This is a genomic window from Acinetobacter sp. ANC 5054 (assembly GCF_002135295.1).
Taxonomy (GTDB): Bacteria; Pseudomonadota; Gammaproteobacteria; order Pseudomonadales; family Moraxellaceae; genus Acinetobacter.
The window spans coordinates 1-57,671 of sequence record NZ_NEGG01000016.1 but is presented as its reverse complement, the minus strand read 5'-3'; the positions used below and the strand labels follow the sequence as shown (position 1 = coordinate 57,671).

57 protein-coding genes, 2 tRNA genes and 1 riboswitch are annotated in these 57,671 nt (G+C 40.0%); of the genes, 28 read left to right on the top strand and 31 right to left on the bottom strand.

What is annotated here, in order from left to right; translation table 11 throughout:
* Nucleotides 1-228 precede the first annotated feature (228 nt).
* From B9T33_RS14645 to B9T33_RS14635, 3 genes are all read left to right on the top strand, one after another.
* A complete protein-coding gene (locus B9T33_RS14645; RefSeq protein WP_086179624.1) occupies nucleotides 229-522 on the top strand; it encodes a hypothetical protein in 294 nt (97 codons plus the stop codon).
* 42 nt (nucleotides 523-564) lie between these two features.
* Nucleotides 565-867: a hypothetical protein gene (locus B9T33_RS14640; RefSeq protein ID WP_143224022.1), complete on the top strand. Its 303-nt coding sequence runs from the start codon at nucleotides 565-567 to the stop codon at nucleotides 865-867.
* Nucleotides 868-1,033: 166 nt separating this feature from the next.
* Nucleotides 1,034-1,531 carry a DUF2505 family protein gene (locus B9T33_RS14635; protein ID WP_086179622.1) on the top strand — a complete coding sequence of 166 codons (498 nt, stop codon included), beginning with the start codon at nucleotides 1,034-1,036 and terminating at the stop codon, nucleotides 1,529-1,531.
* Nucleotides 1,532-1,632: 101 nt separating this feature from the next.
* Here B9T33_RS14635 and B9T33_RS14630 read toward each other — a convergent pair whose 3' ends face one another.
* Complete coding sequence (locus B9T33_RS14630; RefSeq protein WP_086179621.1) at nucleotides 1,633-2,922, bottom strand: MFS transporter; 1,290 nt, start codon at nucleotides 2,920-2,922, stop codon at nucleotides 1,633-1,635.
* Nucleotides 2,923-3,289: 367 nt separating this feature from the next.
* Here B9T33_RS14630 and def point away from each other — a divergent pair, with 367 nt between their 5' ends.
* The 5 genes from def (at nucleotide 3,290) to B9T33_RS14605 (ending at nucleotide 8,092) form a co-directional block, all read left to right on the top strand.
* Entirely contained in the window at nucleotides 3,290-3,781 is a 492-nt protein-coding gene (gene def, locus B9T33_RS14625; RefSeq protein WP_086179620.1) for a peptide deformylase, read from the top strand.
* A 161-nt stretch (nucleotides 3,782-3,942) separates the two neighbouring features.
* A complete protein-coding gene (locus tag B9T33_RS14620; protein WP_086179619.1) occupies nucleotides 3,943-5,154 on the top strand; it encodes a GGDEF domain-containing protein in 1,212 nt (403 codons plus the stop codon).
* A 21-nt stretch (nucleotides 5,155-5,175) separates the two neighbouring features.
* On the top strand, nucleotides 5,176-5,616 hold the full coding sequence (locus B9T33_RS14615; RefSeq protein ID WP_086179618.1) for a hypothetical protein: 441 nt from the start codon (nucleotides 5,176-5,178) through the stop codon (nucleotides 5,614-5,616).
* A gap of 78 nt (nucleotides 5,617-5,694) precedes the next feature.
* Nucleotides 5,695-6,975: a glutaminase gene (locus B9T33_RS14610; RefSeq protein WP_086179617.1), complete on the top strand. Its 1,281-nt coding sequence runs from the start codon at nucleotides 5,695-5,697 to the stop codon at nucleotides 6,973-6,975.
* Between the two features lie 91 nt (nucleotides 6,976-7,066).
* A complete protein-coding gene (locus B9T33_RS14605; RefSeq protein WP_086179616.1) occupies nucleotides 7,067-8,092 on the top strand; it encodes a molecular chaperone DnaJ in 1,026 nt (341 codons plus the stop codon).
* A gap of 349 nt (nucleotides 8,093-8,441) precedes the next feature.
* Here B9T33_RS14605 and B9T33_RS14600 read toward each other — a convergent pair whose 3' ends face one another.
* Both B9T33_RS14600 and B9T33_RS14595 read right to left on the bottom strand, forming a co-directional pair.
* The gene (locus B9T33_RS14600) at nucleotides 8,442-8,810 is read right to left on the bottom strand and encodes a hypothetical protein (protein WP_171263650.1); all 369 of its coding nucleotides are present in this window, start codon (nucleotides 8,808-8,810) and stop codon (nucleotides 8,442-8,444) included.
* Between the two features lie 282 nt (nucleotides 8,811-9,092).
* The gene (locus tag B9T33_RS14595; protein WP_086179614.1) at nucleotides 9,093-9,707 is read right to left on the bottom strand and encodes a hypothetical protein; all 615 of its coding nucleotides are present in this window, start codon (nucleotides 9,705-9,707) and stop codon (nucleotides 9,093-9,095) included.
* A 70-nt stretch (nucleotides 9,708-9,777) separates the two neighbouring features.
* On the opposite strand from B9T33_RS14595, the gene B9T33_RS14590 reads away from it, so the two are divergent.
* Entirely contained in the window at nucleotides 9,778-10,146 is a 369-nt protein-coding gene (locus tag B9T33_RS14590; protein ID WP_086179655.1) for an endonuclease domain-containing protein, read from the top strand.
* Between the two features lie 226 nt (nucleotides 10,147-10,372).
* Here the strand turns inward: B9T33_RS14590 and B9T33_RS14585 are convergent, their stop codons facing one another.
* Together B9T33_RS14585 and B9T33_RS14580 are read right to left on the bottom strand one after the other, a co-directional pair.
* Nucleotides 10,373-12,658 (bottom strand): KAP family P-loop NTPase fold protein, encoded by a 2,286-nt coding sequence (locus tag B9T33_RS14585; protein WP_086179613.1) that lies wholly within the window; start codon nucleotides 12,656-12,658, stop codon nucleotides 10,373-10,375.
* A 108-nt stretch (nucleotides 12,659-12,766) separates the two neighbouring features.
* Complete coding sequence (locus B9T33_RS14580; protein WP_086179612.1) at nucleotides 12,767-15,661, bottom strand: valine--tRNA ligase; 2,895 nt, start codon at nucleotides 15,659-15,661, stop codon at nucleotides 12,767-12,769.
* Between the two features lie 183 nt (nucleotides 15,662-15,844).
* Here B9T33_RS14580 and B9T33_RS14575 point away from each other — a divergent pair, with 183 nt between their 5' ends.
* The 3 genes from B9T33_RS14575 (at nucleotide 15,845) to B9T33_RS14565 (ending at nucleotide 18,170) form a co-directional block, all read left to right on the top strand.
* Entirely contained in the window at nucleotides 15,845-16,516 is a 672-nt protein-coding gene (locus tag B9T33_RS14575) for a hypothetical protein (RefSeq protein ID WP_086179611.1), read from the top strand.
* Nucleotides 16,517-16,561: 45 nt separating this feature from the next.
* Entirely contained in the window at nucleotides 16,562-17,368 is an 807-nt protein-coding gene (locus B9T33_RS14570) for an SDR family oxidoreductase (RefSeq protein WP_086179610.1), read from the top strand.
* A gap of 121 nt (nucleotides 17,369-17,489) precedes the next feature.
* Complete coding sequence (locus B9T33_RS14565) at nucleotides 17,490-18,170, top strand: hypothetical protein (protein ID WP_086179609.1); 681 nt, start codon at nucleotides 17,490-17,492, stop codon at nucleotides 18,168-18,170.
* Between the two features lie 195 nt (nucleotides 18,171-18,365).
* Here B9T33_RS14565 and B9T33_RS14560 read toward each other — a convergent pair whose 3' ends face one another.
* The 8 genes from B9T33_RS14560 to sdsA all read right to left on the bottom strand — a co-directional run bounded on the left by B9T33_RS14560 (nucleotide 18,366) and on the right by sdsA (nucleotide 29,068).
* Nucleotides 18,366-18,800 (bottom strand): YbjQ family protein, encoded by a 435-nt coding sequence (locus tag B9T33_RS14560; RefSeq protein WP_086179608.1) that lies wholly within the window; start codon nucleotides 18,798-18,800, stop codon nucleotides 18,366-18,368.
* A gap of 3 nt (nucleotides 18,801-18,803) precedes the next feature.
* Nucleotides 18,804-19,160 (bottom strand): YbjQ family protein, encoded by a 357-nt coding sequence (locus tag B9T33_RS14555; protein ID WP_086179607.1) that lies wholly within the window; start codon nucleotides 19,158-19,160, stop codon nucleotides 18,804-18,806.
* A 148-nt stretch (nucleotides 19,161-19,308) separates the two neighbouring features.
* On the bottom strand, nucleotides 19,309-20,760 hold the full coding sequence (adeK, locus tag B9T33_RS14550; protein ID WP_086179606.1) for a multidrug efflux RND transporter AdeIJK outer membrane channel subunit AdeK: 1,452 nt from the start codon (nucleotides 20,758-20,760) through the stop codon (nucleotides 19,309-19,311).
* The gene (locus B9T33_RS14545) at nucleotides 20,760-23,939 is read right to left on the bottom strand and encodes an efflux RND transporter permease subunit (RefSeq protein WP_086179605.1); all 3,180 of its coding nucleotides are present in this window, start codon (nucleotides 23,937-23,939) and stop codon (nucleotides 20,760-20,762) included. The genes adeK and B9T33_RS14545 overlap by 1 nt, the downstream gene beginning before the upstream one ends.
* A 12-nt stretch (nucleotides 23,940-23,951) precedes the next feature.
* Entirely contained in the window at nucleotides 23,952-25,217 is a 1,266-nt protein-coding gene (locus B9T33_RS14540) for an efflux RND transporter periplasmic adaptor subunit (protein ID WP_086179604.1), read from the bottom strand.
* 42 nt (nucleotides 25,218-25,259) lie between these two features.
* The gene (locus tag B9T33_RS14535; RefSeq protein ID WP_086179603.1) at nucleotides 25,260-25,856 is read right to left on the bottom strand and encodes a phosphatase PAP2 family protein; all 597 of its coding nucleotides are present in this window, start codon (nucleotides 25,854-25,856) and stop codon (nucleotides 25,260-25,262) included.
* A 149-nt stretch (nucleotides 25,857-26,005) separates the two neighbouring features.
* Nucleotides 26,006-28,060, bottom strand: a complete 2,055-nt coding sequence (locus tag B9T33_RS14530) for a site-specific recombinase (protein ID WP_086179602.1) — start codon at nucleotides 28,058-28,060, stop codon at nucleotides 26,006-26,008.
* A gap of 30 nt (nucleotides 28,061-28,090) precedes the next feature.
* A complete protein-coding gene (gene sdsA / locus B9T33_RS14525) occupies nucleotides 28,091-29,068 on the bottom strand; it encodes an All-trans-nonaprenyl-diphosphate synthase (protein ID WP_086179601.1) in 978 nt (325 codons plus the stop codon).
* Between the two features lie 447 nt (nucleotides 29,069-29,515).
* Between sdsA and rplU the strand changes: the two genes are divergently transcribed.
* From rplU to B9T33_RS14475, 10 genes are all read left to right on the top strand, one after another.
* A complete protein-coding gene (gene rplU, locus B9T33_RS14520) occupies nucleotides 29,516-29,827 on the top strand; it encodes a 50S ribosomal protein L21 (protein ID WP_086176296.1) in 312 nt (103 codons plus the stop codon).
* A gap of 19 nt (nucleotides 29,828-29,846) precedes the next feature.
* Nucleotides 29,847-30,101, top strand: a complete 255-nt coding sequence (rpmA, locus tag B9T33_RS14515; RefSeq protein WP_005097774.1) for a 50S ribosomal protein L27 — start codon at nucleotides 29,847-29,849, stop codon at nucleotides 30,099-30,101.
* 177 nt (nucleotides 30,102-30,278) lie between these two features.
* The gene (locus B9T33_RS16655; protein ID WP_086179600.1) at nucleotides 30,279-32,021 is read left to right on the top strand and encodes a YadA family autotransporter adhesin; all 1,743 of its coding nucleotides are present in this window, start codon (nucleotides 30,279-30,281) and stop codon (nucleotides 32,019-32,021) included.
* 210 nt (nucleotides 32,022-32,231) lie between these two features.
* On the top strand, nucleotides 32,232-32,927 hold the full coding sequence (gene lolA, locus B9T33_RS14505) for an outer membrane lipoprotein chaperone LolA (protein ID WP_086179654.1): 696 nt from the start codon (nucleotides 32,232-32,234) through the stop codon (nucleotides 32,925-32,927).
* A 160-nt stretch (nucleotides 32,928-33,087) separates the two neighbouring features.
* Nucleotides 33,088-33,879 (top strand): RsiV family protein, encoded by a 792-nt coding sequence (locus B9T33_RS14500; protein ID WP_086179599.1) that lies wholly within the window; start codon nucleotides 33,088-33,090, stop codon nucleotides 33,877-33,879.
* Between the two features lie 117 nt (nucleotides 33,880-33,996).
* Entirely contained in the window at nucleotides 33,997-35,268 is a 1,272-nt protein-coding gene (gene serS / locus B9T33_RS14495) for a serine--tRNA ligase (protein WP_086179598.1), read from the top strand.
* 73 nt (nucleotides 35,269-35,341) lie between these two features.
* Nucleotides 35,342-36,721, top strand: a complete 1,380-nt coding sequence (cysG, locus tag B9T33_RS14490; protein WP_086179597.1) for a siroheme synthase CysG — start codon at nucleotides 35,342-35,344, stop codon at nucleotides 36,719-36,721.
* 3 nt (nucleotides 36,722-36,724) lie between these two features.
* Nucleotides 36,725-37,429 (top strand): hypothetical protein, encoded by a 705-nt coding sequence (locus B9T33_RS14485; protein ID WP_086179596.1) that lies wholly within the window; start codon nucleotides 36,725-36,727, stop codon nucleotides 37,427-37,429.
* A gap of 38 nt (nucleotides 37,430-37,467) precedes the next feature.
* Nucleotides 37,468-37,947, top strand: coding sequence for a tRNA (cytidine(34)-2'-O)-methyltransferase (locus B9T33_RS14480; protein WP_086179595.1), 480 nt, complete (start codon nucleotides 37,468-37,470; stop codon nucleotides 37,945-37,947).
* Nucleotides 37,948-38,164: 217 nt separating this feature from the next.
* Nucleotides 38,165-38,551 (top strand): hypothetical protein, encoded by a 387-nt coding sequence (locus B9T33_RS14475; RefSeq protein WP_086179653.1) that lies wholly within the window; start codon nucleotides 38,165-38,167, stop codon nucleotides 38,549-38,551.
* 95 nt (nucleotides 38,552-38,646) lie between these two features.
* On the opposite strand, the gene B9T33_RS14470 is transcribed toward B9T33_RS14475, so the two are convergent.
* The 7 genes from B9T33_RS14470 to rpoD form a co-directional block, all read right to left on the bottom strand.
* Complete coding sequence (locus B9T33_RS14470) at nucleotides 38,647-40,044, bottom strand: APC family permease (protein ID WP_086179594.1); 1,398 nt, start codon at nucleotides 40,042-40,044, stop codon at nucleotides 38,647-38,649.
* Nucleotides 40,045-40,310: 266 nt separating this feature from the next.
* Nucleotides 40,311-41,495, bottom strand: coding sequence for an iron-containing alcohol dehydrogenase (locus B9T33_RS14460; RefSeq protein ID WP_086179593.1), 1,185 nt, complete (start codon nucleotides 41,493-41,495; stop codon nucleotides 40,311-40,313).
* Between the two features lie 3 nt (nucleotides 41,496-41,498).
* Nucleotides 41,499-42,032: a hypothetical protein gene (locus B9T33_RS14455; protein ID WP_086179592.1), complete on the bottom strand. Its 534-nt coding sequence runs from the start codon at nucleotides 42,030-42,032 to the stop codon at nucleotides 41,499-41,501.
* A 75-nt stretch (nucleotides 42,033-42,107) separates the two neighbouring features.
* Nucleotides 42,108-42,761, bottom strand: coding sequence for a lipoyl(octanoyl) transferase LipB (lipB, locus tag B9T33_RS14450; protein WP_086179591.1), 654 nt, complete (start codon nucleotides 42,759-42,761; stop codon nucleotides 42,108-42,110).
* Between the two features lie 53 nt (nucleotides 42,762-42,814).
* Nucleotides 42,815-43,108 carry a DUF3144 domain-containing protein gene (locus B9T33_RS14445; protein ID WP_086179652.1) on the bottom strand — a complete coding sequence of 98 codons (294 nt, stop codon included), beginning with the start codon at nucleotides 43,106-43,108 and terminating at the stop codon, nucleotides 42,815-42,817.
* A 50-nt stretch (nucleotides 43,109-43,158) separates the two neighbouring features.
* The gene (locus B9T33_RS14440; protein ID WP_086179590.1) at nucleotides 43,159-43,446 is read right to left on the bottom strand and encodes a YbeD family protein; all 288 of its coding nucleotides are present in this window, start codon (nucleotides 43,444-43,446) and stop codon (nucleotides 43,159-43,161) included.
* 113 nt (nucleotides 43,447-43,559) lie between these two features.
* Entirely contained in the window at nucleotides 43,560-45,446 is a 1,887-nt protein-coding gene (gene rpoD / locus B9T33_RS14435) for an RNA polymerase sigma factor RpoD (protein WP_086179589.1), read from the bottom strand.
* Nucleotides 45,447-45,844: 398 nt separating this feature from the next.
* Between rpoD and B9T33_RS14430 the strand changes: the two genes are divergently transcribed.
* Nucleotides 45,845-46,054: a PA3496 family putative envelope integrity protein gene (locus B9T33_RS14430; protein WP_086179588.1), complete on the top strand. Its 210-nt coding sequence runs from the start codon at nucleotides 45,845-45,847 to the stop codon at nucleotides 46,052-46,054.
* A gap of 67 nt (nucleotides 46,055-46,121) precedes the next feature.
* Nucleotides 46,122-46,646, top strand: a complete 525-nt coding sequence (locus tag B9T33_RS14425; RefSeq protein WP_086179587.1) for a YecA family protein — start codon at nucleotides 46,122-46,124, stop codon at nucleotides 46,644-46,646.
* Between the two features lie 95 nt (nucleotides 46,647-46,741).
* Here the strand turns inward: B9T33_RS14425 and B9T33_RS14420 are convergent, their stop codons facing one another.
* From B9T33_RS14420 to B9T33_RS14405, 4 genes are all read right to left on the bottom strand, one after another.
* Nucleotides 46,742-47,158, bottom strand: coding sequence for an ABZJ_00895 family protein (locus B9T33_RS14420; protein ID WP_086179586.1), 417 nt, complete (start codon nucleotides 47,156-47,158; stop codon nucleotides 46,742-46,744).
* Nucleotides 47,159-47,450: 292 nt separating this feature from the next.
* Nucleotides 47,451-48,062, bottom strand: a complete 612-nt coding sequence (locus B9T33_RS14415) for a DedA family protein (protein ID WP_086179585.1) — start codon at nucleotides 48,060-48,062, stop codon at nucleotides 47,451-47,453.
* Nucleotides 48,063-48,385: 323 nt separating this feature from the next.
* On the bottom strand, nucleotides 48,386-48,679 hold the full coding sequence (locus tag B9T33_RS14410; RefSeq protein WP_086179584.1) for a hypothetical protein: 294 nt from the start codon (nucleotides 48,677-48,679) through the stop codon (nucleotides 48,386-48,388).
* Between the two features lie 194 nt (nucleotides 48,680-48,873).
* Complete coding sequence (locus B9T33_RS14405) at nucleotides 48,874-49,806, bottom strand: rhodanese-related sulfurtransferase (RefSeq protein ID WP_086179583.1); 933 nt, start codon at nucleotides 49,804-49,806, stop codon at nucleotides 48,874-48,876.
* A gap of 190 nt (nucleotides 49,807-49,996) precedes the next feature.
* Between B9T33_RS14405 and B9T33_RS14400 the strand changes: the two genes are divergently transcribed.
* Nucleotides 49,997-50,485, top strand: a complete 489-nt coding sequence (locus tag B9T33_RS14400) for a DUF1289 domain-containing protein (RefSeq protein WP_086179651.1) — start codon at nucleotides 49,997-49,999, stop codon at nucleotides 50,483-50,485.
* Between the two features lie 48 nt (nucleotides 50,486-50,533).
* On the top strand, nucleotides 50,534-51,148 hold the full coding sequence (locus tag B9T33_RS14395; protein WP_086179582.1) for a LysE family translocator: 615 nt from the start codon (nucleotides 50,534-50,536) through the stop codon (nucleotides 51,146-51,148).
* A gap of 83 nt (nucleotides 51,149-51,231) precedes the next feature.
* Here B9T33_RS14395 and ribB read toward each other — a convergent pair whose 3' ends face one another.
* Nucleotides 51,232-51,891, bottom strand: a complete 660-nt coding sequence (ribB, locus tag B9T33_RS14390) for a 3,4-dihydroxy-2-butanone-4-phosphate synthase (protein ID WP_086179581.1) — start codon at nucleotides 51,889-51,891, stop codon at nucleotides 51,232-51,234.
* A gap of 103 nt (nucleotides 51,892-51,994) precedes the next feature.
* Nucleotides 51,995-52,151, bottom strand: a riboswitch (FMN riboswitch).
* 169 nt (nucleotides 52,152-52,320) lie between these two features.
* On the opposite strand from ribB, the gene B9T33_RS14385 reads away from it, so the two are divergent.
* Entirely contained in the window at nucleotides 52,321-54,168 is a 1,848-nt protein-coding gene (locus tag B9T33_RS14385; RefSeq protein ID WP_086179580.1) for a DUF2157 domain-containing protein, read from the top strand.
* Between the two features lie 16 nt (nucleotides 54,169-54,184).
* On the top strand, nucleotides 54,185-54,796 hold the full coding sequence (locus B9T33_RS14380) for a GDYXXLXY domain-containing protein (RefSeq protein WP_086179650.1): 612 nt from the start codon (nucleotides 54,185-54,187) through the stop codon (nucleotides 54,794-54,796).
* A gap of 116 nt (nucleotides 54,797-54,912) precedes the next feature.
* Here the strand turns inward: B9T33_RS14380 and panD are convergent, their stop codons facing one another.
* The 6 genes from panD to B9T33_RS14350 all read right to left on the bottom strand — a co-directional run bounded on the left by panD (nucleotide 54,913) and on the right by B9T33_RS14350 (nucleotide 57,667).
* Nucleotides 54,913-55,293: an aspartate 1-decarboxylase gene (panD, locus tag B9T33_RS14375; RefSeq protein WP_067668515.1), complete on the bottom strand. Its 381-nt coding sequence runs from the start codon at nucleotides 55,291-55,293 to the stop codon at nucleotides 54,913-54,915.
* 150 nt (nucleotides 55,294-55,443) lie between these two features.
* A complete protein-coding gene (gene pth, locus B9T33_RS14370) occupies nucleotides 55,444-56,019 on the bottom strand; it encodes an aminoacyl-tRNA hydrolase (RefSeq protein ID WP_086179579.1) in 576 nt (191 codons plus the stop codon).
* Nucleotides 56,020-56,038: 19 nt separating this feature from the next.
* Nucleotides 56,039-56,335: a 50S ribosomal protein L25 gene (gene rplY, locus B9T33_RS14365; protein ID WP_086179578.1), complete on the bottom strand. Its 297-nt coding sequence runs from the start codon at nucleotides 56,333-56,335 to the stop codon at nucleotides 56,039-56,041.
* A gap of 100 nt (nucleotides 56,336-56,435) precedes the next feature.
* Nucleotides 56,436-57,389 carry a ribose-phosphate pyrophosphokinase gene (locus B9T33_RS14360; RefSeq protein ID WP_086179577.1) on the bottom strand — a complete coding sequence of 318 codons (954 nt, stop codon included), beginning with the start codon at nucleotides 57,387-57,389 and terminating at the stop codon, nucleotides 56,436-56,438.
* A 37-nt stretch (nucleotides 57,390-57,426) separates the two neighbouring features.
* Nucleotides 57,427-57,501, bottom strand: a tRNA-Gln gene (locus B9T33_RS14355).
* A gap of 91 nt (nucleotides 57,502-57,592) precedes the next feature.
* Nucleotides 57,593-57,667, bottom strand: a tRNA-Gln gene (locus tag B9T33_RS14350).
* Between the last annotated feature and the right edge of the window lie 4 nt (nucleotides 57,668-57,671).

Genomic DNA, 57,671 nt, shown 5'->3' with positions numbered 1-57,671 from the left:
GGTAGACATAAACTCAAAAATCTGCATAAAAAAGACCAGCAATATCGCCAGTCTCTGCCTGATCTAAAGTTTAAGAATTTCGTTTGGTGGTCATTTCCTCGATTGAAACAAATGCAGTAACTGAAGTAGAAAAGACTATAGCGATTGCTCAGCGTGTACTTCGGTTGTCCTAATCATTCATTCAAGATTAAAATTGAATTCCAGCGACATACAACATGGAGGGCAACAATGATTATTGATTTTGTAATGGCTCAAAAAATCCGTTTTGATGATCATGTCATCCACTTAATGGCGCAACCTGAGCATTATTTTTATTTTGATGAAATGGCTGATGTGTATACAGCCGAATGGCTCAAAGCCTTTCCACAAGGAACCCATTTAAGTGTCAGTGGTTTAGATGATGGCGCGGAAGAATATTGCATACAGATCAATTATAGAGAGCAGTCGTTATTGATTGATTATTGTGAGGTATTGAAAGTCCATCACCGCGATCGTTTTGGTCAGCGACATAATCTACCTTGAGCTGAATACATTTTCGAAATATAAAAATAACGAGTATTTAAAATGTTGCATCCATTCACTTTAGATTTAAAAACTTTACAGAGGCAGCGATTCAATCAGATGTGCTTTGAATTATTTCATCATTATGGACAGCACTGTGCTTCAATGGAACCGGGTGGGTTGATTTATTCACCCTTATTAGAGAATTTGCCGAAATGGGTAGAATTTGATGTGAGCAGTTTAGACTTTGGACATTGGTTTGCACGACTAGCCTATGGCGGGATCTACTTTAAAGTGCATGTCGGTTGGGACATTGAGATGCAATATCAAGATATTGAAGGAGAATTACACTACTCCAAGTGTTAAAAATAACTGTAATAACAACACGATGACAAAACTTAATTATTCTTTCATTTTTTAAGTCAATGACAGTTCAGAGACTTTTGGATTAAATCCACACGACAGCATAGTTTGCTGTAAATTTGGCTAAGTAAAACAATAAAACCAATATTTCTGTTTAAGGATGATGAGCATGGCACATCAATTTACCGTTAACGCTACAATTCATGGCATATCACTTGAAGAATTTAAACAATTGGCTGCGGATGTTTCATTACATGAAGCTGTATGTAAACGAATTCCCGGTGAAAATTTAGAAATTTTAGAATCGAAAAAAATCGGTGATATTTATACCTTAAAGCGTGCTTATAGTTTAGATGTGAATATTCCAGATATCGCAAAAAAATTCTTAAAAGATGCTTTCCGTTTACAACGTACTGATGTAAGCAACTTAGCGGCTTTAACTTCAGACGTTAAACTTGATCCAAATTTACCCTTAGAAGCCAGCTGCAAACGTAGTATCACAGGCGATGCATCACAAGTCAGTTTTAATTTGGATTGGACTGTTAAAGTCAAAGTGCCACTCATTGGTGGTTTGCTAGAAAAGCATGCGGAAGGGGAAATCCGTCGCTTTAGCCAATTGGAAATTGAAATTGTGGAAGATGAACTGCGTAAAAACCTTAAAGCCTAACTTGAACATTTACCTCAATTTTTTAAGCAATATCGTTTGAATCACCATAAAAAAAGCGGTCATTAGACCGCTTTTTTAACTTTAACTATTAATAATAGCAACTATTGAATGGCGGATGATTTTTCAAAACGTTGGCGATAGAACATCGCGGTAAAGAACGTCACAAGACAGACTGTCCAAACATAATACAGCGCACCAATGTTGCTATATAAGCTTAACCATTGAACCAATGGTAAGGTGATACCACCCGCAATGGCATAGGCCAAATTATAAGAAAATGAAATGCCTGAGAATCGAATTTGAGCAGGGAACATTTTCACCATACTGTACGACACTATGCCGACAGTTCCTGAAGAGAGACCGAGGAGCATATACAGTCCAAATATGGTCGACTGTTCAACATGACCGAGGCTGTTATAGAACACGCCTGCAACGATTGCCACCAGCAATGAGCCGAATAACATCACTTTGCCTGCACCCATACGATCTGCCAATAGACCTGCAATAATACAGCCGACCATTTGCATCACAATCGCGGCACTTTGCATTTTAAATGCATCTGCACGTTCAAAACCAAATGCACTAGTGAGCAAGTTTGGCATTGCTAAAATCAGTACCACCACACAGCCTGTTAAGAACCATGTGAACAGCATGCCGATGACTACACCCGTTTTATGCTGTTGTAATACTTGCTTTACAGGAAGCTCTTTGGCCAATTGTTTTTTCTCTTGCATGGCTTTAAATACAGGCGTTTCTTTTAAATAACTCCGTAAATACAAAGCCACGAAGCCAAAAATACCACCCACAATAAACGGAATACGCCAAGCCCAATCATGAATTTCAGACTCATTAAATTGCAGTGAAATAAATAAGGACATCAGTGCGCCAAGTAAAATACCTAAGGACAAACCAGCGGTCAGTAAACCATTGGCAATCCCAATTTTCTGTTCAGGCACATGCTCTGAAACAAAAGTCCATGCCGCTGGAATTTCACCACCAATTGCAATCCCTTGCACAACGCGCATGAGAAGGAGTAAGAGCGGTGCTGCATAGCCTATGCTTTCAAAGGTCGGCATCACCCCGATCATTAAGGTCGGCAAGGCCATGAGTAAGATGGATAAGCTAAATAAACGTTTACGTCCTACTAAGTCACCAAAATGAGCCATGACCACACCACCAAGTGGGCGGAAGAAATAACCTGCAGCAAAAATGCCATAGGTATTTAGCATGGCCCAAAAAGGACTCAGTCCTGCTGGGAAAAACAGTTCAGAAATGATTTTGGCGTAAAAGACATAAATTACGAAATCGTAAAATTCTAAGGCACCGCCTAGCGATGATAAACCCAGAGTGCGTTTGTCCTGACTTGTCAGTCGACGTGGTGCAGCGTCCATGCAATATTTTCCAGCTAAAAATGAGCAATGGTGTTCATTTTAGAGAATTGAATTTTTATTGAATAATCAAACTTTTTTGAATCATAACAAACTAATTTTTATAAAAAATTATTAAAATTAAAACTATAAATTTGCAATGTATTTGACTTGAGAAATGAATCTGCATCTTTAAATTTAGCCCTTTTGTTTGGCGTCGCATAGCTGTTTTATTCAATTCAATCTGTGCAAAACTTACATTGGGTGAAGTTAAAATTACACTATACTCATGATCTTGAGTCTGTCTGCTTATCTAAAAAATGCATGATAAAGATGGATAAAGAACAGAGCGATGATGATACCGAAGTTGAGTTTAATCTAAGGAAAAACGATGACCAATACCGCAGCAGTGGCGCAACGTGGAGAAGCGATTCTTGGCTTAATCGCAGCAGAGATTCAACCTTTTGAAATAGGAAGCACTTGGTTAAACGCCTTAAGTGAGACTTTGAATGCAACCATGCTTGAGCGTAATGGTGTAGGCATTGCAGCACCGCAAATTTATATTTCTAAACGGATGATTATCGTCGCATCACGTCCCAATTTACGCTATCCAGATGCACCAGATATGCAGCTCATTGTCATGCTGAATCCTGTGATTACACAGCGCTCCAATGAAATGACTTTGGGTGAAGAAGGTTGCTTAAGTGTGCCTGATGAACGTGGTCAAGTTGCACGAGCTCAGCAAATTACGGTGCAGTATTTAAACCTAAAGGGTGAAACGATTGTGACGACTTTAGCGGGTTTTCCTGCACGGATTGTGCAACATGAAATCGATCATTTAGATGGTATTTTGTTTACTGAACGCTTGAATAGACAAGCGTGAAAGCAGAGACCAGTCAAAACTAATACGCAGTGGAAAGTGTACGAAATTATTCAGAGTAACTTTTAGTCGGAATCTTTAAAGCCGGATGTTTTAAAACTATCTTTTTAATATCAAAACCTTGTATAAATAAGACAATAATAAAAGTTAAAAAAAGTATTTAAATGGGGAATTATCGGGAATGGGCTATGTACCGCACAGGGGTACTGCAATGGCGTAAGCTAAAGCACCATTTGTTTGAGTCGGACTATTTAATTATTAATTGGTCTGATTACGATAAGGGGCGATTATTGCTGTTCTTTGGCATGCTGAGTCAAATTAGCGTGTTGAAGTGGTGCATCATGAATTTTTATTATTCCAACAATAACGTTTGGTTTAATCCCGTTGCACTGAAAACACGGGTCATGGTCGGCATGATCGTATTGTTACTCTTTACGCTCTTGGCCGTACTGAGTTTTAGCTTTAAGCATCATGCATTATTCCGACTATTTTTAAGTTATTTTGCACCTGTACTTTTTGGTGTAGGAATGATTTATGGTGGATACATGGTTGGTATTTATAGTCCTGCGACCATGGCGGGTACAGTAAATCTGTTACTTGTTGGGTTGGTATTTTATCGACCAGCAATCATGCTGAGTATTATGCTACCCATTACTATTTTTATTGGCTATATCTGTTATTTTACTTCACATGACCGATTAGAATATGCCCCAATATTTAGCCATGCCCTGAAGCAAACCGAGTTTTATGACAATCATTTTTGGTTGTTAAGTATGGCGGAATTATATTTACCCATCCTCATTATCAGTGCAGTATTTTTTCAGATTTTATTGGTGCAATGGCGACATCGTGAACAGAAAATGGAAGTGCTTAGTCGTGTCGATGGACTGACCAATGTATATAACCGCCGTTTTGTCAGCCACGAACTGCAACAGTTGACACAAAGTCACCATCCTGAATTTGCTGTCGTGTTATTAGATTTAGACTTTTTTAAACTGATCAATGACAAATATGGGCATGAAACGGGCGATCGTGTGCTAAAAGGCGTGGCTCAGATTTTAAATGACAATACGCGTAAGCAAGATGTTGTCGGGCGCTTTGGTGGTGAAGAGTTTATCTTAATTTTAAAAGATCAAAATTTAGAGCAGGCGATAGAGGTATCTGAACGTTGTCGTGCAGCAATTTTGTCTGAACGTTTTAACTTAGCACACGGTGGTAGTTTAGAAATTACTGCGAGTTTTGGTGTGGCAACTGCGGTTGAGGGTACTTCGCCTGAACTGGTCACGCGTTTGGCAGATCAAGCCTTATATTTAGCAAAACAACAAGGTCGCAACCAAGTGCGCAGTTTTCGCGAGTTAAACTTAGATTTAGTCTAAAGCGAGGCAAAGAGGTTGCAGATGCAACAAATCCATTTTCATTTGGCTGCAGAATACGTCACGTTTGATGTTGAGGGGCAACATTTCAATTTTGAAATGGGTCTGGATCAATTGATTAAGCGCTGTGTCAAACATCAGTTTGATGTATTGGCGATTGAATATCTCATTTATGAAATAGAAGAAATTTTAGAGCAGCTCAAACTAGAGTATCAGTTTGAGCGCATTGCACATACTGATGATGCATGGATGCAGCAGCTTGCAACAGTGTTCTTTGAACATGCGAAAACGATAGACCGACATATGCTCGAACATGGCTTTAATGAGTTGATTGAACATACAGAATTTTATAGAACTCAACTCGGACAGCAGACTGTTTATATTCTGACGTATTTCGTTTTTGTCCGTGAAATGATGCATCACTTAAATATTCAACAGATTCAGTTAGAACCTGAAAAAATATAAAGAAATGTAAGACTTTGCCGCTGCCTTCAATAAATTTGCTATAAAAATAGTGAACAAAAATTAAAAATAGGCAGATCAATGAAAACTCCAGTACCTGACTATTTGCAGCATGTCTTAGCGCAGTGTCACAGCAATCAGTTGGGGGCGCTTGCCGATTATATTCCAGAGCTGGCACAGGCTGACCCGAACAAACTTGCATTAGCACTTTCTACTGTTGATGGCACGATTTATTCCACAGGTGATGATGAGGTGGAGTTTACTATCCAGTCGATGTCAAAACCCTTTGCCTATGCCTTAGCAATTCATCACTTAGGCTTAGATGCGGTCTTGGCAAAAGTGGGCGTCGAACCTTCAGGTGAAGCCTTTAACCAGATTGCTTTAGATAAAAATAATAACTTACCGAAAAACCCGATGATCAATTCGGGAGCAATTACCACCCATTCACTTTTACCGCATGAACCAGAGATTTCCAGAGCCGAAAATTTACGTCGCTTTTTAAGTGAATTGGCAGAGCGTGAACTGAGTTTTGATGATGCTGTATATGCGTCAGAAGTGAAAACGGCGTTTCGTAATAAGTCGATTGGTTACATGCTCAGAACGGTGGGGGTGCTCAATGAAGACCCTGATGAAATTGTGAATGGCTATATTCAGCAATGTGCCATCAAAGTCACGGTAAAAGACTTGGCGAAAATGGCGAGTGTGTTGGCCAATGGTGGTGTGCAGGGTTCCACAGGTAAGCGAATATTGTCACGTGCAGTGGTTCGACAAATGCTGAGTGTGATGATGACCTGTGGCATGTACGATGCCGCAGGTGACTGGCTCACCACAGTTGGTATTCCTGCTAAAAGTGGCGTGGCGGGTGGAATTTTCGGGGCATTGCCCGGTCAAGTGGGTATAGCGGTGTTTAGCCCAAAACTCGACGAACATGGCAATAGCGTGCGTGGTGTTGAAATATTTGAACGATTGTCACGGGATATGGGGCTGCATGTGATGGAAGGTACACCATCAGCTCAAACCATCGTGCAGCGTCGCTATATATTAGGCACAAAGCAAAACGTTGTGGTGTATGAACTGCGTGGAGTATTGCAATTTACCGAATCGGAAATGTTGCTGCGGATACTACAAGATGAACCTATAGCCAATACGTGTATCGTGCTGGATATTACCAATATTTCACTGATTCATGAGGTCGGTGCACGCATGCTTTTTGAAGGGGTAGATCGATTAATTGAAGATGGTCACACGGTCTACGTGATTGATTCGGAGAAATTACTCGAACAGAAGCATAGCCACCAAGGGCATGCTGTGGTGATTCGAGAAGAGCTCGAAGTATTTTTAAATAAGCTTGTACAACAATAGGGTTTTGATGGCGTTGAGATCAGCCGAGTTATCAGAAAAGCGTTTCTGAATTTCGGCTATAATTGGGGTTTTTTACCACCCACTAGCATTTATGTCATTTGATTTAAAAACTACGATTCAGCCGAATATCGAGCTTTCTACACCTGAGAAAAAGCTGAATCGTTTAATTGATGAAATTGAACGACAGAAGTTACTGCTTGCAGCATGGCAACGTGCGCAGCATGACATCCGTGCTTATAGTCAGAAAGCCTTGATGCCTGCCTATCGAGATTTGTACAAAACACTATATGAGCAAATGCAAAGCCTATGGAATAGCCTAAGTAGTTTTGGTTTAAGCAAATCAGATACTGCACAAGTTGAAAACAAAATTCAGGCTTTGGCACGGCTGTTAAAAGATTCGAAAATGTTAGCGCAAACTCAGTTGGATGAAGTGGCAAAAATGCATGCTTATTATGCACAAGTAGAGGAATATGCTCAGTCCAAGAAGAATAAAAAGAAAGCTGTTGCGGTAGAAGACAATGCCTTTCAGCCCAATGAGGATCTAATTGAAGATTGGAACAGCGACCAATACCAACAAGCACGTGAGCAAGCCAAGTTAAAACGGCAGCAAGAGAAACAAGCCAAGGCCTCAATGCTAGTGAATCAATCGCTTAAAACGGTGTATTTAAAAATTGCCTCGATTATTCACCCTGACCGTGAGCCAAATGAATCTAAAAAAGAGGAAAAGACTGAACTGTTACAACGTGCCAATGAAGCCTATGAACAGGAAGATTTATTCTTTTTATTGAAACTTCAACTCGAAGTTGAGCAAAGTAAAAATGGCTCAAATAAAGGCTTAAGCGCAGAGCAAGTGAAGTTTTACCAACAGGCTTTAGAAGCGCAAAGCAAAGCTTTAAAGCAGCAGATTCAGGAACTCATTAATTCATTGGTGTGGTCAAACAAAGCCAAAATTGCGGTGCAGAAGTCGAAAGGGCAACTGAATATTACAGACTTGTATAAGCAAATTGATGCGGATGTTTCTGCGGTGAAGCAACAGCTTAAATCAGAAAAGCAAAGGCTGATGTATATGGGGAAAGAGAGTGGGTTGGAGATGTTGTTGGAGCATGGGGTTTTGTGATTTTTTAAAAGCACCTTTCTCTAATTTCCCTCACCCTTGCGTAGCAGTGCTACTCATCTCCCAAAGGGAGAGGGTGTTGCATCTGATTAGATGCCATCACGTAATTTAATAATGAACGTTCCCTCTCCTGAGCAAGTCTTAAAGCACTGCTTTAAAACGAAGCGCAAGTGAGGGCTAGGGAGAGGGAAAATAAAATGAAAATAGATCCCCAACTATTACAATTCGCCAAATCCCTGCACCACACTGCCACCGATGCAGAAAATCTCATGCGGCATATACTCCGTGCCAAGCGATTTATGAATCTTAAATTGCGTCGACAGGAGGATTTTGATTATTCAAAAATTGGTGATTAATCAAGGTAAATACGATGAACTTTATTTTGATCAATATAGAACAAAGAAGTACCACAGGATTCAAGTAGACCCACAGTAATACCATCTCTATCTAAAGTTAATTGTGCTGTTTTGGGTGCATCTTCAAATGCCATGAGATCAGGATGGTCTAATTTTAAAATATCTACAAATTGTTCACCTTTTTCGGCTTTTTCAAATGTTTCAAAACCATCTAAATCAAATTCTTTATCTTCACTTTCATAAAAGTACACCTTATCAGAATCAGCAATACGGAACTCGAAAAGGTATTTCATACCAACTTTGTTCGGATTTTTCAAAACACGAAAAACATCAAGTTTCCCATCGCCATTGAAGTCGATCATCATTGGTTTCTTTAAATGAGTTGTATCTACTTGATAACCTTTAGGTAGAGGCGTAGGGTTATTGACTAATTCTGACGAATCAAGTGTTGTAGGGATTTCTACAATCTATTCGGTTTTTATTTCTGAAACGGATTGCTGTTCGAATTCTGGCTCTACTATTTGCTGAGTTTTTTCTTTACAGCCAGTGATTGTGAAAGCTGAAATAAGTATAAGAGAGAGCAAAGTTTTGTTTAGATGTTTCATATTTGTGTTCTTATAAGTTCTAGTATTGAGATAATTTTTAGTTTAACAAAGATGAATTCTTCTGATTTTTTCATTTTCTAGAAAGAAAACAGATGTTGCACAGGTTTCTTCAAGTACATTGACTGAAATACCATCACCTTTAAACTTTAAATAATATTTAGGGTCAATTTCTTCATTCACTCTAATACTTCCATTTTTGTCGAACCTATGTTCTTCATCAGCATAGATTTCTGTTTTCGGTGCTAATTCGAAAACACCAAATGCATCGAGATCATCACCATAATCATCTTCATACCAATATACTTTGTCGCTGTCTGCAATACGGAACTCGAAAAGGTATTTCATCCCAACTTTGTTCGGATTTTTCAAAACACGAAAAGCATCAAGTTTTCCGTCGCCATTAAAGTCGATCATCATTGGCTTTTTTAAATGAGTTGTATCTACTTGATAACCTTGAGGTAGAGGCGTTGGGTTATTCACTAATATAGTGGATTTTACTGTTGGCGGAATTTCTACAACATCTTGTGTGACGGGTTCTGAAGTTACTTGTTTTTCAGCTTTCAGCTCAATTACTTCCCGAGGTTGCTCTGTGCAAGCAATAAGAATAAATGTTGAAGTTATGAGGAATGGAAGAATTTTTTTATTTTGTTGTTTCATGTGGATTTTTATAAGTTCTAGTTTGGATATGATTATACTGGTTTAAATAAAAACAATGAATAAAAATAAAATGTCGATAAATGCGCAATTACTCGAATTTTCTCGTCAATTAAGATCAGCATCCACCGATGCAGAAAACCTGATGTGGCAAATACTTCGTGCTAAGCGATTTATGAATCTTAAATTTCGCCGTCAGCATGTGATTAAACCTTATATCGTGGATTTTTACTGTCATGAAATTGGTTTGGTCATTGAGTTGGATGGTAGCCAGCATGGAACAGATGATGCTGTGGAATATGATGCTGAACGCACTAATTTTTTAGAGGCTTTGGGTTTAACTGTTGTTCGGTATTTGAATCATGATGTGTTGGGACGGACGGATACGGTGTTAGAGGATTTGTGGCAGAGATGTTTTGAATTAAAAAATACCTCTCCCTAACCCTCTCCTAGAAGGAGAGGGAATTCCATTGAGAAGTTCATACAGGCATTAAATCAAATGACGCTCCCTCTCCCTATGGGAGAGGGCTGGGGTGAGGGTTTCTAATATTGAAAAGCACCTCTCCCTAACCCTCTCCTACAAGGAGAGGGAACTCCATTGCAAAATTCATATAGGCATTAAATCAAATGACGCTCCCTCTCCCTATGGGAGAGGGTTGGGGTGAGGGTTAGTCATCAAAATCATCATCACGATTGTTAGCTTTATTTTCGAATCCTTTTTTGAGCATTTTGATTAAGTCTTTTTCCTCTTCAGAAAGTATAGAAAGATCACTAGAGTTGATTATGTTTGATATGCGAGGAACGTTTAAGAAGTTTATAACAGTATCAGCTTTAATATATCTTTTAACATGAGGTTTAGTATATGAACTGCTATAAGATTTAGTACTTTGGGTCATTGCCTTAAGGATTTTTAGAATACCTTGTATATCCTGAGTTTTGGATTCAAACCAATTAAGAATATCAGAAGAGTTTCCCCATTCTTTCCAACGGTACACCAATGATAGGAACGAATTGTGTTGAATTAATTTATCGGGAAATGAATTAGCGAAGTGATTTAATTGAATAATAAAATCATTTTTGAGTGCTTGAAAATCGGAATCTTCTAGTAAAGTTTCTTGATTTTCCTCTCTACTTTTGTACTCTTTAAATAAAAAATAATTAATAAATGAAAAATTTGAATTTAGGTTAATATACTTATTTAAAAGTGTAGCTCTTTGTTTTCTATCTTGGATATTTTCTAAACACCAAAATGATAATCTAAATATATAGGTTTGTGATGAAAAGCCAAAAAACTGATTAGATTCGCTGTTGATTCCATCCGCGCTGTCTAACATTGCATATAGATATGATTCAAAATTTTCTTGTGGTACCTGTTTGCTATAGGCTTCAAATTTGCATAAGAAGTCTTCCAATACATTTCTAGCATCTAAAGCAAGTATTTTCTCTTTAAGTTTTTCTCTAGAAACTGTTAGTTGGATGAAATTAATAAAATCTGATGTAGTAAAATCTTCACTATCAAAACTCAGTTTAAAATATTTATCAAAGTGATCTTTATGACAAATTCTTAATTGAGTGAACCATTCTTGATAAGAGCTATGATCGTGATAATAGTTGCTTATAATCCATTTAATAGTAGGGAAAAGAGAAGTTAGAATTTTTTTAACAGATTCTTTATTTTTTTCAGATGCACTATTGATTACATCGTCTATAACTCTTAAGTATTTTGCTTTTTCTGTTTGATTATCACTATAGCTAGAACTTAAGCTTGTGAAAGCACTTTTTGATTGCGAAAGTTTTGTATAAACAGTTGGTTCAAATATTCTTAAGCATTCAATAACAATCAAATCTATGGGATCTGCTTCAAAAATATCATCATTTTTGAATAAGTTAAAATTAAAACAAAGTGTAGAGTTGAATCTATACACATTTCTTAAATTATTAAAATAGTTTTTAAACCCGTTATGATAAACCTCAGCCCATCTTTGTTGATCAAACTTTTTTTCTGCATCAATGTGACTATATATCACATTGTTTAGTAGATTAAATAAAACAGTGTGGACTTGTTTTATTTGAATTTGTGGAATTGTAAAAGGGATTTGAATAATTTTTTCTAGATAGTTTTCACCAGACTGTGTGCCGTCAGTAAGTTTTTTTTCGACAATATCTTTCTGAAATAAAAGTAAAAATATTACATTAGGAAAATCAGTATTTGCCTTAATTAATTGAAAAATCATTCGCAACTCTACGGTTGTTAAACGATCAATATCATCCATAACAATTAAAAGAGGAGTCGTTCTATCCTTTAAAGCTGTAATTAACTCCTCACGAATTTCTGCTAAGTTCTTTTCATTTAATTTAGATTTTTTTTCGTAGTTTTCTGAAAGTTTCCCTAACAATTCGCTCCCTTTTCCTGTGGCTGGTAAGATTAAAGCTATAAAAGATGTAATAGTTGCAATGAGTATTGGTAATTGTGAATTGTCAGTAAAGTAACTGCTAATTAAACCTGTACTTAGGATTGAAGTTACAAGAAGAGGTAGAGCTAAATTAGCACCCTTAAGAAAAGTGTGTGCCGTAGATAAATGATTGCCATATTTCGCAAATATATTTGCTAATTTTTTATCTTCTTTAGATGAATCCTTTCTTCCAATAGATTTTGATATTTCATCAAAAAAAGCCTGAACAATCTTATCCTGAGCTGACCATTCCCAAGGTGAAAACTCTATAATTGTGGGTGAGTCATCTTGTTGCTTTGAATACGATAACGCCATATTTTTAATTGATGATTTTCCTGAACCCCAATCGCCATGTAACGCAATAACTAAGCTTTCATCACCTTTCCATTGAGAAATAGCATCGCTTAAGTTTTTAGCAAAATCAGCTCGACCCAATACGTCTTGTTCTATATTTTTAATTGGTCTATCGGCAGAAAATGCGAATTTATCTATATTTGTCATGTTGAGATATTTATAAAGGTTCCATCAAATGATTCTATCAAATATCATTATGATTTTAATAAAAAATCCCCTCACTAAGAGGGGATTTTTTTGAATCAAATTACAGCATTAAAGCGCTGCAATCTGCTCCATATTCGCTTTAATCTTCGCTAACTGATCAGCAAACTCAGCAAGTTTTACTTTCTCGCCTTCAACCACAGCTACAGGTGCTTTTGCCACAAAACCTTCGTTAGAAAGTTTAGTTGCAATTTGGTCATGCTGTTTTTGAACCTTGTCTAAGTCTTTTTGTAGACGACCCAATTCCGCTTTAGGGTCAATTAAACCCTTCATTGGAACGAATACAGATACATGACCGACTACAGAAGAAGAAGACAATGGTGGTTGTTCAGCATCGCTAAGGAACGTAATGCTTTCAACTTTAGCCAATGCTTTAAACAACGGTTCAATACGAGCAATACGTGTTTTTTCTGCTTCAGTCGTGTTTTGAAGAAGTACAGGCAACAAGCGAGCATTACCTAGACCCATCTCACCACGGATGTTACGTACCGCACCAATCAAACCTTGAAGCCATTGCATATCCGCTTCAGCTTGTTCATTCACAAGCGCTTGTTCAGCAACAGGGTACTGCGCGAGCATAATAGTTTCGCCAGAAATACCAAGTTTCGGTGCAAGAGTTTGCCAGATTTCTTCTGTTAAGTAAGGCATCAATGGGTGAGCCAAACGTAAAGACGCTTCCATCACAGCAAGCAATATACGACGAACCTCAGCTTTACGCTCTTCAGAAACATTTTCATCGTTCAGAACAGGCTTAGTCAGCTCTACATACCAGTCACAGTATTCATTCCAAATGAACTCATAAATCGCTTGCGCAGCCAAGTCCAAACGGTAGGTTGCAAAAGCTTGTTGAACAGCAAGTTCAGCTTTTTGCAGACGGCTCACGATCCACTGTTCAGGCAATTCCCAAAGATCTTGACGAACTTCAGTACCAATGGTTTGACCTTCAATGTTCATCATCACGAAACGCGTTGCGTTCCAGATTTTGTTGGCAAAGTTACGGTAACCTTCAACACGTTTCATGTCGAATTTAATGTCACGGCCAGTGTTGGCAAGCGCACAGAACGTGAAACGAACCGCATCTGTACCGTAAGATTGAATACCTTCTGGGAATTCTTTACGGGTTGATTTTTCAATCTTCGATGCTTGTTTCGGGTTCATCAAACCAGTCGTACGTTTTTGTACTAAAGTTTCAAGGTCAACACCATCAATCAAGTCTAATGGGTCAAGTACGTTACCCTTAGATTTAGACATCTTCTGACCTTCGCCATCACGGACCAAACCGTGTACATATACCGTTTTGAACGGAACTTGCGGTGTGCCATCTTCATTTTTCATGAAGTGCATGGTCATCATGATCATGCGGGCAACCCAGAAGAAGATGATGTCGAAACCAGTGACCAACACATCAGTCGGGTGGAAGGTATTTAAGAAGTAGTTTTCTTTATCTTTTGCTTCGTCACCAGTCCAACCTAAAGTTGAGAATGTCCAAAGACCAGAAGAGAACCATGTATCAAGCACATCTTCGTCTTGTTTTAATTCAACTTCAGGTGCAATACCGTTCTTCGCACGAACTTCATCTTCGTCACGACCAACAAATACGTTGCCTTCAGCATCGTACCAAGCTGGAATACGGTGACCCCACCACAATTGACGCGAAATACACCAGTCTTGAATGTTGTTCATCCAAGCCATGTACATGTTGCTGTATTGCTCAGGTACGAATTTAATATCGCCATCTTTAACCGCTTTAATTGCAGGTTCAGCAAGCGGTGCAATTTTCACATACCATTGGTCAGTAAGTAGAGGCTCAACGATTACACCTGAACGGTCACCGCGAGGTGGTTTCAGTGTGTACGGTTGAATTTGGTCTAACCAGCCTTCAGCTTCAGCTTGAGCAACCAATTTTTTACGTGCAGCAAAACGCTCTAAACCAATGTAGTCTGCTGGAGCAGGAATGGTTTTAGAAATTTGCTCGCCCGCTTTCGCGATGTATTCAAACTCAGCCAACACTTCAGCATTTTTGTTGAAGATGTTGATGATTGGCAATTCGCAGCGTTTACCCACTTCATAGTCATTGAAGTCGTGTGCAGGGGTGATTTTTACACAGCCTGTACCAAATTCTTTGTCTACATATTCGTCTTTAACGATTGGAACTGCACGACCTGTAATTGGCAAGATAATGTTTTTGCCAACAAGTGCTGCATAGCGTTCATCATCAAGCGCAACAGCTACTGCTGTATCACCAAGTAGTGTTTCAGGACGAGTGGTTGCAACAACGATGTGATCTTTACCATCGTGGGTACGAATTGATTTGTCTTCAAAGAAATATTTGAAGTGCCACAGTGAACCTGCTTCTTCTTTATCAGACTCAACTTCTAAGTCAGAAAGGGCAGTTTGTAATTTTGGATCCCAGTTTACAAGGCGCTTACCACGGTAGATCAAGCCTTCTTCATGCAGTTTTACGAATACTTCTTTCACTGCGTTAGAAAGACCGTCATCCATAGTGAAGCGTTCACGTGACCAGTCTACAGATGAGCCTAGACGACGAATTTGACGGGTAATATTACCGCCAGATTGTTCTTTCCATTCCCATACTTTTTCGATGAACTTTTCACGGCCAAGGTCATGACGGCTTACGCCTTCAGCACCTAACTGACGCTCTACAACCATTTGTGTTGCAATACCTGCATGGTCAGTACCCGGTTGCCATAAGGTGTTTTTACCAGACATACGGTTATAGCGAGTCAAAGCATCCATAATGGCATTGTTAAAACCATGACCCATGTGCAAGCTGCCTGTGACGTTAGGCGGCGGAATCATAATACAAAATGATTCACCATTTTTAGACGGCTTGAAATAGCCGTTTTCTTCCCAAGTCTTGTACCATTTTTTCTCGATCTCGGTAGGATCGTAGGTCGTAGCAATATTTTGCGCAGATTCAGTCATAGCTCGAACAAATCAAAAGTGAATAAAAAATTGCATCTATTGTAGCAAAAAAAAATATGAATTAGGGATGTTGGTCGAATGTTAACTTTTTCGATTTGCAGTTAATGATAGAGTCCGTATGATAGAACCATAGATAAGAAACATTCATTGATCCCAAAACTAAGATAAAAGGAGCAATATCATATGACTTATACCATTTCTTTAAAGATTCAACCTGCAACTTATCAACGTTTTGAAACGATTCATCAAAAGCTCAATGCAGGGGAAACCGAAAGTCAGTCTAAAGCGCTGGGTGAAAACTTAGCGGATATTGCTTGTGAAATTTTGGATCAAGTGTTTGGTCAGTTAGCACGTTTGAATAAATCTGGGGACAATGAATCAGAAAAGATTATTCAGCAAATACGTGAAACGACACGTAAATATATGCCGTGGTCAGTCTCATTTTTTGGCAATGATCGTTTATTACCGATGGTGAATTATCTTTATGAACGATTTTATGAAGCAGATGGACAGCATTTCATGAATTATCCAATAGATGCGTCTTTAGCAACGGATCTCTTAGGATATGTAGAGCATATGAAAGAAGGGCAAAATCAATATGTTCCACTTGCTTTAAATGCTTTTACCCGAGTCGTCGATGCAGGTGTCACACATTTGGTTCGTGAACCGAAAAAGATGCTGAAATTTAACGTAGTAGTCGATAAAACTTTAACGGGTGTGATTAATCTCACTACACAATTGGGCTATAAACGTTTTGATAAGCTCGGAAAAATCTATGATGCACAGTCAATGAGCCATTATTTTGACCATTTTATGGTGTTTTTAAACAATGAGCCTGAATTAAATAAAGCATAAAATATTTATAAATGAATAAATTAGCACTTTCAAAAGGAATAGATGATGGCAAAGCAAGATGATTTAAATGGGAAAGTGGTGTGGATTACAGGTGCATCATCAGGACTGGGGAAAGCTTTGGCGCAGGAGTGCGCCTTGCAAGGTGCACAAGTGGTGTTAACTGCCCGCCGTTTTGAAGAGCTTGAAAATGTCCGTGTAACTTTGCTTCATCCAGATCAACATATTTCTGTTACGGCCGATATTACCGATGAAAATCAAGTGCGTCATGCTTATGAGCAAGTTCTTGCGCATAAAGGACGTATCGACTGGTTGATCAATAATGCCGGCTTGAGTCAGCGTGCATTAATTGCAGATACGACGATGCAGACTGAACGTGCCATCATGGAAGTGGATTATTTTTCGCAAGTTTTTTTAACTAAAACCGTACTGCCAACATTCCTTGCGCAGAAATCTGGGCGTATTGCCTTTGTCTCCAGTGTTGCAGGGTTGTTAGGTACACAATATCGTGCGACTTATTCTGCAGCTAAAGCAGCTATACATATGTGGGCGAACAGTCTGCGTGCTGAGGTGGCGGATCAAGGCGTCGATGTTTCAGTTATTTTCCCCGGTTTTGTTAAAACCAATGTGTCATTTAATGCTTTAAATGGTGCAGGTAAAGCGCAAGGGCATCAGGACGAAGCCATTGAAAATGGTTTAGAAGCAGATGAGTTTGCCAAAATAGCTGTGAAAGCACTCTTGAAAGGCGATGAGTATATTGTTGTTGGCGGCAGCAAAGAAGTGCTGGGCACATGGGTGGCTCGTTTATCGCCGAGCACACTATATAAGATGATTCGTAAAGCGAAAGTGAAGTAATAGGTTTAAAATTTTTAGTATGAACTTTTTAAGGTTTAAGTAGGGTATGAAACAACTATCACATCAGTTTTATAGATTCGTCAGCTGTTTCGTACTTTGCTTGTGCTCAATAGCGGTTCCAATGTTGTCCGCAGCTCAACCGATTGATCGATTAGTTGAAGAAGCGCGGGCGTATGCAGAGCCTTCTGAAGAACAGAAACAAGGTTGGCGTCCGCGGGAACATTTTTTTGATACGCAGAAATGGCTGAAATCGACATTTTATAACACTCAAAATTCGAACATTAATACACGGCTGCCATCAGCTCAATTGGATACACGTCAAATCCCATATCGTTTTGAGATTTTAAATCATCAGCAATATTTAAAAACCCCAGCGGCAGATATTAAAAAATGTCCAGTCCAATGTATTTTATTAAATGGGCATATCTTTTCAGAGCAGTTGTCAATTTTAAACAGCAGCAGGCTTAAAGAAGTAGGGCGTTTTGTGTATGACAATACCCACGTCCATATTATCGATATGCGCAATCATAAGTCACAGTATTATGGTGGAATAGGCTTTTTAAGTATTCAGAATAATCAGATCAATTTTTATTATTTTGATGGGTTTAGAAAGGCAGTTGGAAATACGATGTATCGGATTAAAGACAACGGTTTAGACATTAAAATGGATGATGGTACATATCAATCCATTATTCGTTTTGATCAGCAGGAATTTTATCTTACAGAATTGACCAATTATCCTTTAGTCGTGGAAAAATGCGTTGAAAAAGCGAGTCAATGGGTATGTGAAATGGCGCGTTAGTTTAGAAATGTTGATCACTTGTTTTTAAATTAAACGTAGTTACTTTTATATGCTTGAGGGTGCATGTCTTATCTTTGCTGCTAAATAGAAAAAGACCAATTCAAATTCTTATCACTGTGTAAGATAAAGTTCTATGATGAAATTTGATGGCTGATTTGATCAAATTTCATCACCGTTTAAATTGGATGATTAATATTAACCCCGAATTGCCGTACCGTAAGCAAAAACTTCAACCATGCCACCTTGCATACCCAGTTCTGTGGTGCTTAAACGTAAGCCCATAATTTGGGTTGCGCCCATATTTTCAGCTTCTTGTTTTAAGCGAACCACAGCTTCACGGCGCGCACGCTCGACCACACTTTCATAGCTGGTCAGTCGACCACCAAAGAAATTCTGAATATTGGCAATCACATATTTAAAGTAATCGTGTGAAATAACCACATTACTTGAAACAAGTTGCCCCGGACGATCAGTAGTTTTAAAGCGGTTGTTGTCGATCCGAATGTGGGATAGGCGTTTTTCTTGTGCTTCCAGTTCTTTTAAATGCTTTTGTTCAGCATGGCGACCAAAGCCCCAGCCAATACAAAACAGCACCACAAAGATCAGGACTTTAAATATAAAAGCGCCCATAACTTAGCCTTGAGTTGGGAATGGATCTGGAAGTGAGGTTTGTGAATTTTCAACACGTACCGCAGTGCCATAAACAAAAAGCTCTGAAGCGCCTTGAGCAATATTTGAAGTTGAGAAGCGAATACCAACAATCGCATTAGCTCCAAGACCACGGGCTTTATCGATCATACGGCTCATGGCTTCTTGACGTGATTCTTCAAGTAGTTCGGTGTAGCCTTTGAGCTCGCCACCGACAATATTTTTGAGTCCTGCCATAAAATCACGACCCACATGTTTACTACGTACAGTACTGCCATACACCACATCGAGTTGTTGAGTAATAGTGTGGCCTGGCACAGATTCTAAGTTACTTAAAAGCATTTTTAGTTATCAATATAAAAAAGGGTGTGTTGAAGATAGGAAAATTGGCTAAAAAAAGCAATATATTCATTTTGAGTCCAATCTTCTCATTCAATAAAAAAGCCCACCGAAGTGAGCTTTTCAACCTGAACTTTTTTTAGTTCAAAACTTATTTAGCAGCGTCAGCTTTACGCTCAGCTGTTGACGGTTGATATTGAACCGCATCAGAAGTATTGGTTTTCATACCGCCACCAAGGGTTTTGTATAATTCCACTTGGTTGTTTAAGTTAGCTTGTTCAAGCAACAATAAACCTTGCTCAGCAGCATAAGATGCACGTTGTGCATCTAACACGGTTAAGTAACTATCGATACCTGCACGGAAGCGGGCATTTGAAAGTTTATAAGTGGTGTTGGTTGCATCAACTAAACGACGCTGTGCAGCAAGGCGATCACCGATGTTTTGACGAACAGCTAAAGCATCATTGACTTCACGGAATGCAGATTGAACTGATTTTTCATAATCAGACAATGCAATTTTCTGATCTGTTTCAGATACTTTAATGTTGGCTTTACGCGTGCCCCAGTCAAAGATTGGAATATCCAAGCTTGGACCCGCAGACCAGACAAAATTACCTGATTTAAACAAGTCACCCAAATCTGTAGAAGCATAACCCGCAGAACCCGTTAAGCTAATGGTTGGGAACAGACGTGCTTTTGCAGCACCAATGTTCGCACCCGCTGCAGAAAGTTGATATTCGGCAGCACGTACATCTGGACGGTTATTTAACAAGTCACTTGGAATACCTGAGCCAATCGTATTATTTGCAGTAATACGAGTTACACGTTGTGTAGGCAATAGGTTAGACGGAACTTGCTGGCCTACAAGGAGGTTCAATAAGTTATGAGCTTGTGAGATCTGAGTTTTGTAGTTCGCAACATCGTTACGTGCAGTTTCTACAGAAATTTGCGCCTGACGAACTGGAACTTCACTGTCGATACCCACATCAAAACGCTTTTTGTTCAGATTGTAAGATTCAAGCTGAGCTTTTAGTGTCTGATCTGCAAGTTTTAAATTTGCATTGGCATAAGCATAGTTCAACCATGCTTGAGCAACTTGACCCACGAGTGCAATTTGCGTTGCATCACGAGCACTTGCTGTTGCAAGGTAGCTATCTAAAGCATTGTCTTTTAAGCTGCGTACGCGGCCCCAAAAATCAAGCTCATAAGCCGTCACACCTAAACCAACATTGTAAGAGGTTACTGGCTTTGAATTCATCGTGTCTTGACGCAGTACGCTACCACTTGCACCAATTGTAGGTAATTGGCCATTTGCAGTGATTTGGTACTGTTGCTGAGCACGCTCAATGTTCAATGCCGCCGTGCGCAAGTCACGGTTATTGGCTAACGCAAGGTCAAGAACTTGTACCAGACGTTGGTCAGCAAAGAAATCTTTATATCCCTGTTCAGCCACTGAAGTGCCAGAAGCACTTGCAGTATAGCTTTCTGGAATATTGGTCTGAACAACCGGTTCTGGACCACGCATACTTTGGCAGGCAGCCAAAGCAAGCGCAAGTGAAGAAACCGCAATGCTACGACCTGCAATAGACCATACATTTTGCATCACGATATATGCTCCTGATTATTTTGTTTTTTTGGTTTGTATTTGAAGATACTTCGAATCCATACGTAGAACACAGGAATGAAGAAGATACCTAAGAAGGTCGAACTGATTACACCACCAAGTACACCATAACCGACTGAGTGCTGGCTACCTGCACCCGCACCTGTAGAAAGGGCAAGTGGAAGTACACCAAAACCGAAGGCAAGGGTGGTCATGATGATTGGACGCAAACGCATTTTAGCTGCATGCAGTGTTGCATCAAACAGATCTTCACCTTTTTCCTGAAGCTCTTTAGCGAATTCTACAATCAAGATGGCGTTCTTGGCTGAAAGACCAATCACCGCAATAATTGCAACTTGGAAGTAGATGTTATTCGATAAGTTTGGATTTTTGAAGAATACCATACCAAGGAAAGTTAACAGTAGGGCACCGAGTACACCGAGTGGTACAACAAGCAATACAGAGAATGGAATAGACCAGCTCTCGTAAAGTGCTGCAAGACAAAGGAATACAATTAACAATGAAAGCGCGTATAGGAATGGCGCTTGAGCACCAGAGTCACGTTCTTCAAGTGATAAACCAGTCCATTCATAGTCAAAGCCTGGCGCACCCATAGACGGAAGTTTTTGGATAATCTCTTCCATCGCTTTCATCGAGTCACCCGAGCTTACACCTGGAGCAGGCGTACCTTGAATGTTCACAGATGAAATACCGTTATAACGTTCAAGACGAGGCGAACCATAAGTCCATTCGCCAGTTGCGAATGTTGAGAATGGAACCATCGTACCTTGGTTATTACGGACATACCATTGGCTTAAGTCTTCCGGCATCATACGAGCGGCAGCTTCACCTTGTACATATACTTTCTTCACACGACCACGGTCGACGAAGTCATTGATGTACGAACCACCCCAAGCCATACCCATAGTGGTATTGATCTCAGAGATACTCACGCCCATAGCACCTGCTTGAGCTTGATCGATCGTAATTTTGTACTGTGGTGTATCTTCTTGACCGTTCGGACGTACACCCATGAGGCGTTTATCTTGAGCAGCCATACCGAGCACCATATTACGTGCATCGATAAGTTGTTGGTGCGTCTGACCTGCAGATGCTTTCAACTGAAGGTTAAAGCCAGCACTCACACCAAGTTCAGGCATAGCTGGTAATTGAATTGGCATGATGTAAGAAGCATCCTTCACAATCATGTTCAATGCCATACCACGTTGGATAATCGCACCCACTTGAGACTCAGGGGTCGTACGATCTTCCCAGTCTTTTAACTTAATAAACGCCAGACCCGCGTTTTGACCTACACCTGTAAATGAGAAACCGGCGACACTGAATACAGAGTCGACATATTTTTCTTCATTTTTCAGGAAGTAATTGGTCATCGCAGTTACTGTTTTATCCGTACGCTCTAAAGAAGCATTCGGTGGTAACTGTACAAGCGTCATGACAACGCCTTGGTCTTCATCGGGTAAGAATGAAGAAGGTAATTTTTGGAATAAAAGTACCAGTAAGCCAATCACAACAGCATAAATCACACCAGAGAAAATCTTATGGTGTGTCATGAAGTTCACGCCACCTTGGTATTTATTGGCAAGTTTGTCAAAACCATTGTTAAAACCACGGAAGAAACGTGCAAAGAAACCATTACTTTCAGGTTTATCTTTTTCATGTTGTTTCAAGATGGTCGCACAAAGAGCAGGGGTAAAGGTCAATGCCACAATCAATGACAGAATCATTGCTGTTACCAGCGTGATTGAGAACTGACGATAAATAACACCAGTTGTACCACCAAAGAATGCCATTGGTACGAATACCGCCGTTAATACAGAGGTAATACCGATTAAGGCACCTGAAATCTGTTTCATTGATATTTCGGTTGCATGAACAGGATCTAGGTGTTCTTCCACCATCACACGTTCGACGTTTTCCACCACAACAATTGCGTCATCCACTAAGAGACCAATCGCTAGTACCATCGCAAACATAGTTAAGGTGTTAATCGAGAAGCCGAATAAGTTAATGATCGCAAATGTACCCAATACAACGACAGGTACAGCGAGTGTTGGAATAATGGTTGCACGCCAGTTCTGTAAGAACAAGAACATCACGAAGAATACAAGTAAGATCGCTTCTAACAATGTGTGCATAACACTTTCAATCGAAAGTTTAATGAACGGTGTTGTATCAAAGGCTAATGTATCTTCTAAACCGTCTGGATAGTTTGGACGTAATTCTTTTAAACGTGCTTCAACAGCTGCTGCGGTATCCAATGCGTTTGCACCAGTTGCCAGTTTAATTGCTACACCGCCTGCAGGGTTGTTGTTGAATTTAGAGTTAAATTGATAGTTATCTGCACCGAGTTCAACACGAGCAACATCACCTAAACGTACTTGCGCACCATCGATACTGTTACGTAGGAAAATGTTTTTAAACTGCTCTGGTGTTTGTAACAAGCTTTGAGCAGTTACGGTCGCATTTAAAACTTGACCGTCAGTTGCAGGCGCACCGCCTAACTGACCTACAGCAACCTGAGCATTTTGAGTGCGTAGTGCAGTTGCAACGTCACTCGGTGTAACTTTCAGGTTTGCCATTTTGGCAGGGTCAAGCCATATGCGCATTGCATAAGAACCACCGAATACTTGGACTTCACCCACACCTGCCACACGGCTAAGCGGTTCAGAAATATTCGAGTTTACATAGTCCTTAATGTCGTCAGCAGTTAACTTACCAGAAGGTGAGTGAAAAGCCACAACTTGCAAGAAGCTCGCGCCTGACTTCGTCACTTTAACGCCTTGACGTTGTACGTCTTCAGGTAAAAGTGCTGTTGCTGACTGTAATTTATTTTGAACTTGAACTTGGGCGATATCAGGATCGATCCCTTGTTCGAAGTTTAAGGTAATAGATGCCTGACCGTTACCCGCACTATTTGACGAGATATAACGTAAGCCATCCAGACCATTCATTTGTTGTTCGATGATCTGCGTTACGGTGTTTTCCACAGTTTCAGCAGATGCACCTGGATAAGTCGCAGAAATTGACACCGTTGGCGGTGCAATTGTCGGATACTGTGCAATTGGCATTTTTGTTAGCGTGAGTATACCCGCCAGCATAATAACCAATGCAATCACCCACGCGAAAATGGGGCGATGAATAAAGAATTGAGCCATTCAGTCTACTCCTTATGCGTTTGAAGTAGCTTTTTGTTCAGTTTTTGGGGCAGCTTGTTCTGTCGCTTTACCTTGTTCTTTTGCAGCAGCAGGTTGTTGAGCACCTTGTGGCGCAGCAGCTTGCGGTTGATAAGGTTTCGCTACGACTTGTTGTTCAGGTTTTACTTTCGCAATACCGTCCACAATCACTTTGTCACCCGTATTTAAACCTTGGGTCACAATCCAATTCGCACCTTGTGTGCCCACAGTGGTTACTGGGCGAGATTCAACTGCACCTTTCGCATTTACCAACATTGCAATAGCTTGACCCGTTGGTGTACGTGTAATCGCTGCTTGTGGAATCAAGTAAGCATTCGGAATTACACCTTGTACGATGCGTGCATTGGCAAACATACCCGGAAGCAATAAATGGTTCGGGTTAGAAAACACTGCACGTAGAGTCACTGTGCCGGTATCTGGGTTCACACTTGCATCAGAAAATGCTAAACGACCTTCAATTGGGTATTCACTACCATCTTCAAGGCGAAGTTTAACTTTCGTATTGTTGCTGCTGTCTAAATTACCTTTGCTTAACTGTTGACGTAAGCGAAGGAGTTCAGCACTTGATTGGTTAATATCAACGTACATTGGATCAAGACGTTGAATAGTAACCAAAGGGTCAGCCTGAGATGCAGTTACTAATGCACCAGCTGTGACAGTTGAACGATTTGTTTGACCTGAAATAGGTGCACGTACAGTTGAAAAACCTAAGTTAATTTCTGCATTTTTAAGTTCTGCCTGAGATGCAGCAACGTCTGCTTCAGCCAGTTTTACTTGCGCAACGATATCATCGTACTCTTGTTTTGAAATCGCATTCGATCCCACAAGCTGACGGTAACGACCTTCTTTAACACGTAACACACCTAAGTTTGCTTGTTGGCGTGTTAAAGCAGCACGAGCACTGTCCGCAGAAGCGCGATTGGTACGAGAGTCGATTTCGTAAAGCGCCTGTCCTTCACGAACATAGCTACCTTCAGCAAAAAGACGTTTTAATACCACACCACTGGTTTGTGGGCGTACTTCTGAAATTTCATAAGCTGATGTACGGCCTGAAAGTTCAACAGACTGTTCAACACTTTGCGGTTGGGCAACAACAACACCAACTTCAGTCGGTGGCATTTGTTGCGCAGCAGCAGCTTGCTGTGCATCTTTAGGATCTTTGCTACAACCAACAAGTGCAATACTTGTTGCCAATGCGCAAGCAGTCAGGGCGGGAGCCCAAAGCTTTGCAGACATCATTGTTCCACCTCAATTAGATTCTTATCTAAAATATTCATTTGTTTAGGGCTTACTGCATTTGATGTAGATCAAATAAAGTAGCGCGATCCAAATAAAACTTATGCTCCAACCGGATAGGACATCAGACGGAAAGTGCACACCAACATAGACCCTTGATATTCCCATACTCAGCATCCATATCAATGCCAATATAGTAATCAGTTTATGCTGTCTGTGTTGCTGGTAAATGAATATCAACAGACAACCCAACGCCGCTGCATAACAGCTATGTGCGCTTGGAAAAGAACTCCCGTAAGTTGCTACAAGATGATAAATTTCCGGGGGGCGTGGTCTGGTGAAAGTAAATTTAAGCAGCCATGCAAAACTTATACTTCCGAAGATACCTATACTGATAAAAACAATTTCTGCATATTTTTTATACCACGCCAGACATAAACACCAGAGCGTGGTGAAAAATAATACAAAAGGCATGCCGCCTAGTGTTGAAAGCCCGATGGCAATTTGATCAAAAACAGCAAAACGGTGCTGGCTCATCCATTCAACCGTAGCTAAATCTAAGTGATTTAACACGCTTGAATTTAAAGACAACACGCTGATAATTAATACCAAACAACCAACAAGCAGCAACCTTCGCGGCATGCTTAATTCCTTGTCATTTTAACCGGTTTGAGCGCGGTTAATTCATGGTCTAAAGTGTACTCATCAGTACACTTTATTTCAAGTCTGTGTAAATTATGCTGATTTTATTTTTTGTATCCAAAAAAGCATAACTCAATAAAACAACAAAATTATGAATGGGTATTTTTATGGGAAGAGTTGCCATCTTCGACTTCAAGTGGTGTTTTTGGGGGCCAGAAGAAATCACTTGGACGTGTGAGAAAATGGGTCATCACCAATTTCGCTAATGGTTTCCATTGTTCAAATCTTACACGTCTTGCACGTAAAGCTACAATAATAGTTAACGTGAAACTGACGAATAAGTTGGTGAGACCAATCAGTAGCACGCCTAAAAATGACACAATAATTAAACCAATGTCAGGGGAACCATTAATATTGATTAGACCTTGGATAAAGTTGGCTGACGCGAAGGCAATGTGACGAATGTCGAGTGGCAGACCGAGTATATAACCCAGTGTTCCCATGCTACCAAGCATGATCCCGAACAGAAAATTACCAGCCAATGCACCTAGGTTGCGCTCAATATAAGCTGCAAATTTATTGAGTCTTTCCTGACCTAACAGGTTTTTGAGTTTGCGATGTGCTTGAATACGCGGCCCAACCTTACGATACACCGCCATGTTGTCAAAATAGCCCGCAATCAAACCTGACAAAAACAAGCAAACGCCAGCAATAGCTGCATGGGGGATGGCCAAAGAGGTAAAAGGATTTAAATCATGTAAGGTTTTGGCTGCTTTGGCGTGATTCATTAAGGGTTCATGTAGTGCCATATCCCAACTTAGGGTAATCAGTGCAGCTACAGGAATTGCAATACTAATGTTGCCTAAAATGGCAATAAACTGCGTTCGAATAATGTTAATAATCAGTGCGGCAAGTTCGGCAATTTGCGCCATTTTCGAGCCTTTGCGGTGTTGAACCGTAGAAGCTAACGCGGCAGCTGTCATCGCGGGCTGTTTGGTCGCTACAGTAAAGTGCAGCACATGAATCAACATAAAACCGAAGGAATAGTTCAGGCTATAGGAAATCGCTTGCATTAACGGTGCCATAGTGGCACGTGTCATGAGGACTTTGAGTGTTGCCATGCAGGCAATAATCACACCTGCACCCGCTGCCGAGCGATACATGCTCATGAAGCCTTGTTTATCTGTACTTACATAATGTTCACCAGTTTTACTGGCATTTTCGGTGACTTGTAGCGCAACCAATTCACTATTGGTGGCCAGCAAGTCTCGAACACTACGTTCACTATAAATGGCAGAGGTAACATCATTGAGTAAACTGCCCATCGAGATATAACGGACATCGTCTTCTTCAACGATTAAATTCAGCAAAATTTCAAGACGATCTAAACATTGTTCAAGTAATGACAATAGATAGGTGAGGCTTACACTAACACCAATACGTTTGGTAGCACGACGAATTTTTAGTACCACATCACGACATTGTTCAAGCATGACTAAAGCTTGTGAAGCATCTGGTGGCAACACTACACTCATTTGTTCAGCATTTTGATGGCGCTTTTTATATTGCTGAATAAATTCGTTGATCTCACGGTTCTGAACCAAAAAAGGCGATTCATATTCCGTGAGCTCGGGTTGTGCATTAATAAACTCAGGGTATAAACCAATACCACTGATTCGGTAGGACAGTACTGTAATAGCTTTGATTAGCTCACGACGAATCTGTCTTTTCTCATCTTGATTACTGTATCCCTGATTGAACAGGTGAAAGAGCTGAATCCACTGTTGGTCATCAATACTGTCGAGCCAATATTTATCATTTGGATGGTAGAACACATGGCGTACTAAATCTTGTAGCTGTGTTTTATCATTGATGAGCGGTAGAAAATGTGCACCTAAACGTTGAAAGAGCTGACCCCAAAAGCCATCTAGAGACAAGATCCCTGTATCTGCGTATAAACTTGTCTGTTTATATTTGCTAATAAGTCTAAGAACAAAGCTTTGTAGGGTTGATGTCGCATCTGGTGTAATGAGTAATGCTTGAATGAACGCTTGAAATTTTTTCTTAATTTCGTCGGTATTTTTTGTATCTTCAGGTCGAATTCGGTTTACCAATTCGATCAGCAAGTTTTCATCCAACACAGCTCGAGGGGTGTCAAGCTGTTGCTGCATGGTTAAAAAGATATCATTAAGTTTTATATGCATAGGCAAGGGGAATTACTTTGAATATTAATTTTATTGAATTCGATGTAATGCCAAGTTCGCAAGATTGATTAAAGCTTGACGATATTCTGTGTCAGGCAATGCTTTTAAGGCTGTTAAAGCTGCATCTGTTTCCTCAGTTGCACGTTGGCTACAATAATCAAGCGCACCTGAACTTTGGACAATTTGGATGACACGTTCTAAATCTGCCGTACCACCTGTTGCGATACTACGGCGGATAATCTCGTGCTCTTCACCCGTCGTATTCTTCAATGCAGAGATTAAAGGTAAAGTTGGTTTACCTTCCATCAAATCATCACCAATATTTTTACCTAATGTTTCAGCATCTGAGGTGTAATCTAAAATATCGTCAATAATTTGAAAGGCATTACCAAAATGACCTGCAAATTTACGCAGTGGTTCACGGTACTCAGGTGTGCCAGTTAAAATTGCTGCACCTTCGGTTGCTAGCTCAAATAAGCGAGAAGTTTTGCCATGAATAATATCTAAATAAGTTTGTTCAGTGGTTTCAGGCTGATGTTGTGATTGAAGTTGTAACACTTCACCTTCCGCAATTTCACAGGTACCTGTAGAAAAGTCTTTGAGTAAAACTTTACTGTCTAAATCGACCAATAAATCAAAGGCACGTGAAATCAGAAAGTCACCGACCAAAACTGCTGTTTGATTATTCCATGTCGCATTTGCGGTTGGGCGACCACGGCGCAAGCCAGATTCATCCACGACATCATCATGGACCAATGTCGCTGTATGTAACATTTCAATAATCGCAGCGAGTTTACGATGTTTCTCTAAATCATCTGCACCGCAAGCCTTTGCTGCAAGTAAACACATAATAGGACGCATGCGTTTACCACCAGCTTCAACGACATGCTTACTCACTGCCATGACTAAGGCAACTTTAGAAGTAATCCCTTCATTAATGAATGTGTCCATCGCAGCAAAGTCGGTTGCAACAGGCGCGAGAATATCTTGCTTAAAGTCGATGGTCATATGAAGGGGAACCTCAATAATTTTTAAATTACGGTTGTAGTGTAGCAATTTGTTTTATCAAAAACAGATAATAAGCGACTTAATTGGCTTAATCTTAAGTGATTTTTTCATCAAGCACGAAGTATGGGGCGATTTATTCACCTAATCCTTAGCACAAACTCTCTTTTTTAATGGTTCACTTAAATCTGAGGCCTATATAGTAGCGAATTGAATTTAAAAATCTATTTCAATTTACTGAAAACTTCAGCAAAACCTTTATTTAAACTCAGTAAATATAAACTGTTTATAAAATATACATGGTATAAACTATTATTTTGCCAAAATGGCTTGTTGTTTTTATGGTTATCCCTTAAAATCCTTGCCCTTATACAACCCCAGTGACGATCGTTTTAAGATCGGTATATCCCTTTACCGGCACGACAACACGGGCATGTTTGGAGTACATTTATGTACGCAGTAATCCAAAGCGGTGGTAAACAACACCGTGTAGTTGAGGGTGAAACCCTTAAAGTAGAATTATTGAAAGCTGAAACTGGCTCAACTGTTACTTTTGATGACGTGTTGATGCTTGTTAACGGTGAAAGCATTCAAATCGGTGCTCCAGTGGTTGCTGGTGCTACTGTAACTGCTGAAGTAGTTAGCCATGGTCGTCACGACAAAATCCGCATTGTAAAAATGCGTCGTCGTAAACACTATCGTAAACAACAAGGTCACCGTCAATGGTTCACTGAGTTGAAAATTACAGCTATTTCAGGCTAATTACGAGGAGTAAATAGACATGGCAACTAAAAAAGCCGGTGGTTCGACTAAAAACGGTCGTGACTCGAATCCTAAAATGTTAGGTGTTAAAATGTACGGCGGTCAATCTGTGACTGCTGGTAACATTATCGTTCGTCAACGTGGTACTGAGTTCCATGCTGGTCAAAACGTAGGTATGGGCCGTGACCATACTTTGTTCGCGACTGCTGACGGCGTGATCAAATTCGAAGTGAAAGGCCAATTCGGTCGTCGCTACGTATCTGTTGAAGCGTAAGTTTTAATAGAAAAAAACCCACTTTATGTGGGTTTTTTTACGTCTCAAGAAAAGTTTCATTCATTTTTTAGATTGTTACAAATGATGTTTACGACAATAAATCACCATAAATAGTGATATGCGTCACAGTTTTTAAAGTGCGTAATAGAGGAGTGCAAATACAAAAAGGATAAGGACATGAATAAAATATTAAGAACAGTGTTTATTAATGCCGACTCTGAGAAAAGGGACTTTCTTGATAAGAGCCAGAAACTCACTATGCAAAACGGCTTAGACTTAAATCCAAAATTTGAATATACCGACACAGTTTCGGCTGCCATTAAAACCGTACCAAAATTGCTTGCTGTAAGTATTTTACTAACTTTGGGCTCAATCGCTTGGGCGGGTGGTGGAGGTAGTGGTAGTGGTTCTCATCCAAAACCTGGCTGTCATACATGTGGAGGAGGTGGACAACAAGGTCCAGTAGGACCACAGGGACCTCAAGGTGAACAAGGTCTTCAAGGTATACAGGGCGAAAAAGGTGACACTGGCGCTACAGGTGCACAGGGTGAACAAGGTCTTCAAGGTATACAGGGCGAAAAAGGCAAAAAAGGTGACACTGGCGCTACGGGTGCAACAGGTGCTGCTGGAGCCAAAGGTGATACTGGTGCTGTAGGTGCAACAGGTGCTACTGGAGCCAAAGGTGATACTGGTGCTGTAGGTGCAACAGGCGCTACTGGAGCCAAAGGCGATAAGGGAGACACTGGTGCTAATGGTCTAAACGGTGCGAGTGCTTATCAAGTTGCAGTTACAAATGGTTATGATGGAACTGAAACACAGTGGTTAGCAAGCCTTAAGGGTAAAGATGGCATTAATGGAACAGATGGTACAAATGGTCTAGATGGTGATAGTGCCTATGAAGTTGCGGTTACAAATGGTTTTGAAGGCACAGAAACTCAATGGTTAGCAAGCTTAAAAGGTGCTAGCGGTACAGATGGTCTAGATGGTGATAGTGCTTATCAAGTCGCAGTCGATAATGGCTTTGAAGGTAGTGAAGACCAATGGCTAGAAAGCCTTAAAGGTGCAATGGGTGATCAAGGCTTAACAGGTGCAAATGGTTTTAGTGCCTATGAACTTGCTATTAAAAACGGTTTTGAAGGTACAGAAACAGACTGGCTATTGAGCTTAAAAGGCAGTGATCCGTACGTTAAAATCCAATCTAATGTTGCGAACACAGCACCAAAACCAACGGCAAACGGGAAAGATGCGATTGCTGTGGGTGCGGGGAATAGTTCTGCAGGAGATCAATCTGTTGCGCTTGGTGTAAATAATACAGTGAGCGGCAATGGTTCGGGTGCGGTGGGTTCCAATAATAATGTCGCTGGTAATAATACCTATGTTATGGGTAATAATATCACCACCTCTGCAAACAATGCAGTTGTACTTGGCAATGGATCAACCTCTACTCGTGATAATACTGTTTCAGTTGGGTCGGTGGGTGGAGAACGCCAAATTATCAATGTGGCGGCAGGTACAGCAGACACGGATGCTGTAAATGTTAAACAAATGCGTCAAGCAGATTTGGAAGTGCTTAATAACTCTAAAGCTTATACGGATCAGCATGGTGCGAATATTTTAAATCAGGCAAATAGCTACACCAACCAACGCGTTGATGATTTAAATCGTAATTTTAATAACTTCAAAGACAGTGTTCATGGAGCGGTTGCATCCAGTATTGCAATTGCATCATTACCGCAACCGACTGAAGCTGGATTCAATATGTTCAGTGTGGGTGTCGGTACATGGGAAGGTTCACAAGGTTATGCTGTCGGTTTTAGTGGTGTAACTGATAGCAATAAATATGTATATAAAGTTGCTGCAACCACTAATTCTGAAGGTGACTTCGGTGCTGGTGCTTCAATAGGCTGGCAGTGGAAATAAAAAATTAATTAAACAAAATTGAAAAAGCTCTTGCTACGGCAGGAGCTTTTTTATTTTTGTACAAATATCTCCATCATGATGAATAAAATTGCTGTTTTTGCATTAATAACCATACAAAACTGCTTATATTCTCTAAATTTAGTAAGCAAAAGTGGTTTAAGATGGGCCATCTAACAAATTGCTTTGATGCAAATTATAAAAGGTGAAATTATGAAAATGCTTCGTAAAACCATCTGTGCTATGGCACTAGGTGCAGCGACTCTGGCACCGCTAATGAGTACAACTGTATTCGCTGCGCCAGTTGCAGCGTCGGAGCAGCAAGCGACAGCAAACTTGGTGAAACAATTATCTGGAATTAAAAGCTTTACTGCGAACTTTCAGCAAACGACTAAGGTAACCAATCCTAAAGCAACACAGAAAAAAGGCTTGAGTGCACAGCACATGAACCAAACCTTTACTGGTGTAATGAAAGTGCAGCGTCCAGGTAAATTTTATTGGGAAACGACGAGTCCATCAAAACAAACCATCGCAACTACAGGTAAAACTGTTTGGATCTATGACCCAGACTTACAACAAGCGGTCCGTCAAAGTTTAGATGATCAAGTGGCAAATACACCGGCCTTGTTATTGTCAGGTAATACTTCTCAAATTATGAAAAGCTACCGTATTACCCAACCGAATAAAACCAAAACTTATTACACTTTATATCCAAAAAATGATGATGGTGTATTCCAAAGTTTGACGATTAGTTTTGGTGCGAAAAATGCACCGACATTAATGATTTTGCAAGATTCATTGGGTCAAACCACCAATGTACGTTTCAGCAATGTAAAAGTGAATGCCTCTATTCCAGCATCAACATTTAACTTTGTTCCTCCTAAAGGAACTGACATTATTGATCAGTAATTGATTCAATTATGTTTAAAAAGGAGTTGACGCGAGTCAGCTCCTTTTTTTATGGATAAATGTAAAGCAACCAAGTCTAAGATACTATCAATTTAGTAGTATGCTAATACGAGTAAGCGTAAGTGCGCTTAAGATTGAATGTAGGTAAAGAGATTCTGGGATGAAAAAAACTCATATAAACATGATGGCATCGGCTGTTTCAGCGATTTTTTTAATGGGAACACTCAGTGCATGTCATCCGCGAAATGAACCCGTTGAAGACCCTGCTGCAACACAAAAAAAAGCAGTGCAGGCAGATACCATTCCCTTGATTCAATCTAAATCAGTTGCGATGCAATTGCCAAAAGCACAGGTTTGTGATGCGGAAGGTTGTACGCAATATACCATTCAAACAGTTGAAACCAATGTCGATTGGATTAATCAATATTTTAATGACCGTATAAAAAAAGCAGATCCGATTGCATTTTCAACTGAGCCTAATCAAAAAATTGATTTATCTGATAAGACAGATGCAGGCTTAAGTCAAAGTACAACTTCTGTTCGATATATTAGTCAGTGGGGACATATCGCGACATTTGCTATCGAAAGCTATACCTATGCAGCACATGCTGCTCACGGCATGTCTCATGTTGAATATGTCAATTTTGATTTAAAAGCAAAAAAACGCTTGGCTTTACAGGATGTATTGGTGAAAGGTGCAGACGCGAAAGTGATTAGCGCACTATTTGATGCAAACTTTATGTGGTTAGATAGCCACGATATTGAGCGTTCAAAACTGCAATTAAGCGATAATTTTTATTATGGCGCTAACGGAATTGTATTTGCTTACCCACTATATGAATTGGCGAGCTATGCAGAGGGAATGCCTGAACTAAAACTCCCTTACTTTATGGCTAAAGGACTATTTAAACCTGAATATTTACCAAGTTTGCCAAATTACGAAACTAAATAAGACAATTTGAAGCAAGAATATTGGTTTAATATGGGGCAGCTGTAAGCTCGATCACTGTATTTTTCAGTGTTAAGAGCTTACACTATAGCCAGTTTTTTTCTTTACTTCAGATTGGCTATGATCGACCCGAAATTACTCAGAAATAATATTGAGGCTGTAAATTTAGCCTTAGCAAAACGTGGTGTTCAACTTAACGTCGCAGAGTGGGCAGACCTTGAAGCTCGCCGTAAAGAAATTCAGTCAAAAACTGAGTCTTTGCAAGCTGAACGTAATGCTGGTGCAAAACAAGTTGGCCAAATTAAAAAAGCAGGCGGCGATGCCTCTGAAATCATGGCACGCATGTCTGCAATTGGCGATGAAATTAAAGCCGCAGAAGTTGCACTTTCTGAGCTTCAGGCTGAACTCGAAGCTAAATCTTTATCTATTCCAAACTTGCCACATGAGTCTGTACCTGAAGGTAAAGACGAAAATGACAATGTTGAAGTTTTAAAATGGGGCACACCTCGCCAATTTGATTTCGATATCAAAGATCATACTGATCTTGGTGAAATGATGGGCGGTTTAGAGTTTGAAACTGCAACAAAATTAACAGGTACACGTTTTAGCGTATTAAAAGGTCCATTGGCTCGCTTACAACGTGCAATCACCCAATTTATGTTAAATACACATACTTTGGAAAATGGTTATACCGAAGCTTACGTACCTTATTTAGTGAATGCTGATTCATTACGTGGTACAGGTCAGTTACCAAAATTTGAAGAAGATTTGTTCAAACTTCAAGGTGAGAAAGAGTATTACCTCATTCCAACGGCTGAAGTTCCTGTAACCAACTTCGTACGTGACGAAATTATTGACCCAGAACGTCTACCACTAAAATATGCAGCACATACCCCATGTTTTCGTAGTGAAGCGGGTTCATATGGTCGTGATACACGTGGTTTGATCCGTCAGCACCAATTCGACAAAGTAGAAATGGTTCAGATTGTAAAACCTGAAACTTCTATGGATGCATTGGAACAGTTAACAGGTCATGCTGAAGGTATCCTTCAAGCATTAGGTCTGCCATATCGTAAAGTTGTACTATGTGCGGGTGATATGGGCTTTGGTGCAATTAAAACTTATGACTTAGAAGTTTGGGTACCGAGCCAAAATACCTATCGCGAAATTTCTTCATGTTCATGCATGGGTGACTTCCAAGCGCGTCGTATGAAAGCACGCTACCGTGCAGACCAAAAGAAAACTGAATTTGTGCATACATTAAATGGTTCAGGTCTAGCAGTGGGTCGTACCTTGCTTGCTGTGATGGAAAACTACCAACGTGCGGATGGTTCAATCGAAATTCCAACTGTACTTCGTCCATATATGGGCGGTGCAGAATTTATCGATTAATTGTCGATAAAGTGCATACGTTTGTGCACAAAATTTGCTTAAGACAATCAGATTTAAAATACTGAGGTAGTGTGTGGATATTTTTCCAATCTCGTTGAAGTTGCAACAGCAACCTTGTCTGATTGTTGGTGGTGGTCGAATTGCATATCGTAAGGCGGTGCTGCTTGCAAAAGCAGGTGCTTACCTTACGGTGCTTTCACCCGAAATAGAAGATGAATTAATGCAATTGGTTACACATAGCCAAGGGCAATATCTCAATTCACGCTTTCAAGATACTCAAGTCAATTTGCGCGCGTACCGTTTGGTTATAGCCGCAACCAATGATAAAGCCATTAATCAAGCTGTGTTTGAAGCCTGCGAAGCTGAAAATGTTTTGGTGAATAGTGTCGATGATCCTCCGCATTGTCGATTTATGGTACCAGCGATAATTGATCGTTCTCCGCTAGTCATCTCTGTTGCAACCAATGGCACATCACCTGTGCTCTCACGTCAAATACGAACCCAGTTAGAAAGCTCAATACCGCATGGCATGGGCAAACTGGCTGAATTTTCTGGAAAATGGCGCGCTGCGGTAAAAAGCAAAATTGTTAATCCAGATGAGCGCCGCATTTTTTGGGAAGACTTATATGCAAGTCCACTGAAAGAGCAAGTGTTCAATGACAATCTTGCTGCTGCAGATGAGCTGATCCAACAAGCTTTAAATGAATGGCAAAAGCCGAAAGGTGAAGTTTACTTGGTCGGTGCAGGCCCGGGCGATCCTGAGCTACTGACGCTGAAAGCATTGCGCCTTATGCAACAAGCCGATGTCGTGATTTACGACCGTTTAGTCTCAGCGCCAATTATGGATTTATGCCGCCGTGATGCTGAAAAAATCTATGTGGGTAAGGCACGTTCTAATCATGCCGTACCACAAGAAGGTATCAATGCCTTGTTGGTTAAGTATGCGAGTGAGGGCAAACGTGTATGCCGCTTAAAAGGTGGTGATCCGTTTATCTTTGGTCGTGGCGGTGAAGAAATCCAAGAACTGTTTGCAGCAGGTGTGGCATTCCAAGTCGTGCCGGGTATTACAGCAGCTTCGGGCTGTTCTGCTTATGCAGGGATTCCACTAACACATCGTGACTATGCGCAAAGTGTTCGCTTTTTGACAGGTCATCTCAAAGAGGGTTCACCAGAACTACCTTGGAATGAGCTGGTCTATCAAAATCAGACGCTTGTGCTGTATATGGGCTTGGTAGGCTTAGAAAGTATTTGTGAAAAGTTGATTGCACATGGTCAGCGTCCAGATATGCCAGTAGCTTTGATCTCTAAGGGAACAACACCAGAACAGAAAGTTGTGGTGGGTACTTTGGCAGATATTGCATCTAAAGTCAGTGAATACCAAATTCAGGCGCCTACATTGACGATTATTGGTGATGTGGTGAGTCTGCGTGAACAACTTCAATGGCTGGATTGATGGATGGCCTATTATTTTGCTGGCTATTATTTGCTGCGGCTTAAACGACATGCATTATTGAACAGGGCTAATCAATTTATTCGTACTTGCAGTTCTTGCATTAATGATCATTTGATTAGCGATTGGTCTTATTCATGCGTTAAAAATGCTCATTTTAAAATAGAAGATGTACAAAGCCAGTTTAATTTGTCTAATTTGCAATTGAGTAACTTGCGAAAGTGGGCTGATCAACATAGTTTGCAAGATCAGGTTGGTTGGAACAGCCTCTTTTACGATATTGAAACTGCTTTAGAATATAAGCATAAATTCTTTGAGCATTGTCAAAATGTTCACTTATTATCAATGTATATTGATGAAGAATATAGACAGGATATTCTTGAAATTTATAAACCTGCTTTTCCTAATATAGGAGAAGTCGGCCTTTATGCATGTTTGAAGAAGGTAATTGTTGAACCTGAAGATACAAATGAATTACTTTTAGGCTATGACTATATTGGCATAGAACCTGGTGGAGATTTTCACAGTTTTCATTGTCACCATCTTGCAGATAGTCTTTGTGAGAAATTCAATTTAGAACTAAATTACAATAATTTATTTGATGATTCTTCAAGACAGTCTGAAATTGAAGATTTTCTAAATGATGAATCGTCAGGACTTGAAGCAGTCCCATGGGGGATTGCAAAAGTGAAGTTGGTCAAATCTTGGTAAATATGTATTTATCAAACAATTTAATATAGAGAAAATACGTGATACATGTTGTTTTATACGAGCCAGAAATTCCTGCAAATACAGGGAATATCATTCGTTTATGTGCCAATACTGGAGCGCAGTTACACCTAGTCAAGCCTTTAGGTTTTGAGTTGGATGATAAAAAATTACGTCGCGCGGGATTGGATTACCATGAATGGGCACATATGAAAGTTTGGGAAAACTTTGAAGAATGCCTTGCTGGCTTAAAAGAGCAAGGTATAGAGATCGATGCAATTTATCCATTAACCACCAAAGGTTTTGAAACTCCGCATACGTCGAATCTAAACCGTCCAGTGGCACTGTTAATGGGTCCTGAAACACGTGGCCTACCTGAAAATGTACGTATGATGTTTCCTAAAGAACACTGGATTCGCTTGCCGATGGCACCAAATTCACGTAGCTTAAATTTATCAAATGCGACAGCGGTCATTCTCTATGAAGCATGGCGTCAGCAGGATTTTCAAGAGTTGAAGTAAAACTTACTTCTTTCTCAAGCCACCTTCGGGTGGTTTTTTTATGATTCAAATATTCTTGAGTAGCATTATGTAAGCAAAAACAGGAATAGCTTCTGCTTAAATTGAAAAAAGTGTATAAGAAACAAGAGGATTAGATTATTAAGAGTAAAGTTGAAGTATGTTTAATCACAATAAAAAATGGTGCATGATTTTTTTTATTTCAATCTGCGTTTCACCTATGGTTTTTGCCGATACAGAAATTCCGATTGATAACAATCAACTTGCAGAAATACAACCTTTGACTAAAGCAGAAATTCAGCAGCTATTATCTGAAATGCAACAGCGTCAAAATCAACGGATTGAAGAGTGGGGTAAAACACTTAAAGCAGAGGATTTTGAGCGGACGTGGTTGGGTCGACAATTGAAAAAACCTAAACGCCAAGAAGTCTGTGGGATCTATCAAGGCCTGGTGAACGAAACCTATGCATTGGCACAAAAGAATAAATTACGCCTACCTAAATCAGATCAGCAATTTTTAGAAGATCGCGACCTATTTATTCAAAGTTTAGGGTATAAGGATAATATTGTGGATACCAAGATGGGTTTTAACTGTCGACTTCGTTAAGCTCGATAAGGTATTAATCAGACTTCGGGAGGAATAAATTCCGAATAAAAAGGCCCGATAAATATCGAGCCTTTTTTGATGCTTAAATTCTGAAATTAGAACTTGTCATCAAATTCGTTATGTTGAGGTGCAGGGTGTTTGAAACCTTTGGTTTTATAACCTAGGTATAAAATACCGAACATTGCCCACCATAAACCGTATTTCAAAGCTGTTTCTTCAATCTCTAACCACATTGCAAAGATACTGATAAAACCAAGCAGTGGAATGACTACGAAGCTAAAGATATCTTTGGCATTTTTGGTGCGACCGTCACGAAGTGCATAACGTGAAATTACTGACAAGTTGACGAAAGTAAAGGCTGTTAATGCACCGAAACTGATCATCGAAATAACGATGTCTAGATCCATGAAACCTGCAGTTAACGCGACTGCACCCACAATCATGATGTTGTAAGATGGTGTGAAGCTTTTCGGGCTAATATGACCGAAAATTTTCTTATCAATAACACCATCACGACCCATAACGTACATTAAACGTGATACACCTGCGTGTGCAGAAATACCCGATGCCATTACGGTTACGATTGCGAAGGTCAGTACATACGATTGGAATAGTGAACCACCGACCAAAAGTAAGATTTCAGGTTGAGTTTCAGCAATATTTTTGAAGTATTTACCTGGCTCAGAAGGGAAATAGAGCTGCATGAAGTAAGTGCTGATAATGAAGATTACACCAGCAATCAAAGCTGTTAAGAAAATTGCTTTTGGCAAAGTTTTCTCTGTATCTTTGGTTTCTTCAGCAAGAGAACTCAATGAGTCAAAACCAGTGAATGAGAAGCAAAGTAAAGTTGCACCTGTAATTAGGGCACCCACTGAAGTCAATTCATTCCAGAATGGTTCAAGGCTCCATAACTGATAACGCTCAGCAGCAGTAATCGGGCCATCTGCATTCATACCTAACTGAAGTTTGCTGTACACCATCCACGTGAAAATACCAATCACAAGAAGCTGTACTATTACAATCAGACTGTTAAAGTTAGCAACGAAACGCGCACCACGTAAGTTAATACCTGTCATAAATGCCGTCAGCACAATAACCCATACCCAGTGGTTTACTGATGGGAAAAGCGCTTCAAGATAGATTACAGCAAGAATGATATTCACCATTGGTGACAGTAAGTAATCTAGCCAAGATGACCAGCCCACCATAAAACCAACGTTCGGGTGAATCGATTTTTGAGCATAGGTATACGCCGAACCCGAAGATGGATAGCGACGGATCATATGACCATAACTAATAGACGTGAACAAAATTGCGATCAGGGCAATAATGTAAGAAGTGGGCACGTGTTTATGACTTTCTTCTGATACTAAACCGAACGTATCAAATAAAGTCATAGGTTGGATGTATGCCAAACCAATAATGATGATGTGCCAGAGTCCAAGCGTTTTTTGCAGTTTAGCTGCCGATTGAGTCCCAGAGTTATTTGTCAACGGCGTTATCCTCTTATCGTTGATCAAGGATCATTCATGTTCTAAGGATCGTTTGAGACGAACGATCCCCCCTACGTTTTGAAACAAAAGTGCGCCAATCTACTCCAAATTGGTACATTTTGTCAGTAACTTTGAAATTATTTTTAGCAGAAACTATGCCAGTTTGATTAAAAAGTGGCTTATCAATACTTCTGCAATTGAAAAGCCCGATGTTTAAAAAAACATCAGGCTTCATTTTGTCGCTATATTCGCTTATTTTTCAGTAATTACCAAGCTTTTTTTAGAATACTTTTTAAGTCGTCTAAGTTGGCTTCTTTCGGATTGTAAATAATCGAACCGTCATTTAGGGCCTTTTCTGCCACTTCATCTAACTGTGCTTCAGTGACTTTGCCCGTTTCACTTAAAGTGCGTGGTAACTTGGTTAAAGTGAATAGACGATCACGAATGGTTAAAATCGTTGAAATGGCTTTGTCTGCACGTAAATGAGCTGGCGTTTGCGCATAAATATCAGGGCCTGCAAGCACTAATAGCAAATCTGCAATTTTATCGCCATTGGTTTCTTTGTTGTATTCAAGCACATATGGAAGAAATAGGTTCATACATAAACCATGCGGCAAGTGTGCTACTGCACCAAGTGCATGACCCAATGAATGGACTAAGCCTACCATTGAGTTCGAGAATGCGATACCAGCCATAGTCGATGCTTGTGCTAATTCTAAACGACCATGTGCATCTGCTGTATTGTCTAAGACATTAAACAGGTTATTGCTAATTTTTTTAATTGCAGCTGTTGCATAGGCATCAGAAATTGGGTTTGCCGCCATGCAAGTATAAGCTTCAATTGCATGCGTCATCGCATCCATGGCAGTCATTGCCGTTAAGTGCGGCGGCAATGTTTGCGTCATGCGCGGATCAAGAATTGCGGCATGTGGCATCAAATAATTAGATGCGAATGCCATTTTGACATTTTTTTCAGGATCAGAAACCACGGCAACCATAGTTACTTCAGAACCTGTACCTGAAGTGGTCGGAATCACAAAAAATGGATTCAAGGGTTTTGGCAGGTTATGTGCACCTGAATATTTCAGCAAATCATCACCACCTTCAGACACCAAAATATTGGTTGCCTTTGAAGTATCAATCACTGAACCGCCACCAACTGCAATGATCGCATCGCAATTATTGTCACGATAGAGTTGGGCAGCTTTACGTACCGTTTCTAAACTTGAATCGGGCGGTACATCATCAAAAATATAACCAATGACAGCGTCGGTACTTTCAAATGCAGCTTCAATGGGTGCAAGTAGGTTATTACTGCGCACACCTTTATCAGTAATAATCATTGGGCGTTTAGAACCCAGAGTTGAAAGTTCAAATGGAATGTGTTCTAACGCAGCATGGCCAGCAATCACTTTTACAGGACAGAAAAATTCGTAATATGGTTTAGCCATGTGTTATGCGCTCCGTTTTAAATATGATTGGGCTACTTTTAAATAAATATTCGCAGCGCCACTGAGTTTTTCTTTTAGGCTTAAATCGGTTGGATATTCTTTGACAGCAAGTTCTGCAACCAGTTTAGGTAAAATGAGAGATTCCATTTTATTCAAACAACGAACGAGGCGAATGGCATAGGATAAATCGCCATCGGCAATCATACGGTCATTGGCAAAGGCTTGAGCTGTACTTTCTTGAAATGAAAACACTAAAAATGCATGAGTAACATGTTTAAAGGTGATCGTGAGATCGGGTTTTTGAGCACCCGGTGTCAGGAGCTTCAATTGATGATCTTCTGTCACTTGCGCTACAAACGCAGCACCATTTGGAAAAACATTCATAGAAAGAATGAAATTGACAGGAAACTTTGCAATTTCTTGTTTGATCTCTTCATCGACCTGGCTCGCCATAACCAGACCTCTGCCAATCACGTCCATCATGAGTTTGACATAGGCCTGTTGGAGCGCGGGCTTAACGGATTTAGTTGCAATCACGTGATCTTCCCTTAGCTATAATTATATATTTAGAGTATTTACTCTAAATTATTTTGTTTTAGAAAGCAAAGTCTTTTATAGTTGTTTGACTGTTACATCTTTAAAGTAACCGCTGTTTTTCAAAGTATCAATGATATCGACGCATAAGTTTTCAAATTTTGGGTAATCTTGCACCAAATCTTGTATACGAACCATTTCTAATCCTGCATAGCCACATGGATTAATGGTGTGGAAACCAAAGAGATCACAATCAATATTCAGTGCCAAACCGTGATAGCTGCGGCCTTTACGAATTTTAAAACCTAAAGAGCCAATTTTACGATCATTGACATATACACCCGGTGCATCCGCTTTGGCATAGGCTTCAATACCGTATTTTTTCAGTAACTCAATCATCAGGTTTTCTGCATACGATACCAATGTACGTACATTCCAGCCTAGACGGTTTAAATCAAACATGAAATAAGCGACCATTTGCCCTGGGCCATGCCAAGTCACTTGTCCACCGCGGTCAGATTGAACCACAGGAATATTACTTTGAACTAAAATATGTTCTGGTTTGCCTGCTTGACCTTGGGTGAGGACGTCGGGATGCTGCAAAATCCATAGCTCATCTGGTGAGTTTTCATCTCGCTGTTCTGTATAAGTTTTCATTTCGACAAAACGATCTTCATAGGGTGTCAGATGGTTGTATTGGCGAATGATTAAAGTCGGTTTTACAGCGTTCATTACAACAGAATTTCCTTAGCAGCTTTGAATTGAGCGTTGTTTGAGTTACGTCATTATTTAGGAGGGATAGACATATATTCTTCAAAATTTTCGATGTATTCATCTAAATTTTCTTCAAGCATTTTTCTATATTCGGTTAGGAAATATTCTATTGTTTCTTCTTTAGCATTTGCTAATTCTTCACCAGTATTCCATCCAGTTGCACTTACCCAAGCATTAAAACGTGATGTTGCGTAAAGCATTGAAGCGCTGACTTTTCCTCGTCCTATTTCTTCTGTTATCTGCTGATTAGACAATTGAATATGCTGATCCGCTCGTTCATAGAATTCATCATCAATATTTTGCATTATTATTCTCACAAAAAATCCAAAATACTTGCGTATTTTGGATTTCTTCATTAAAGCGAGGTCTTAATTAAAGGACATGCAGCTAAATCTGCATAAAGCGCATGCACTTGTTCGAGTTCTTCGAAACGTAGCTGCGCAGTAATAGAGTGATATTTACCTGTACGTGAAGGCTGAACTGCTAAAGTTGCTTCATCGAAGTCAGGAAAATGCTTCACTAAAATTTCTACGACAGCACCGTGTAATTCAGTTCCTGCATTACCAATGAGTTTGATTGGATAGTCCATCGGGAATACCCAAAGATCTTCACGGAGTTCGCGAGATGGAGTGCGGTCTATCATAGTTCACCTCAAATGATGGACAAAGCCTGCAAAAGTGCAGGCTTTGTGATTATCTTAACTACATAATGGAGACAAGATTTTATATTTCAAGTCCCCAAAAAGTACTTGGAGAATTAGTCGTTTTCTAGGAATGAACGTAAGTGTTCAGAGCGAGAAGGGTGACGTAATTTACGTAGGGCTTTCGCTTCAATCTGACGAATACGTTCACGTGTTACGTCAAACTGTTTACCCACTTCTTCCAAAGTATGATCCGTTGGCATATCAATACCAAAACGCATTTTCAAGACTTTCGCTTCACGTTCAGTCAAGTTTTCCAGAACTTCACGGGTTGCTTCTTTCAAGCCTTCAGAAGTTGCTGCATCAATTGGAGAGGTAATATTACCATCTTCAATGAAGTCACCAAGATGCGAATCTTCATCATCACCAATTGGCGTTTCCATAGAAATCGGTTCTTTGGCAATTTTAAGCACTTTACGTACTTTCACTTCGTCCATTTCCAGACGTTCGCCGAGTTCTTCAGGTGTAGGCTCACGACCCATTTCTTGAAGAAGTTGACGAGATACACGGTTGATCTTGTTAATCGTTTCGATCATGTGTACTGGAATACGAATGGTACGCGCTTGATCGGCGATCGAACGGGTAATTGCCTGACGAATCCACCAAGTTGCATAAGTCGAGAACTTATAACCACGGCGGTATTCAAACTTGTCCACCGCTTTCATCAAGCCGATGTTACCTTCTTGAATCAAGTCGAGGAATTGCAAACCACGGTTGGTGTATTTTTTCGCAATCGAAATTACCAAACGTAAGTTAGCTTCAACCATTTCCTTTTTCGCACGACGGGCTTTCGCTTCACCAATAGACATGCGTTTAGAAATGTCTTTGATGCCTTTTACATCTAGACCAAGTTCTTTTTCGATGTCAGCGATTTTTTGCTGGAATGCTAAAACGTCTGGACGTACTTTTTCAAGATAGCCTTTCATTTCAGCAGGCGCTTTCGCAATTTGTTCTTCTAACCAAGCAAAGTTTGATTCTTGACCAGGGAAAGAGGTACGGAACTGTGTACGATCCATACGACCACGACGTACTGCATAACGCATCACTTCACGTTCAGAGGTACGAATTTGGTCATGTGTATTACGAATCAAATCAGAAATGATTTCGAATAGACGCGGGGTAAACTTAAACATCATGAACACAGTTGCAAGCGCTTCAAGCGCTTCGGCAGCTTCTTTGCTATTGCGACCATGCTTTTCAATTTGTGTTTTAGTGGCTAACCAAGCTTGTTCAAGTTCAGTGAAACGTGCTTTTGCAATTTCTGGATCTGGTCCTGACTCACCTTCAGAATCATCATCACTATCAGATTCTTCTTCTTCATCGTCATCATCAAGTTTGACATCTTTAGTCGGTTTGTTTGAAGACGCTTCTTCTTCGTCATCAGCTTCTTCTTCGTCAATCACTTCTGGAATTGCTTCATCCGATTCTGGATCTAAATAACCAGACAGGATGTCAGCAAGACGGCGTTCGCCCGCTTCGTAATCTTTATATTCTTGAAGGACAACTTCAACCGCATTTGGCCAATATGCAATAGAATGTAAAACGTCACGAATACCTTCTTCGATACGTTTTGCAATGCTAATCTCGCCTTCGCGTGTTAGAAGTTCAACTGTACCCATTTCACGCATATACATGCGGACAGGGTCAGTGGTACGACCAGGTTCATTTTCAACTGATGCAAGTACAGCAGCGGCTTCTTCTTCAGCAACTTCATCTGTTGCTTCGTTGCCACCTTCAAACATGGTGTCGTCAGATTCTGGTGCACGATCATGTACCGGAATACCCACGTCATTCAACATTTGAATGATGTCTTCAATCTGTTCACTTTCGGTGATTGAGTCCGGGAGATGATCGTTAACCTCAGCGAAAGTTAGGTAACCTTGCTCTTTGCCTCGGCTAATCAGAGCCGCTACTTGGGAAGTAGGGGAAGTCATATCGCTCATCTTTGCTTACTCTTCGTTGAATCTGTGGCAGTAAAAAACCGTGCATTTTAGCACGATCATGTTTTTAAATCTTGTGAATAGCTTGTGTATCCCATCAGGTCTGTACAGCTAAATGCTGCCTGAGGAGATAATAAAAAATTAAATTCAGTAATTTAGATGGGGATGAATTTGTTGTTTTCAAGTTCAACCCAGACGTATTTCATTTTGCATGACTGTATAAATTGTCATAAAACTGAAGGACGCAGGGTGGATTATATCATGCCACATGTTTTGGTAAGAAAAAAAGCCCTATTTTTAAGTTTTAAGGTGGAAAAAACAAATAAAACTTGACAATATTTCATATCCCATATAAATAGCGCCTAGACCCCTTCAATTTTTTTCATTATGAGGTAGTTTTAGTGTCTTCTACAGATTTTGAACTAGATGATAACTACGGTGATGATGATGTGAATTTCGATGAGGCCAGTGCAAAAACTAGCGCGAAAGAATCGTTAGAAAAGCGCCGACTTATTGATGACCTTCTGGCTCAGCGCCGTCTTGAACGTGAGCTTAAAGATTTTGATTACGACATCGACGATGACGACGATTTTGATGATGAAGATGATTAAATAGCGATTTAGCATAGCGCCTGATGATGCTATGCTATCGCATTAAGTTTCTAACTCTGGATTTGAAATGAGTGCTTTAGATTTAGACCTTTTGAGTGAATATCTAGACGGCGATGACAACGAGCATGGTCTAGATTTTGCAGCGACTCATGGTTTCTTGTGTGCAATTGCAGTTGGCCCGACGTTTAGCAAGTGGCTAGACGAACTTTTTGATAATAATCAGAAAAAAGTCCCTGTAGAAATTATTGCACAGGTAAAAGCATGGCTCGAATCTATTCGTCAGAACCTTGCAAATGAAGATGGAATCGAGTTTCCATTTGAAATTGAAGAAGCTGATGTTGAATCAAGTCTAGGTGATTGGAGTGTTGGCTTTGTAGATGCCATGTTCTTAAATGAAGATGCTTGGTTTACAGACGAGTTTGAAGAACAACTGGTAGATTTGACTTTACCAATCATGGTGTTCAGTGGCATTGATGAAGAAGATCCTCAAATGGAATCATTCCGTCGCAATGGTCAGTTGATGGATGAACTTGCAGAAGAGATTCCAACAAACTTGAACGAATTATATTTGATGTATCACACACCAGCTTAAGGTTGGCTGTGCAATACTAAAATGTATTGCCCGTGGTTTTCAAATGATTCAAAAAAAGCACCGAAAGGTGCTTTTTTTATAGATTAAATACGCATTTAGGTTGCTGATTTTGGTAGAAAGCGTTTAGCCATCCAACCAAATGACAGAGCAAGAACCAAATAGTGAATAAGCAGTGTAAATGTGATTGCAATCAACCAAATCCATATAGGCAACTGTGTCATGGCCATTTTTAAATAGGGCAATGTCTCAGGGAATATCACAATACTTATGGCTGTTGCAATGATGCTGATGATGATAGATGCAAGCAGACAGCCCCTTACCAAAGATTTTTTTTCAGCCGCATCGGGGATACGTTGATGCTCTTTAACAAAGCGAGCTGCCGCGCTAAAACTACCGACAATTAAACAAATTACGGATGTAGTGCTAGGCATTTCAAAAAAGGACTCAATTACAAGAACAGCCAGCATTGCGATAATGTAAGCCACACTAAATGTTAGGATATATTTTTTCATTATTTAAGCTACATTTTATCATTATTGAAATTGGATTAAGGTATACATCATTTATCAAACTAAACCAATGAAAAGCTGTTGCTAAGTTGAAGTAAACATATCTCTTATCGTGCGTGTTAAACACTATAAATTTTATCAACAAGTAGTAGAATACACGCTGGCAACAAGATGGAATGTTGCACTTTAGAGCTTAATCATACACAGCCTAATGAGTATAGATAGTCCTAATTCTGCATGATTAGCCACGTTTAAATTTTGGCTTTCAAACTATAAAACCAACAAGTACTAAAAACTAACGATGTCTACGTTGATGACGACGATATAAAATCCAGCCCAAAAATATCAGTGTAATCGCAATAATAACATGACCAACTTTACTGAAAATTTGCTGCATCAGTTGTTGGTTTTCTCCAAAATAGAATCCAACATAAGCCAAAAAAGTCGTCCAAATAATCGTACCTAATCCACTATAAAACATGAATTTCCAAAACGGCATTCGACTCATACCAGCAGGAATGCTAATGAGCGAACGAACAGCGGGAATCATACGACCAAAAAATACAATTCGATGCCCATATTGCTCAAACCACTGTAGCGATTTCTGTACATCGGCAGATTTAAGAAATAAGTATTTACCATAACGATCGACAAAACGGAAAATCATCTCGTGATTAAACTTATACCCGATCCAATAGAGAAGGGCAGCTGCAAGCAATGAACCTATGCAACCTGCAATGATCACACCGACTAGTAATAATTGACCTTGTGAGGCTGCATATCCAGCAGAGGGCATAATGATTTCTGAAGGGATTGGCGGAAATACATTATCGAGGAACATGAGCAAGGCGATACCGAGGTAACCAAGTTGTTCCATGATTGAAATAATCCATTCAGTGAGATTCATAATGGGTGGATATACAAAAAAGTTAATTCATCCTATGTGGAAAAGATAGCTTGGTAAAGAACCTAGATAAAAAGAAATTCGAAAATATAACAGACGAAAATTCGCTGGATTGAATAGACAATTGGGGATTCAAAATGAATCAAAAATAGAAAGAAAATTTAAAAAAATAATCCGAGATTTTTAGAATTAGGGATTAAATCACGTTTGCGCTTAACAGCACATGGAGTGCTGGCCTTTTCAACTTATTGTCTTATCATTTTTTATATTTAATTATGTTGCTGAAAAGCGCGAATCGTTGATTAAAGTTAAGTCTAATTCTAAGGCTAATCGTCATATTCCATGTTAAGCAAGGTATGAATATATACTTTACGTAAGCTTAACGCTAATGCAATAGGGACCAAGCATAAAGCAGCGATATTGATTAAGGTCGGTTGCAAGTGCAGCGTATAAGCAATAAATATGGCGAAAATTGCACCTATACAGGTTGCAATACTCACAATCAATAAATGAGATTGCTGATTGAGTAAATGTTTTAGCTCGCTAACACTTGACTTCACTTTAGGTGCAGGTAATGCAAGTCTCGCTGGCACAATGGAAGATTGTATTAATTTTGGCATAATGTATTCCTTTTCAAGTATCTAATAATCATTTTGATTTGATCAAGAGATCGGAAATAGCATAAATGTGCCAACTAATTCGCGTAAATAACCAGTTATAGTTATTTTGTCAAAAAAATTAACATAGTGTTTAGATTGCGTAAAAAAAGCCCTAATAATAGGGCTTTTTTTATATCTGGTTACAACAAAGTGGCTTAGAGACGTTTACGTTTTGCCGCTACAATTTGCGATTGACGCATACGGAAACCCGCTTTTTGCTGCTCAGTTGTTTTATCAATACAGTATTTGCATGACACGCCATGTTCATAGCTTGTTAATTCGACTTCAGCAGGAACAAGTGGCCAACCACATGCGTGGCATTTAATGTTTTCGCCTTCTTCCATACCATGCGTAACTGCGGTACGACCATCAAATACGAAACATTCGCCTTCCCACATACTTTCTTCAACTGGGGTTTCTTCTAGGTATTTAAGGACACCACCTTTGAGGTGATAAACTTCATTGAAGCCTTCTTGTAATAACAATGAAGTTGATTTCTCACAGCGAATACCGCCTGTACAGAACATCGCAATTTTTTTGTCTTTGTGCTGTTCAAGTTCTTTTTTCACATAATCTGGAAATTCACGGAAAGTTTCGGTTTTCGGGTCAATCGCACCCTTAAACGTACCTGCTTTGTATTCATAATCATTACGTGTATCAATCAGAATGACGTCATCACGTGCAATCAGTTCATTCCATTCTTTAGGATCAAGGTAGTGACCGACTAAATCACGTGGCTTAACTTCCACGCCTAAAGTTACGATTTCATTTTTCAGTTTGATCTTCATTTTACGGAATGGTTTGTCATCACTGTGTGATTCTTTATATTCCATTGAAGTAAAGCCTTCACCAAGAAGGAATTGCTTGATCGCATCAATCGCTTGACGATCACCAGCAACTGTACCGTTAATGCCTTCACCTGCAACAATTAGAGTACCGCAAAGGTTGATGGTTTTTACCAAGTCTAAAAGACGTTGTTGAAGATCAGCAGGATCTTGAACTTCTTTGAATTGATAAAGTGCGGCAACAACCCAACCAGAGGTCGCTTGCTGTTCTACAGGTGCAAGCTGTTCTACAGTAGCGTTCATGGAGTACTCCAAATGTATAAAAATAGGATAAAATTTAAGGCGCGTATTCTACCGTGATTTGTATGAATTTGCGAGTGATCCAAGGCCAATTCCAAGCACAAATGATCATGGCTTCAATTCAATAGTTTTAGCGTGTATAGTCATGCCTGCCTTGAATGTTCAGGTAAATTTTTATGCTTGGGAGCCTGTTTTGAGTAATGATCGTCGAATTGCCTCATTAACCCCGTGTGCAGGGCGTTGTTCTACGGTATTTGGTGATTCAGTTTGTCGGGGTTGCCGTCGCTTTAACCACGAAGTGATTAAGTGGAATACCTATACAGCCGAACAGCACACCACGATTTGGCGACGTTTAGATGCGCAGTTAGATCAGATTTTGATTCCGATGCTGCCGCTGGCAAATATTACTCATGTAGAAGGCTTTGTTTTGTCGAAGCGAGTTCGCTTGCGACCAGATGCGACCAAAGGTCGTAAGCTCTATCATGCATTAAAGCTTTGTGAAAAAAATCGACATTTCACGGACGATAGTGGTTTAGGTATTCATTATAAAGATGTCCGTCCACTTTGGACTGAGTTTGAACGGCGCGTTTTGGCACTGGCAACAGCGAGTTATGATCTGGCTTTTTTAAGAGCCGATGGGATCAGTTTGCACTTGTTACACAGCATGGAAGAAGAGGACTAAGTCCTCTTTTTTTATATAAGATTGAAATAAGATATTAGGGGAAGGAAAGTGAATTTTGCGGAATATTTTTTATATTGCGCTGCTGTGGTCGTCATGATTGCAACGCCTGGACCTGTGATGCTATTGGTGGCGAGCGCAGGCCTGCAAGGTGGATATAAGCGTGCGTTACAAACCATTTTCGGGACTAATCTTGCCTCTCTGGTTTTAATAATATTATCGGTACTGATATTGAAAGGTGCATTGAATATCAATGAGCATTGGCTCAACGGCATTAAAGTACTGGGTTGTTTATATATTGCCTATATTGGCTTTGATATTTTAAGAGAAGTTTTTAACACACACACTTCAGACCATAGCATGACTTTGAATGTGGCAAATGGTGGTTTTAAGCAAGGTTTTTTGGTGGGGATATCGAATCCGAAAGATATTATCTTTTTCGCTTCATTTTTTCCACAATTTACAGATATTACAACTAGTCTCAATGTCAGTTTAATGCTATTGACCATCAGTTGGATTATTTTAGACTTTGCGACGCTCAGTTTGGTTTATTTGGGTTTTAATCGATTAGCCAAGTCCGCTTGGTATCCTAAATTACTAGCTGTATGCGGACTGATTTTGATTTTCGTTGCTATCTATGGCATTTATGCTGCACTATTTGCTTAAATAAAAATATTCCATCTGTGGATATCATGATTGGAAAAACAAAGGGCTGAATTATTCAGCCCTTTTTGATTTGATCATCTTGCTTAAAGATTATGCGCCAAACGATATTGCACAATTTCTTCAATCGTTAAAACTGTTAAATGATGGGTTTGCGCATAAGCCAAAACTTGAATACCGTTGGCCATCGTTCCATCAGGATTGGTTAATTCACAGAGTACACCCGCTGGTTTCAGTCCTGCTAAGCGGGCTAAATCAATGGTGCCTTCAGTATGACCACGACGAGTTAAGACACCACCTTCGCGCGCACGTAAAGGGAATACATGTCCAGGACGGTTTAAGTCACTTGCTACGACACCATCTTTAATTGCAGCTTTAACGGTTGTGGTACGGTCTTTGGCTGAAACGCCTGTAGTAACACCTTCAGCAGCTTCAATCGTGATGGTAAAGGCAGTTTTAAAATGACTAGAGTTGTCAGCAACCATTGGTGGAAGTTCTAAGTGATTGGCATGGCTGTCAGTCAAACAGAGACAGACAATCCCAGAACCATCACGAATCATACGTGCCATGGTTTCAACAGTGAGTGTTTCAGCAGCGACAATCAGGTCGGCTTCATTTTCACGGTCAAAATCATCCATGACCAAAACAGGTTTACCTTGGCGGATATCTTCTAAGGCTTGCAACATACGTTGCTCTGCGGGTGGAAGGGCGGAAAAGAAAATTTCAGGTTGAATTAAACTAGACATTGAAACGCTCGCGTAAATTTTAGATACGGTTGAACATTTCAGGACATGTGAAATAGTGTGGCGTTACGGAATAGCTTGAAAATATCAAGATATTAATATGTGACGTCGTCTTCTTTCATCCGGACTATACCGTCGGCTCAGGTATTGCACCTGATCTGCGAATCGCGTTTAAACGATTTGCTCGTGGGCTGTTTGGGTCAAATCATTTGTTTTGCCAAATTTACCACCGGTGGGGAATTACACCCCGCCCTGAAGCGATGTGCAATAAGTATAGACCTGTTTGGTGTGCTAAGGGGATGTTATTACTCAGAATCATTTGCAAAATTTAAGATAAGTAAAGCAGATGATTGGATTTGTAAGCATTTTTATAAATGACACTAAAGCATGCTATCTTGCCGATAAATTAACAATGTAACCATAATGATAAAAATGACCGTTCCGATTCAGTCTCAGCAGAAAAATTTAAATCAGTTTGGCCCCAAATTGGACAATGAGTTTTCACCACGACTTTTCCATGACCTCAATGTAATTCAATATTTGCAGGTAATTGGCCTAGCACTAATTGCCGCAAGTTTTCTGTATTTGATTGCAGCCAATTGGTTGATGTTGCCGCAAGCGATACAACTGGCAATTCCTTTACTGCTTTTACTGCTCAGTGCAGGTGCAAGTGTTTATTTTGCTGAGCATTCATGGATTCAGCAAAGTTTAGATGCTTTAAGCGGGTTATTGCTGGGATTAAGTCTAGCGGTGATCGGACAGGTTTATCAAACAGGAGCAGACAGCTATCTGTTGTTTTTGGTATGGGCTTTGCTACTTTTGCCTTGGCTCTATCGACCTAATATTGGTGTATTTGCGCTACTGTGCGTGGTCAGTCAGTTGGCTTTATTTTTATATTTTAAACAACACTATTTAATTGCAGATCATCAGCTGATGTATTTGATCAGCATGAATATTTTAACTGCGATCAGTGTGAGTTTTTGTTTGAAATATTATCCCACTTTGCGGTTTGTCTTTATTGCATTTATAACGATCATGTCGATGTACTGCATGTTTTTATTCTGCGGAAATGGCGTAAAAGAGTATCAGTGGCCATATTTACTGCTTTCCATCGTGCTTCCGATTTATCTGATTAGCCTTTTTTATCTGCAACATCGAGCATTAGAAACCAGTTTGCAAGCAGCAGGTCTGGCTGCAAGTTTTAGTATTCTGATATTTCAGTTAACAGAACATGCGCTGTCTGATTCTATTGGTGGAATGCTGATTTTAGCACTTCTTATTTTTGCGTGGTTTGCTGTGATTAGCTTGGCACTAATGAAGTTTCTACCGCAGACTAAATTTGCCGTAATTCCATTGGCGATTGGTGCGTGGCTAGCGGGCATTATTTTATCAAGTTTATTGCTGACCTATTGGAAAGCATTTTCAATTGTCATGGGCTTGGTCTTTGTTGCTTTGGCGTGGTGGCTTATTCGACGTGCTAAAAGTATCTTTAGTCGCCAATTTGCCTATTGTTTATGGATTTGTGGGCAATCGGCAGTATTAGTTCATACTGAACTGCTTACAGATAGCTTAGCATTCATTTTAATCCTGCAAATCGGATTCACCATGCTGTGCCTATTGAGCCGCATGCATTGGTTTATTGCTTTAGTTCAATTGATTGCGACCTATGGGATTGCAGTTGCTACGCTATGCTTTTCAGAGCTTCTTCATGGCGATGAAAACATTATTTTAGCTGTGACAGGATTGAATCATATTCTGCTGATTCTCTTGCTTGGTTCTGCGATATATTGGCTGCACTCGATGTATCGAAAAAGCTTTGCGTTATGGATGTTGTTTATCGTATTCGCCAGTGTAGTTTTGCAAATTATATCCATAAATTTTCTGTATTTTTCACACTCACCAAATCATCTATTGTATTTGCTCATTGACTATCTACTGCCAGTAGTATGGCTTGGACTATATATTGCCAATGATCATAAATTTTCAGGAATGGCAAAATGGCTGTTACTGATTTTGGGACTTGTGTTGATTGCAATGGGTTATTTTGAAATTTTCTTAATATTGGCTTTGCTGTCTTGGGCGCAGGTTTATCAACAAACTTTAGTAAAAGCACTTTGCATACTGTTGCTGATTTTTAGTTTATGGTTGCTGTATTACAATTTAGGTTTTAGCTTTTTACTCAAAAGTTTCACCATTTTTATCTCTGGGGTTTTGGTGCTTGGGCTGACGTGGATGCTATCAACAATAAATGCTAAACGAGTAGGGGGGGCTGATGAATAAGCTTAAACAATCCTCTATGAAAAAAATGCTTCCCTTGGTTTTGGCTATCCTCAGTATCATTTTATGCGTGGTGTTGATTGTGCGACATGAATGGCATTTATCACATAGTAAAAGTATCTATGTGAAACTCCAACCTGTCGATCCGCGCTCTTTAATCCAAGGCGATTATATGGTGCTGAATTATGATCTGTATTTTGGAGGCAAATCACCTGTAGCAGAACTATCAGATGCTCAGATTGCTAAACAGGCAAAGGAAGAAGAATTGCAACGTCAATATTTTGAAAATCAGAAAAATATTGTGAGTTATGTGCAACTTGATGCACAGCGAAAAGTAATTCGAACCAGTTTTAAGCCAAATGTATTAGCGGAATCTCCAAATGCATCGACAAGGCTCATTCTAAAAAATCCTGACAATACATTTGAGGGGTTATATCCAGCAGCCAACAGTTTTATGTTTGCAGAAGGTTTAGAGTCTTGTTATCGCGATGCAAAATATGCAGAGCTGAAGGTGCAAGAAAATGGTCAGCCTTTATTGGTGGGCTTAGTTGGGGAACAATTGCAGTCGTTAAAATGCGAACAGAAGCATGCTTGGTGGAAAGGGCCAAGAGAGACATCGTTGAATGAATGATGGATTTTTTATAAGGAAAATTTGTTTAATGAGCTTAAGCATCGAGAACATTAAACTTAGCCTATAAAAAAGCCCGCAAATGTGCGGGCTTTTTAGAATCTTTGCTTGGTTGAAAATTAAGCAACCTGAACTGGAATACAGTTCGCTGTGTGGTTCACAGTGTTATTTGGATTTGCATACACTAAACGTGGTTTATGTGCATTCGCTTCTGCTTCAGTGAAGTCGCCAAATGTAGCAATAATCATTAGATCGCCAACATCTGCTTGAAGTGCAGCGCCACCGTTTACAGAAATAATGCCAGAACCTTCTTCGCCACGAATCGCATAAGTTGTGAAACGTTTACCATTAGTCACGTTCCACATATGAATTTCTTCATATTCGCGGATACCGGCTAAATCGAGAAGAATACCGTCAATTGCACAAGAGCCTTCATAATGTAATTCTGCTTGTGTAACGACACAACGGTGGATTTTAGCTTTTAATAAACGAGATAGCATGGCTAGCGTCTCCTTAGTGGACCTAAGATCTTGATCTTATGGTGAAACAATCTTTGAATGCTGGGTAAGCAGTCAAATGCAAGCGCATTTTGCTCTGAAATGAATCAGATGGCAAGCATGATTGTTCAACAATTTGTGGATTTGTCAGTTCTATTTGTAAGCATTGATTTGATTCATGGCTTGCTGAATCTCACCGTTTACCAACAACTTAGAGCGTGATAAAGCATGTGCGATTGCGTCGTCCATTAAACCTTGTTCACTGCTAGGGGCTTTACTCAGTACATGACCAGAGACACGTTCTTTTGAGCCAGGATGACCAATACCAATGCGTAAGCGATGGAAATTAGGACCTGTGTGCGGGACGATATCACGTAAACCGTTATGACCACCGTGACCACCACCTGTTTTAAGGCGAATGACACCTGGGTTCATGTCCAGTTCATCATGTGCAATGAGCATTGCTTCAGGAGCAATTTGATAGAATTTGGCGAAGGGAACAACACTTTTACCAACAAGGTTCATAAAGGTTGTAGGTAATAGCAGACGAACGTCTTGACCTTCAATATTACCACGACCGCTAATTCCATTGAATTTTGGGTCTGCTTTAAGAGAAATGCCATATTGTTCTGCAAGGCGTTCTACGAACCAGAAGCCTGCATTATGGCGGGTTTGGGCATACTCAGAACCTGGGTTACCCAAACCTACAATCAGTGAAAGTTTTGACACTAATTTACACCATCAACACTTACGCGCGAACGAAGTCAGCGTGCATAGGAGTGTTTTTAGCTGGGTGACGTTGTAACGCTTTGATTTTAACGTTTTCAACAGTACCGTCGATGTTGATTTCAACAACTTCTTCAAAGAAAGCGTTGTTTTCTAAAGCTTTAACAAGTTGACGAAGTTCTAAAGTAACTGCTACAGGCTCAGCTGCACCACCGTAGATGATTGCTGGTACTTTATTTTGAAGACGAAGGCGGCGGCTCGAACCTTTCCCTTGTACTGCTTCTTCACGTGCCGCTGCGTTTAATACGAAGTTTGCCATGATAGACATTCCTATTTAAGTTTAATTAAGCTGAGTTTTCGACCAGCTCAGCGATAGAAAACCCCACCAAATGGCAGGGTTTTGAAAATTTAGCGCTCTATTATAGATAACTATCGAACATTGCGCTAATAGATTCTTCGTTGTTAATACGACGAATTGTTTCAGCAACCATACTTGCAACTGAAACTTGGCGAATCTTACCAAGAGCTTGAGCTTCTTCTGAAAGCGGAATAGTGTCAGTGACAACTAATTCATCGATTACAGAATTTTTCAAGTTTTCTAATGCTTTACCAGAAAGTACAGGGTGAGTTGCATATGCTACAACTTTACGCGCACCAAAAGTTTTAAGTGCGTCAGCAGCTTTACACAATGTACCTGCGGTATCCACCATGTCATCAACGATTACACAGTCACGGCCTTTCACGTCACCGATCAAGTGCATTACTTGAGATTCATTCGCTTTTTGACGGCGTTTGTCGATGATCGCAAGATCGATATCACCCATTTGCTTAGCGACAGCACGCGCACGTACTACACCACCAACGTCAGGAGAAACAACCATTAAGTTGTCATGTGACTGTTGACGAAGGTCAGCTAAAAGCGCTGGAGTACCGTAGATGTTATCTACAGGAATATCGAAGAAACCTTGGATTTGGTCGGCATGAAGGTCGATCATGACAACGCGGTCAATACCTACAGTTGTAAGCATGTCTGCTACAACTTTTGCAGTAATTGGCACACGGCTTGAACGTGGACGACGGTCTTGACGAGCATAACCAAAGTAAGGAATGACAGCAGTAATACGACCAGCACTTGCACGACGCAAAGCATCAGCCATCACTAAGATTTCCATAAGGTTATCGTTAGTTGGGGCACAAGTTGGTTGTACAATGAATACGTCTTTACCACGAACATTTTCAGTAATTTCGACAGCGATTTCACCGTCAGAAAATTGACCTATAGATGCAGCACCTAGAGGGATGTGAAGGTGGCTAACGACTTTTTGGGCGAATTGTGGATGTGCAGATCCACTAAAAACGACAAGATTGGGCATGAAGCACCCTTGGCGGTTGGCAAATTAGAGAATTAGATGGCAGGGGCGGCTGGATTCGAACCAACGGATGCCGAGATCAAAACCCGGTGCCTTACCACTTGGCGACGCCCCTAATGCGGCAGAACTTTAATATTTTTACAGCATTTTGTCAAGTTGAAATAACAAAGCAACTGCAAATGATGTTCTGTCTTTTTTGAAGTAAATGGCAGGGGCGGCTGGATTCGAACCAACGGATGCCGAGATCAAAACCCGGTGCCTTACCACTTGGCGACGCCCCTAATT

Bases quoted from the DNA above. Each gene is read 5' to 3' on its own strand.
- B9T33_RS14645 (WP_086179624.1), top strand. From the start codon at position 229: ATGATTATTGATTTTGTAATGGCTCAAAAAATCCGTTTTGATGATCAT.
- B9T33_RS14640 (WP_143224022.1), top strand. From the start codon at position 565: ATGTTGCATCCATTCACTTTAGATTTAAAAACTTTACAGAGGCAGCGA.
- B9T33_RS14635 (WP_086179622.1), top strand. From the start codon at position 1,034: ATGGCACATCAATTTACCGTTAACGCTACAATTCATGGCATATCACTT.
- B9T33_RS14630 (WP_086179621.1), bottom strand. From the start codon at position 2,922: ATGGACGCTGCACCACGTCGACTGACAAGTCAGGACAAACGCACTCTG.
- def (WP_086179620.1), top strand. From the start codon at position 3,290: ATGACCAATACCGCAGCAGTGGCGCAACGTGGAGAAGCGATTCTTGGC.
- B9T33_RS14620 (WP_086179619.1), top strand. From the start codon at position 3,943: ATGGGGAATTATCGGGAATGGGCTATGTACCGCACAGGGGTACTGCAA.
- B9T33_RS14615 (WP_086179618.1), top strand. From the start codon at position 5,176: ATGCAACAAATCCATTTTCATTTGGCTGCAGAATACGTCACGTTTGAT.
- B9T33_RS14610 (WP_086179617.1), top strand. From the start codon at position 5,695: ATGAAAACTCCAGTACCTGACTATTTGCAGCATGTCTTAGCGCAGTGT.
- B9T33_RS14605 (WP_086179616.1), top strand. From the start codon at position 7,067: ATGTCATTTGATTTAAAAACTACGATTCAGCCGAATATCGAGCTTTCT.
- B9T33_RS14600 (WP_171263650.1), bottom strand. From the start codon at position 8,810: ATGATGATCGACTTCAATGGCGATGGGAAACTTGATGTTTTTCGTGTT.
- B9T33_RS14595 (WP_086179614.1), bottom strand. From the start codon at position 9,707: ATGAAACAACAAAATAAAAAAATTCTTCCATTCCTCATAACTTCAACA.
- B9T33_RS14590 (WP_086179655.1), top strand. From the start codon at position 9,778: ATGTCGATAAATGCGCAATTACTCGAATTTTCTCGTCAATTAAGATCA.
- B9T33_RS14585 (WP_086179613.1), bottom strand. From the start codon at position 12,658: ATGACAAATATAGATAAATTCGCATTTTCTGCCGATAGACCAATTAAA.
- B9T33_RS14580 (WP_086179612.1), bottom strand. From the start codon at position 15,661: ATGACTGAATCTGCGCAAAATATTGCTACGACCTACGATCCTACCGAG.
- B9T33_RS14575 (WP_086179611.1), top strand. From the start codon at position 15,845: ATGACTTATACCATTTCTTTAAAGATTCAACCTGCAACTTATCAACGT.
- B9T33_RS14570 (WP_086179610.1), top strand. From the start codon at position 16,562: ATGGCAAAGCAAGATGATTTAAATGGGAAAGTGGTGTGGATTACAGGT.
- B9T33_RS14565 (WP_086179609.1), top strand. From the start codon at position 17,490: ATGTTGTCCGCAGCTCAACCGATTGATCGATTAGTTGAAGAAGCGCGG.
- B9T33_RS14560 (WP_086179608.1), bottom strand. From the start codon at position 18,800: ATGGGCGCTTTTATATTTAAAGTCCTGATCTTTGTGGTGCTGTTTTGT.
- B9T33_RS14555 (WP_086179607.1), bottom strand. From the start codon at position 19,160: ATGCTTTTAAGTAACTTAGAATCTGTGCCAGGCCACACTATTACTCAA.
- adeK (WP_086179606.1), bottom strand. From the start codon at position 20,760: ATGCAAAATGTATGGTCTATTGCAGGTCGTAGCATTGCGGTTTCTTCA.
- B9T33_RS14545 (WP_086179605.1), bottom strand. From the start codon at position 23,939: ATGGCTCAATTCTTTATTCATCGCCCCATTTTCGCGTGGGTGATTGCA.
- B9T33_RS14540 (WP_086179604.1), bottom strand. From the start codon at position 25,217: ATGATGTCTGCAAAGCTTTGGGCTCCCGCCCTGACTGCTTGCGCATTG.
- B9T33_RS14535 (WP_086179603.1), bottom strand. From the start codon at position 25,856: ATGCCGCGAAGGTTGCTGCTTGTTGGTTGTTTGGTATTAATTATCAGC.
- B9T33_RS14530 (WP_086179602.1), bottom strand. From the start codon at position 28,060: ATGCATATAAAACTTAATGATATCTTTTTAACCATGCAGCAACAGCTT.
- sdsA (WP_086179601.1), bottom strand. From the start codon at position 29,068: ATGACCATCGACTTTAAGCAAGATATTCTCGCGCCTGTTGCAACCGAC.
- rplU (WP_086176296.1), top strand. From the start codon at position 29,516: ATGTACGCAGTAATCCAAAGCGGTGGTAAACAACACCGTGTAGTTGAG.
- rpmA (WP_005097774.1), top strand. From the start codon at position 29,847: ATGGCAACTAAAAAAGCCGGTGGTTCGACTAAAAACGGTCGTGACTCG.
- B9T33_RS16655 (WP_086179600.1), top strand. From the start codon at position 30,279: ATGAATAAAATATTAAGAACAGTGTTTATTAATGCCGACTCTGAGAAA.
- lolA (WP_086179654.1), top strand. From the start codon at position 32,232: ATGAAAATGCTTCGTAAAACCATCTGTGCTATGGCACTAGGTGCAGCG.
- B9T33_RS14500 (WP_086179599.1), top strand. From the start codon at position 33,088: ATGAAAAAAACTCATATAAACATGATGGCATCGGCTGTTTCAGCGATT.
- serS (WP_086179598.1), top strand. From the start codon at position 33,997: ATGATCGACCCGAAATTACTCAGAAATAATATTGAGGCTGTAAATTTA.
- B9T33_RS14485 (WP_086179596.1), top strand. From the start codon at position 36,725: ATGGCCTATTATTTTGCTGGCTATTATTTGCTGCGGCTTAAACGACAT.
- B9T33_RS14475 (WP_086179653.1), top strand. From the start codon at position 38,165: ATGGTTTTTGCCGATACAGAAATTCCGATTGATAACAATCAACTTGCA.
- B9T33_RS14460 (WP_086179593.1), bottom strand. From the start codon at position 41,495: ATGGCTAAACCATATTACGAATTTTTCTGTCCTGTAAAAGTGATTGCT.
- lipB (WP_086179591.1), bottom strand. From the start codon at position 42,761: ATGAACGCTGTAAAACCGACTTTAATCATTCGCCAATACAACCATCTG.
- B9T33_RS14445 (WP_086179652.1), bottom strand. From the start codon at position 43,108: ATGCAAAATATTGATGATGAATTCTATGAACGAGCGGATCAGCATATT.
- B9T33_RS14440 (WP_086179590.1), bottom strand. From the start codon at position 43,446: ATGATAGACCGCACTCCATCTCGCGAACTCCGTGAAGATCTTTGGGTA.
- rpoD (WP_086179589.1), bottom strand. From the start codon at position 45,446: ATGAGCGATATGACTTCCCCTACTTCCCAAGTAGCGGCTCTGATTAGC.
- B9T33_RS14425 (WP_086179587.1), top strand. From the start codon at position 46,122: ATGAGTGCTTTAGATTTAGACCTTTTGAGTGAATATCTAGACGGCGAT.
- B9T33_RS14420 (WP_086179586.1), bottom strand. From the start codon at position 47,158: ATGAAAAAATATATCCTAACATTTAGTGTGGCTTACATTATCGCAATG.
- B9T33_RS14415 (WP_086179585.1), bottom strand. From the start codon at position 48,062: ATGAATCTCACTGAATGGATTATTTCAATCATGGAACAACTTGGTTAC.
- B9T33_RS14410 (WP_086179584.1), bottom strand. From the start codon at position 48,679: ATGCCAAAATTAATACAATCTTCCATTGTGCCAGCGAGACTTGCATTA.
- B9T33_RS14405 (WP_086179583.1), bottom strand. From the start codon at position 49,806: ATGAACGCTACTGTAGAACAGCTTGCACCTGTAGAACAGCAAGCGACC.
- ribB (WP_086179581.1), bottom strand. From the start codon at position 51,891: ATGTCTAGTTTAATTCAACCTGAAATTTTCTTTTCCGCCCTTCCACCC.
- B9T33_RS14385 (WP_086179580.1), top strand. From the start codon at position 52,321: ATGACCGTTCCGATTCAGTCTCAGCAGAAAAATTTAAATCAGTTTGGC.
- B9T33_RS14380 (WP_086179650.1), top strand. From the start codon at position 54,185: ATGAAAAAAATGCTTCCCTTGGTTTTGGCTATCCTCAGTATCATTTTA.
- panD (WP_067668515.1), bottom strand. From the start codon at position 55,293: ATGCTATCTCGTTTATTAAAAGCTAAAATCCACCGTTGTGTCGTTACA.
- rplY (WP_086179578.1), bottom strand. From the start codon at position 56,335: ATGGCAAACTTCGTATTAAACGCAGCGGCACGTGAAGAAGCAGTACAA.
- B9T33_RS14360 (WP_086179577.1), bottom strand. From the start codon at position 57,389: ATGCCCAATCTTGTCGTTTTTAGTGGATCTGCACATCCACAATTCGCC.